General features: G+C 64.8%; 63 protein-coding genes and 1 riboswitch (1 of these 64 cut by a window edge). Of the genes, 25 read left to right on the forward strand and 38 right to left on the reverse strand.

Annotation, left to right across the window (positions count from 1 at the left end):
• Positions 1–125 carry the 5' end (the start) of a D-2-hydroxyacid dehydrogenase family protein gene (locus tag RAD16_RS36655; RefSeq protein ID WP_458162742.1) on the reverse strand. It extends 838 nt beyond the left edge of the window, so the window shows 125 of its 963 coding nt (coding positions 1–125); it begins with the start codon at positions 123–125; its stop codon lies beyond the left edge, outside the window.
• 146 nt (positions 126–271) lie between these two features.
• On the reverse strand, positions 272–487 hold the full coding sequence (locus RAD16_RS36660) for a hypothetical protein (RefSeq protein ID WP_458162743.1): 216 nt from the start codon (positions 485–487) through the stop codon (positions 272–274).
• Between the two features lie 233 nt (positions 488–720).
• Between RAD16_RS36660 and ettA the strand changes: the two genes are divergently transcribed.
• Entirely contained in the window at positions 721–2,370 is a 1,650-nt protein-coding gene (gene ettA / locus RAD16_RS36665; RefSeq protein ID WP_458162744.1) for an energy-dependent translational throttle protein EttA, read from the forward strand.
• A 7-nt stretch (positions 2,371–2,377) separates the two neighbouring features.
• The gene (locus RAD16_RS36670; protein ID WP_458162745.1) at positions 2,378–3,604 is read left to right on the forward strand and encodes a lytic murein transglycosylase; all 1,227 of its coding nucleotides are present in this window, start codon (positions 2,378–2,380) and stop codon (positions 3,602–3,604) included.
• Between the two features lie 94 nt (positions 3,605–3,698).
• Here the strand turns inward: RAD16_RS36670 and RAD16_RS36675 are convergent, their stop codons facing one another.
• Together RAD16_RS36675 and RAD16_RS36680 are read right to left on the reverse strand one after the other, a co-directional pair.
• On the reverse strand, positions 3,699–3,983 hold the full coding sequence (locus RAD16_RS36675; protein WP_458162746.1) for a hypothetical protein: 285 nt from the start codon (positions 3,981–3,983) through the stop codon (positions 3,699–3,701).
• Between the two features lie 240 nt (positions 3,984–4,223).
• Entirely contained in the window at positions 4,224–4,562 is a 339-nt protein-coding gene (locus RAD16_RS36680; protein WP_458162747.1) for a hypothetical protein, read from the reverse strand.
• 125 nt (positions 4,563–4,687) lie between these two features.
• Here RAD16_RS36680 and RAD16_RS36685 point away from each other — a divergent pair, with 125 nt between their 5' ends.
• The 3 genes from RAD16_RS36685 (at position 4,688) to bfr (ending at position 5,998) form a co-directional block, all read left to right on the forward strand.
• Positions 4,688–4,987 (forward strand): hypothetical protein, encoded by a 300-nt coding sequence (locus RAD16_RS36685; protein WP_458162748.1) that lies wholly within the window; start codon positions 4,688–4,690, stop codon positions 4,985–4,987.
• A gap of 117 nt (positions 4,988–5,104) precedes the next feature.
• On the forward strand, positions 5,105–5,377 hold the full coding sequence (locus RAD16_RS36690; RefSeq protein ID WP_458162749.1) for a (2Fe-2S)-binding protein: 273 nt from the start codon (positions 5,105–5,107) through the stop codon (positions 5,375–5,377).
• A gap of 132 nt (positions 5,378–5,509) precedes the next feature.
• Positions 5,510–5,998, forward strand: coding sequence for a bacterioferritin (gene bfr, locus RAD16_RS36695; protein ID WP_011089420.1), 489 nt, complete (start codon positions 5,510–5,512; stop codon positions 5,996–5,998).
• A 79-nt stretch (positions 5,999–6,077) separates the two neighbouring features.
• On the opposite strand, the gene RAD16_RS36700 is transcribed toward bfr, so the two are convergent.
• Positions 6,078–6,680 (reverse strand): pyridoxamine 5'-phosphate oxidase family protein, encoded by a 603-nt coding sequence (locus RAD16_RS36700; RefSeq protein WP_458162750.1) that lies wholly within the window; start codon positions 6,678–6,680, stop codon positions 6,078–6,080.
• 171 nt (positions 6,681–6,851) lie between these two features.
• Between RAD16_RS36700 and RAD16_RS36705 the strand changes: the two genes are divergently transcribed.
• A complete protein-coding gene (locus RAD16_RS36705; RefSeq protein WP_458162751.1) occupies positions 6,852–8,222 on the forward strand; it encodes a S8 family serine peptidase in 1,371 nt (456 codons plus the stop codon).
• Positions 8,223–8,268: 46 nt separating this feature from the next.
• Positions 8,269–8,511, forward strand: a complete 243-nt coding sequence (locus tag RAD16_RS36710; protein WP_458162752.1) for a hypothetical protein — start codon at positions 8,269–8,271, stop codon at positions 8,509–8,511.
• Between the two features lie 5 nt (positions 8,512–8,516).
• On the opposite strand, the gene RAD16_RS36715 is transcribed toward RAD16_RS36710, so the two are convergent.
• Together RAD16_RS36715 and RAD16_RS36720 are read right to left on the reverse strand one after the other, a co-directional pair.
• Positions 8,517–8,870, reverse strand: coding sequence for a hypothetical protein (locus RAD16_RS36715; protein ID WP_458162753.1), 354 nt, complete (start codon positions 8,868–8,870; stop codon positions 8,517–8,519).
• Between the two features lie 134 nt (positions 8,871–9,004).
• On the reverse strand, positions 9,005–10,066 hold the full coding sequence (locus tag RAD16_RS36720) for an alpha/beta fold hydrolase (RefSeq protein WP_458162754.1): 1,062 nt from the start codon (positions 10,064–10,066) through the stop codon (positions 9,005–9,007).
• 126 nt (positions 10,067–10,192) lie between these two features.
• On the opposite strand from RAD16_RS36720, the gene RAD16_RS36725 reads away from it, so the two are divergent.
• Together RAD16_RS36725 and RAD16_RS36730 are read left to right on the forward strand one after the other, a co-directional pair.
• The gene (locus RAD16_RS36725) at positions 10,193–10,459 is read left to right on the forward strand and encodes a DUF2277 domain-containing protein (RefSeq protein WP_211406977.1); all 267 of its coding nucleotides are present in this window, start codon (positions 10,193–10,195) and stop codon (positions 10,457–10,459) included.
• 96 nt (positions 10,460–10,555) lie between these two features.
• Entirely contained in the window at positions 10,556–10,777 is a 222-nt protein-coding gene (locus RAD16_RS36730) for a hypothetical protein (RefSeq protein ID WP_326903851.1), read from the forward strand.
• A gap of 70 nt (positions 10,778–10,847) precedes the next feature.
• On the opposite strand, the gene RAD16_RS36735 is transcribed toward RAD16_RS36730, so the two are convergent.
• A complete protein-coding gene (locus RAD16_RS36735) occupies positions 10,848–11,390 on the reverse strand; it encodes a collagen-like protein (RefSeq protein ID WP_458162755.1) in 543 nt (180 codons plus the stop codon).
• Between the two features lie 159 nt (positions 11,391–11,549).
• Here RAD16_RS36735 and RAD16_RS36740 point away from each other — a divergent pair, with 159 nt between their 5' ends.
• Positions 11,550–11,789 carry a hypothetical protein gene (locus RAD16_RS36740; RefSeq protein WP_458162756.1) on the forward strand — a complete coding sequence of 80 codons (240 nt, stop codon included), beginning with the start codon at positions 11,550–11,552 and terminating at the stop codon, positions 11,787–11,789.
• Here the strand turns inward: RAD16_RS36740 and RAD16_RS36745 are convergent.
• Complete coding sequence (locus RAD16_RS36745; protein WP_092021689.1) at positions 11,786–12,031, reverse strand: helix-turn-helix domain-containing protein; 246 nt, start codon at positions 12,029–12,031, stop codon at positions 11,786–11,788. The two genes, RAD16_RS36740 and RAD16_RS36745, sit on opposite strands and share 4 nt — an antisense overlap.
• A 198-nt stretch (positions 12,032–12,229) precedes the next feature.
• Positions 12,230–12,997: an SDR family NAD(P)-dependent oxidoreductase gene (locus RAD16_RS36750; protein ID WP_458162757.1), complete on the reverse strand. Its 768-nt coding sequence runs from the start codon at positions 12,995–12,997 to the stop codon at positions 12,230–12,232.
• Between the two features lie 111 nt (positions 12,998–13,108).
• Between RAD16_RS36750 and RAD16_RS36755 the strand changes: the two genes are divergently transcribed.
• Positions 13,109–13,594 carry a J domain-containing protein gene (locus RAD16_RS36755; RefSeq protein WP_458162758.1) on the forward strand — a complete coding sequence of 162 codons (486 nt, stop codon included), beginning with the start codon at positions 13,109–13,111 and terminating at the stop codon, positions 13,592–13,594.
• Between the two features lie 111 nt (positions 13,595–13,705).
• Here RAD16_RS36755 and RAD16_RS36760 read toward each other — a convergent pair whose 3' ends face one another.
• From RAD16_RS36760 to RAD16_RS36775, 4 genes are all read right to left on the reverse strand, one after another.
• Positions 13,706–14,344 (reverse strand): hypothetical protein, encoded by a 639-nt coding sequence (locus RAD16_RS36760; RefSeq protein WP_458162759.1) that lies wholly within the window; start codon positions 14,342–14,344, stop codon positions 13,706–13,708.
• A gap of 94 nt (positions 14,345–14,438) precedes the next feature.
• Positions 14,439–14,690 carry a hypothetical protein gene (locus RAD16_RS36765; RefSeq protein WP_458162760.1) on the reverse strand — a complete coding sequence of 84 codons (252 nt, stop codon included), beginning with the start codon at positions 14,688–14,690 and terminating at the stop codon, positions 14,439–14,441.
• Positions 14,691–14,926: 236 nt separating this feature from the next.
• Positions 14,927–15,187, reverse strand: coding sequence for a hypothetical protein (locus RAD16_RS36770; RefSeq protein ID WP_458162761.1), 261 nt, complete (start codon positions 15,185–15,187; stop codon positions 14,927–14,929).
• Between the two features lie 147 nt (positions 15,188–15,334).
• Positions 15,335–15,718 (reverse strand): RidA family protein, encoded by a 384-nt coding sequence (locus RAD16_RS36775; RefSeq protein WP_458162762.1) that lies wholly within the window; start codon positions 15,716–15,718, stop codon positions 15,335–15,337.
• Between the two features lie 510 nt (positions 15,719–16,228).
• Between RAD16_RS36775 and RAD16_RS36780 the strand changes: the two genes are divergently transcribed.
• A complete protein-coding gene (locus tag RAD16_RS36780) occupies positions 16,229–16,663 on the forward strand; it encodes a hypothetical protein (RefSeq protein WP_326903840.1) in 435 nt (144 codons plus the stop codon).
• 108 nt (positions 16,664–16,771) lie between these two features.
• Here RAD16_RS36780 and RAD16_RS36785 read toward each other — a convergent pair whose 3' ends face one another.
• Together RAD16_RS36785 and RAD16_RS36790 are read right to left on the reverse strand one after the other, a co-directional pair.
• On the reverse strand, positions 16,772–17,464 hold the full coding sequence (locus tag RAD16_RS36785) for a glutathione S-transferase C-terminal domain-containing protein (RefSeq protein ID WP_458162763.1): 693 nt from the start codon (positions 17,462–17,464) through the stop codon (positions 16,772–16,774).
• Positions 17,465–17,562: 98 nt separating this feature from the next.
• Positions 17,563–18,213 (reverse strand): glutathione S-transferase family protein, encoded by a 651-nt coding sequence (locus tag RAD16_RS36790; protein ID WP_458162764.1) that lies wholly within the window; start codon positions 18,211–18,213, stop codon positions 17,563–17,565.
• Positions 18,214–18,453: 240 nt separating this feature from the next.
• Between RAD16_RS36790 and RAD16_RS36795 the strand changes: the two genes are divergently transcribed.
• Positions 18,454–18,891, forward strand: a complete 438-nt coding sequence (locus tag RAD16_RS36795) for a VOC family protein (RefSeq protein ID WP_458162765.1) — start codon at positions 18,454–18,456, stop codon at positions 18,889–18,891.
• Positions 18,892–19,102: 211 nt separating this feature from the next.
• On the opposite strand, the gene RAD16_RS36800 is transcribed toward RAD16_RS36795, so the two are convergent.
• Entirely contained in the window at positions 19,103–19,618 is a 516-nt protein-coding gene (locus RAD16_RS36800; protein WP_458162766.1) for a mismatch-specific DNA-glycosylase, read from the reverse strand.
• 99 nt (positions 19,619–19,717) lie between these two features.
• On the opposite strand from RAD16_RS36800, the gene RAD16_RS36805 reads away from it, so the two are divergent.
• Positions 19,718–20,203 (forward strand): DUF4262 domain-containing protein, encoded by a 486-nt coding sequence (locus RAD16_RS36805; protein WP_458162767.1) that lies wholly within the window; start codon positions 19,718–19,720, stop codon positions 20,201–20,203.
• 94 nt (positions 20,204–20,297) lie between these two features.
• Here RAD16_RS36805 and thiC read toward each other — a convergent pair whose 3' ends face one another.
• The 6 genes from thiC to RAD16_RS36835 all read right to left on the reverse strand — a co-directional run bounded on the left by thiC (position 20,298) and on the right by RAD16_RS36835 (position 26,057).
• Entirely contained in the window at positions 20,298–22,196 is a 1,899-nt protein-coding gene (gene thiC / locus RAD16_RS36810; protein ID WP_458162768.1) for a phosphomethylpyrimidine synthase ThiC, read from the reverse strand.
• 339 nt (positions 22,197–22,535) lie between these two features.
• Positions 22,536–23,144: a thiamine phosphate synthase gene (locus RAD16_RS36815; protein ID WP_458162769.1), complete on the reverse strand. Its 609-nt coding sequence runs from the start codon at positions 23,142–23,144 to the stop codon at positions 22,536–22,538.
• Positions 23,131–23,913 (reverse strand): thiazole synthase, encoded by a 783-nt coding sequence (locus RAD16_RS36820; protein WP_458162770.1) that lies wholly within the window; start codon positions 23,911–23,913, stop codon positions 23,131–23,133. The genes RAD16_RS36815 and RAD16_RS36820 overlap by 14 nt, the downstream gene beginning before the upstream one ends.
• A gap of 196 nt (positions 23,914–24,109) precedes the next feature.
• On the reverse strand, positions 24,110–24,307 hold the full coding sequence (thiS, locus tag RAD16_RS36825; RefSeq protein WP_458162771.1) for a sulfur carrier protein ThiS: 198 nt from the start codon (positions 24,305–24,307) through the stop codon (positions 24,110–24,112).
• Complete coding sequence (locus tag RAD16_RS36830) at positions 24,298–25,308, reverse strand: FAD-dependent oxidoreductase (RefSeq protein WP_458162772.1); 1,011 nt, start codon at positions 25,306–25,308, stop codon at positions 24,298–24,300. Before RAD16_RS36830 ends, thiS begins: the two co-directional genes overlap by 10 nt.
• Positions 25,296–25,424, reverse strand: a riboswitch (TPP riboswitch). Its footprint overlaps the gene before it by 13 nt.
• A gap of 93 nt (positions 25,425–25,517) precedes the next feature.
• The gene (locus tag RAD16_RS36835) at positions 25,518–26,057 is read right to left on the reverse strand and encodes a transglycosylase SLT domain-containing protein (protein WP_458162773.1); all 540 of its coding nucleotides are present in this window, start codon (positions 26,055–26,057) and stop codon (positions 25,518–25,520) included.
• A gap of 225 nt (positions 26,058–26,282) precedes the next feature.
• Between RAD16_RS36835 and RAD16_RS36840 the strand changes: the two genes are divergently transcribed.
• Positions 26,283–26,486, forward strand: coding sequence for a hypothetical protein (locus RAD16_RS36840; RefSeq protein WP_458162774.1), 204 nt, complete (start codon positions 26,283–26,285; stop codon positions 26,484–26,486).
• 9 nt (positions 26,487–26,495) lie between these two features.
• On the opposite strand, the gene RAD16_RS36845 is transcribed toward RAD16_RS36840, so the two are convergent.
• Entirely contained in the window at positions 26,496–27,818 is a 1,323-nt protein-coding gene (locus RAD16_RS36845; protein ID WP_458162775.1) for an ATP-binding protein, read from the reverse strand.
• A gap of 13 nt (positions 27,819–27,831) precedes the next feature.
• Positions 27,832–28,602, reverse strand: a complete 771-nt coding sequence (locus RAD16_RS36850; protein WP_326903828.1) for a response regulator — start codon at positions 28,600–28,602, stop codon at positions 27,832–27,834.
• A gap of 180 nt (positions 28,603–28,782) precedes the next feature.
• Between RAD16_RS36850 and RAD16_RS36855 the strand changes: the two genes are divergently transcribed.
• Both RAD16_RS36855 and RAD16_RS36860 read left to right on the forward strand, forming a co-directional pair.
• Positions 28,783–29,355 (forward strand): hypothetical protein, encoded by a 573-nt coding sequence (locus tag RAD16_RS36855; protein WP_458162776.1) that lies wholly within the window; start codon positions 28,783–28,785, stop codon positions 29,353–29,355.
• Positions 29,356–29,588: 233 nt separating this feature from the next.
• On the forward strand, positions 29,589–30,119 hold the full coding sequence (locus RAD16_RS36860; protein WP_458162777.1) for a PRC-barrel domain-containing protein: 531 nt from the start codon (positions 29,589–29,591) through the stop codon (positions 30,117–30,119).
• Positions 30,120–30,353: 234 nt separating this feature from the next.
• On the opposite strand, the gene RAD16_RS36865 is transcribed toward RAD16_RS36860, so the two are convergent.
• From RAD16_RS36865 to RAD16_RS36900, 8 genes are all read right to left on the reverse strand, one after another.
• The gene (locus RAD16_RS36865; RefSeq protein ID WP_458162778.1) at positions 30,354–31,559 is read right to left on the reverse strand and encodes an ABC transporter substrate-binding protein; all 1,206 of its coding nucleotides are present in this window, start codon (positions 31,557–31,559) and stop codon (positions 30,354–30,356) included.
• A 254-nt stretch (positions 31,560–31,813) separates the two neighbouring features.
• Positions 31,814–32,644, reverse strand: coding sequence for an ABC transporter permease (locus tag RAD16_RS36870; protein ID WP_458162779.1), 831 nt, complete (start codon positions 32,642–32,644; stop codon positions 31,814–31,816).
• On the reverse strand, positions 32,641–33,903 hold the full coding sequence (locus RAD16_RS36875; protein WP_458162780.1) for an ABC transporter permease: 1,263 nt from the start codon (positions 33,901–33,903) through the stop codon (positions 32,641–32,643). The genes RAD16_RS36870 and RAD16_RS36875 overlap by 4 nt, the downstream gene beginning before the upstream one ends.
• A 22-nt stretch (positions 33,904–33,925) precedes the next feature.
• Complete coding sequence (locus RAD16_RS36880) at positions 33,926–34,984, reverse strand: ABC transporter substrate-binding protein (RefSeq protein ID WP_458162781.1); 1,059 nt, start codon at positions 34,982–34,984, stop codon at positions 33,926–33,928.
• A gap of 61 nt (positions 34,985–35,045) precedes the next feature.
• Positions 35,046–36,152, reverse strand: coding sequence for an ABC transporter ATP-binding protein (locus tag RAD16_RS36885; protein WP_458162798.1), 1,107 nt, complete (start codon positions 36,150–36,152; stop codon positions 35,046–35,048).
• A gap of 132 nt (positions 36,153–36,284) precedes the next feature.
• Positions 36,285–37,844 carry a DUF4403 family protein gene (locus tag RAD16_RS36890; RefSeq protein WP_458162782.1) on the reverse strand — a complete coding sequence of 520 codons (1,560 nt, stop codon included), beginning with the start codon at positions 37,842–37,844 and terminating at the stop codon, positions 36,285–36,287.
• 135 nt (positions 37,845–37,979) lie between these two features.
• Entirely contained in the window at positions 37,980–38,618 is a 639-nt protein-coding gene (locus tag RAD16_RS36895) for a Vgb family protein (RefSeq protein WP_458162783.1), read from the reverse strand.
• A gap of 28 nt (positions 38,619–38,646) precedes the next feature.
• A complete protein-coding gene (locus RAD16_RS36900; protein WP_458162784.1) occupies positions 38,647–39,867 on the reverse strand; it encodes a helix-turn-helix domain-containing protein in 1,221 nt (406 codons plus the stop codon).
• 150 nt (positions 39,868–40,017) lie between these two features.
• Between RAD16_RS36900 and RAD16_RS36905 the strand changes: the two genes are divergently transcribed.
• On the forward strand, positions 40,018–40,803 hold the full coding sequence (locus tag RAD16_RS36905) for a DUF899 domain-containing protein (RefSeq protein ID WP_458162785.1): 786 nt from the start codon (positions 40,018–40,020) through the stop codon (positions 40,801–40,803).
• Complete coding sequence (locus RAD16_RS36910) at positions 40,796–41,071, forward strand: hypothetical protein (protein WP_458162786.1); 276 nt, start codon at positions 40,796–40,798, stop codon at positions 41,069–41,071. The genes RAD16_RS36905 and RAD16_RS36910 overlap by 8 nt, the downstream gene beginning before the upstream one ends.
• A 28-nt stretch (positions 41,072–41,099) precedes the next feature.
• Here the strand turns inward: RAD16_RS36910 and RAD16_RS36915 are convergent, their stop codons facing one another.
• Positions 41,100–41,609, reverse strand: coding sequence for an N-acetyltransferase family protein (locus RAD16_RS36915; protein ID WP_458162787.1), 510 nt, complete (start codon positions 41,607–41,609; stop codon positions 41,100–41,102).
• Entirely contained in the window at positions 41,606–42,091 is a 486-nt protein-coding gene (locus RAD16_RS36920) for an Lrp/AsnC family transcriptional regulator (protein WP_458162788.1), read from the reverse strand. The genes RAD16_RS36915 and RAD16_RS36920 overlap by 4 nt, the downstream gene beginning before the upstream one ends.
• A 132-nt stretch (positions 42,092–42,223) precedes the next feature.
• Here RAD16_RS36920 and RAD16_RS36925 point away from each other — a divergent pair, with 132 nt between their 5' ends.
• Positions 42,224–42,490 carry a nuclear transport factor 2 family protein gene (locus RAD16_RS36925; RefSeq protein WP_458162789.1) on the forward strand — a complete coding sequence of 89 codons (267 nt, stop codon included), beginning with the start codon at positions 42,224–42,226 and terminating at the stop codon, positions 42,488–42,490.
• A gap of 141 nt (positions 42,491–42,631) precedes the next feature.
• Here RAD16_RS36925 and RAD16_RS36930 read toward each other — a convergent pair whose 3' ends face one another.
• Positions 42,632–43,048, reverse strand: a complete 417-nt coding sequence (locus RAD16_RS36930) for a c-type cytochrome (protein WP_458162790.1) — start codon at positions 43,046–43,048, stop codon at positions 42,632–42,634.
• Positions 43,049–43,159: 111 nt separating this feature from the next.
• Complete coding sequence (locus RAD16_RS36935) at positions 43,160–43,876, reverse strand: L,D-transpeptidase (RefSeq protein WP_458162791.1); 717 nt, start codon at positions 43,874–43,876, stop codon at positions 43,160–43,162.
• Positions 43,877–44,148: 272 nt separating this feature from the next.
• Between RAD16_RS36935 and RAD16_RS36940 the strand changes: the two genes are divergently transcribed.
• From RAD16_RS36940 to RAD16_RS36950, 3 genes are all read left to right on the forward strand, one after another.
• Positions 44,149–45,201, forward strand: coding sequence for a glycosyltransferase family 4 protein (locus RAD16_RS36940; protein WP_458162792.1), 1,053 nt, complete (start codon positions 44,149–44,151; stop codon positions 45,199–45,201).
• A 35-nt stretch (positions 45,202–45,236) separates the two neighbouring features.
• Positions 45,237–45,926, forward strand: a complete 690-nt coding sequence (locus tag RAD16_RS36945; protein ID WP_458162793.1) for a class I SAM-dependent methyltransferase — start codon at positions 45,237–45,239, stop codon at positions 45,924–45,926.
• A gap of 154 nt (positions 45,927–46,080) precedes the next feature.
• Entirely contained in the window at positions 46,081–46,740 is a 660-nt protein-coding gene (locus RAD16_RS36950; protein ID WP_458162794.1) for a hypothetical protein, read from the forward strand.
• A 443-nt stretch (positions 46,741–47,183) separates the two neighbouring features.
• On the opposite strand, the gene RAD16_RS36955 is transcribed toward RAD16_RS36950, so the two are convergent.
• The gene (locus RAD16_RS36955; RefSeq protein ID WP_458162795.1) at positions 47,184–48,848 is read right to left on the reverse strand and encodes an aminotransferase class III-fold pyridoxal phosphate-dependent enzyme; all 1,665 of its coding nucleotides are present in this window, start codon (positions 48,846–48,848) and stop codon (positions 47,184–47,186) included.
• 35 nt (positions 48,849–48,883) lie between these two features.
• On the opposite strand from RAD16_RS36955, the gene asd reads away from it, so the two are divergent.
• Complete coding sequence (gene asd, locus RAD16_RS36960; protein ID WP_458162796.1) at positions 48,884–49,747, forward strand: archaetidylserine decarboxylase; 864 nt, start codon at positions 48,884–48,886, stop codon at positions 49,745–49,747.
• 64 nt (positions 49,748–49,811) lie between these two features.
• Positions 49,812–50,399 (forward strand): NUDIX hydrolase, encoded by a 588-nt coding sequence (locus RAD16_RS36965; protein WP_458162799.1) that lies wholly within the window; start codon positions 49,812–49,814, stop codon positions 50,397–50,399.
• Positions 50,400–50,658 lie beyond the last annotated feature (259 nt).

The following is a 50,658-nucleotide window of genomic DNA, read 5'->3' on the forward strand; positions in this document are numbered from 1 at the left end:
TGTTCCGAGGCGAAGGGATGGCTGAACACGGTGGTGTCGACGCGGTCTGACAGTTTCTGCCAGTCGGCGACGTCGAGGGCGAGGTTGAAATAGTCGTCGAGAATTGCACAGCGCAGCCGCGTCATCAGCGTTCATCCAGGGCCAGAGTTGATGGCGAGAGGGGACGGCGCTGGGCGGTGGGCGCCATCGTCGGAACCAGGCCATGGTTGCGCGCAATCACGCCAGCGCGCAAGCGGCTGGCGTCTTCAAAAATCCGATAGGAGAGGCAGGTTTAGCGGTCGCGGCGCTTCAGCCGGGGCGGCGCGTCCATGCCGTGCTTGGCGCGCCAGGCGGGGCCGGGGCCGCGCATGTAGTGCAGCTCGGGCCGGTACGGGTTGAAGGCGGTGGCGAAGAAGCGCTTCCAGAAACCCCGGACCTCGGAGACGAGGCCGGACGCGTTCCCGGTTTCGGCCGGAACGGGGAATGAGTGGGTCTCGATCAGAGCCATGACGCTGTCTCGCTGTTCTCCCGTTCATTCTGAGCGGGTGGCGCTGTTTCCGCGCGAAACCGAGCTTTGGCCTGATTTATTAAAAGATAGTTTCAATTGTCCGGATCCGGGTCCGGATGGTGTCCGCCCAGTATTCATCCGTGGTGAACGGAGGGAAAACGTTGCCCTTTGGGGGCGGGATCGTTACATCGGCGGCAAGCAAATTTCCTCAAATCGAAGGTTTCACGGGACCGATGGCGCGCCAGTTCGTCTACTTCATGGAAGGCCTGACCAAGAGCTACCCGACCCGCAAGGTGCTCGACAACATTCGGCTGAGCTTTTACCCGGACGCCAAGATCGGCGTTCTCGGTGTCAACGGCTCGGGCAAGTCGACGCTGCTCAAGATCATGGCCGGCCTCGACAAGGAATACACCGGCGAGGCCTGGGTCGCCGAGGGCGCCCGCGTCGGCTACCTCGAGCAGGAGCCGCACCTCGATCCGGCGCTGTCCGTGCGTGAGAACGTCATGCAGGGCGTCGCCAAGCAGAAGGCGATCCTCGACCGCTACAACGAGCTCGCGGTCAACTATTCCGACGAGACCGCCGACGAGATGACCAAGCTGCAGGACGAGATCGAGGCCCAGGGCCTCTGGGATCTCGACAGCAAGGTCGACCAGGCCATGGACGCGCTGCGCTGCCCGCCCGACGATGCGGATGTGACGAAGCTCTCGGGCGGTGAGCGCCGCCGCGTCGCGCTGTGCCGCCTTCTGCTCGACCAGCCCGAGCTGCTGCTGCTGGACGAGCCGACCAACCATCTCGACGCCGAATCCGTTTCGTGGCTCGAAGGTCATTTGCGCAACTATCCCGGCGCGATCCTGATCGTGACCCACGATCGCTACTTCCTCGACAACGTCACGGGCTGGATCCTCGAGCTCGATCGCGGCAAGGGCATCCCCTACGAGGGCAATTATTCGTCCTGGCTGGTGCAGAAGCAGAAGCGCCTGGAGCAGGAGGGACGCGAGGACGCCGCGCACCAGAAGACGATTGCGCGCGAGCAGGAATGGGTCGCGTCCTCGCCGAAGGCACGCCAGGCCAAGTCGAAGGCGCGCTACCAGCGCTATGAGGAACTGCTCAAGCAGGCGAGCGAGAAGCAGACCCAGACCGCGCAGATCATCATTCCCGTCGCCGAGCGCCTCGGCGCCAACGTGGTCGATTTCGAAACCCTCAGCAAAGGCTATGGCGATCGCCTGCTGATCGACGATCTCACCTTCAAGCTGCCGCCCGGCGGCATCGTCGGTGTGATCGGCGCCAACGGCGCCGGCAAGACCACGCTGTTCAAGATGATCACCAAGCAGGAGACCCCGGACAAGGGCACGATCACGGTCGGTGAGACCGTGCATCTCGGCTATGTCGACCAGTCGCGCGATGCGCTCGACGGCAAGAAGACCGTGTGGGAGGAAATCTCCGGCGGCAACGAGCTGATCCTGCTCGGCAAGAAGGAAGTGAACTCGCGCGGCTATTGCTCGTCGTTCAACTTCAAGGGCGCCGACCAGCAGAAGAAGGTCGGCGCGCTCTCCGGCGGTGAACGCAACCGCGTCCATCTCGCCAAAATGCTGAAGTCCGGCGCCAACGTCCTGCTGCTCGACGAACCGACCAACGACCTCGACGTCGACACGCTGCGCGCGCTGGAAGAGGCGCTGGAGGATTTTGCCGGCTGCGCCGTCATCATCAGCCACGATCGCTGGTTCCTCGACCGCATCGCGACCCACATCCTGGCCTTCGAGGGCGACAGCCATGTCGAATGGTTCGAAGGCAACTTCCAGGACTACGAAAAGGACAAGATGCGCCGGCTCGGCCAGGACAGCATCATCCCGCACCGCGTGAAGTACAAGAAGCTGACGCGGTGATGTCGGCATGATGCGGCGGGCGCTCATCGCTGCGGCGATTGTCGTCACCTGCGGATGGTCGCCCGCCCGCGCCGCCGACGCCGCCTTCACGCAATTCATCGCCGCGCTTTGGCCGGAGGCGCAGTCTGCCGGTGTGTCGCGCAAGACGTTCGACGAGCAGACGCGCGGGCTCGAGCCCGACTACAAGCTGCCCGATCTGATCCTGCCCGGGCGGCCCGCGACAGGCGCGCCGTCGCAGGCCGAGTTCGTGCAGGTGCCGGCCGACTACGTCAAGGAAGCTTCGATCGCGCGGCTTGCGGGCGAGGGGCAGCGGCTGCTGCAGAAATATCGTCCGGCGCTGAGCGAGATCGAGAAGAAGTCCGGCGTGCCTGCCACCGTGATGCTCGCGATCTGGGGCCGAGAGACCGATTACGGCCGCTACACGCTGCCTTATGATCTGGTCCGCGTGCTGGCGACGCAGGCCTATGTCGGACGGCGCAAGGACACCTATCGCAACGAGTTCATCCTCTCGCTGAAGATCCTTGGCGAGGGCGTAGTGACGCGCAAGGACATGCGCTCGTCCTGGGCCGGTGCCACCGGCCTCACGCAGTTCCTGCCGTCGGAATATTACAAGCACGGCGTCGACTTCGACGGCGACGGCCGTATCGACATTTGGCACTCGGTGCCGGATGCGCTCGCCTCCGCCGCGCAGCAGCTCGTCAACAAGGGCTGGCAGAGCGGCGTGCGCTGGGCCTATGAGGTGCAGGCGCCGGCCAAGGTCGATTGCACCAATGGTGTGCCCGAGGTGACGAAGCCGATCGGCCAGTGGCTGCGCGAAGGCTTTGTGCCGGTGCGCGGCGAGAAGCTCAGCGCTGCCGAGCAGGCGCAGCCGGCATCGCTGCTTCAGCCGGAGGGCATCTACGGTCCGTCATTCCTGACCACGAAGAACTACTTCGTCATCAAGGAATACAATTTCTCCGACCTCTACGTGCTGTTCGTCGGCCATCTCAGCGACCGCATGACGAGTCCGCTGCCGTTCGCAACGCCCTGGGCGGCCTCCAAGCAGCTGCGCACCAAGGACGTCGAGACCATGCAGCGCGGGCTCACGCGCGTCGGGCTCTATAAGGACAAGATCGATGGCAAGGCCGGCATGCAGACGCGCGCCGCGCTCGGCGCCTATCAGAAGTCGGCAGGCCTCAAGGTCGATTGCTGGCCGAGCGAAGAGGTGCTGCGCTCGATCCAGGCGGCGCGCTAGCGAGAGACCAAAAGAAAAAGCCCGGCCGATGGTCTCGGCCGGGCTTCGATCGCGGCGCGCATGCGCCAGGACGATCAGATCAAAGACGATCAGATCAATAGCAAACGCGAACCGGGCGGACGACCCAGCCGTAGCCATCCCAGTAGCGCTGGCGCTGCCAGTAGCAGGGCGGGGGCGGCGGGCCGGGCTCGGCGACGTAAACCGGGCCACCATAGGCCGGACGGCTCGATGCGATCGCGCCGCCGACGATGGCGCCGCCGATCAGGCCGGCCGCGATGCCGGCGCCGACGTTGTCACCGGCGTTGGCGGGCGGAGTGGCGGTCACCAGCGAACCGGCGATCGTCGCAACCGTGAGGGCGGCAACAAAAGTCTTCTTCATGCTCTTGGCTCTCCTGGGAGATGGATCCTCTTGTTAGAGGCGTCCGGGGTTCAAAGGTTCACGCACACTCTGATGGAATTGGCCTTGCAGCTAGGAAGCGCGCAAATGGTCAATCCACGGTAAACGCACACGGAGCTGTGACGCGAAAAAGCGGTCTTTTTCAGGCCCGGAGATGAACGGCGCATCCGTAGTGAACCGGGCCAGCTGAATCAGTCGCAGCGAACCGCGCTTCGAGTCGCCTCAGCCACAGACGCGGACGCGACGAACGCGCCAGGCGTAGCCATCCCAGAAGCGCTGCTTCTGCCAGACGCAGCCGTCACCATAATAGTCGTCAGCGACGTAGCCCGGACCCGGCGCGTAATAGCGCGGCGGATAGTAGCCGGGGCCGTAGCCCGGGCCATAACCATAAGCAGGACCGGGTCCGTAGTAATACGGAGAGGCCAGCGCACCGCCAACGATGGCGCCACCGATGATCCCGGCGGCGACGCCTGCGGCGACACCGCGCTGAGCGTGGGCCGGCGTTACGGCCGTCAGGGCCAGCGTGGCGACGGCAGCAATTGCCAGGAGCGACTTCTTCATGGATTTGACCTCTTCATACGCGCGGAACTCTTTGGGATCCTAAGTTCCATACTCTGTTTGAACGATCAATGAACGGCACCTTTGCCGGGTGCGACCAATTGGTATGGCTCGGAAGGAGACGCTGAATGGGCAACGGGATGATTAACGCTTTGATCGCCGCCGGGGTCATCTTTGCGATCGGCTATGGCTGGTTCACCCATCTCCAGAACCGCAACCGGCGCTCGCGGGCATCGGCCGGCGGCGATGGAAGCAGCAGCGGCGGTGGCGACAGCTATTCGGGCACGAGCGACGGCTTCTCGCTGGGGAGCTGGTTCTCCAGCGACAGCTCTGGAAGCTCAAACGACGGCTGTTCCTCGAGCGATAGCGGCAGCAGCGGCGGCGATTGTGGAGGCGGCGGCGACGGTGGTGGAGGCGGCGGCGACTAGGTCCGCCGCTGTTTTTCGGCCAGTTTGGAATAGCTTCAAATACCGGTTTTTCCCTTTGCATCCGGACGGCCCGTTAAATATCGATGATGGCGCATCACCGAAGGGCCTACCGCTTCCATGATCGTTTGTTCCTGTAACGTACTGAGCGATGACGACATCCGCGCCGCCGTCGCCGAGTCCGACGATGCCGTGCGTCATGCCAAGCAGGTCTATGGATGCCTCGGTTGCAGCGCTGAATGCGGCCGTTGCGCCCGGACGATCAAGACCATCATCGACGAAGCCCTCGGTCCCTGCGCCAAGTCCTGCTGCTCGGGCTGCCCGCATAGCCATACCGTGGCTGCCAATGACGAGACGGCTGAGCCCGCCCAGTTTGCCCTCGCGGCCTGCTGAAACTTTCCCCATCATCGGCTGAGCTTTTCCCCGGCTGCATCCCCGTAGCCGGTTGCTCTCGCGTTTAATCTCATTTAGAAGCGTTCTAAAGTCGGATAGGTCCGATTTGGACTGCAAGATCTGGAGTGAACCATGCAGGGCGACGCAAAAGTCATCGACTATCTCAACAAGGCGCTGCGTCACGAACTGACTGCGATCAACCAGTACTGGCTGCACTATCGCTTCCTCGACAATTGGGGCCTCCTCGACATGGCCAAGGTCTGGCGCAAGGAGTCCATCGAGGAGATGGAGCACGCCGACAAGCTCACCGCGCGCATCCTGTTCTTCGACGGCTTCCCGAACATGCAGGTGCTCGATCCCCTGCGCATCGGCCAGAACGTCAAGGAGATCATCGAGTGCGACCTCGCCGCCGAGATGAGCGCACGGGCGCTCTATCAGGAAGCGGCGACCTACTGCCACGGCGTCAAGGACTACGTCACGCGTGACCTGTTCGAGAAGCTGATGAGCGACGAGGAGCACCACATCGACTTCCTCGAGACCCAGCTCGATCTGATCGGCCGTATCGGCCTTGAGCTCTACACCCAGAAGCACGTCGGCGGGCTCGAGGGCGAGGGGCACTAAGGCTCCGACGTCGACGTCAGTCGTGCATTTCGATGTCGTCCCGGCGCAGGCCGGGACGACATTTTTGTTCGGGAGGCAATTACAACTGCGTCTTGTAACGCTCCTCCACGATCTCCTGGCTCTCCGGTTCACCCAGGCCCGTCTGATCGTGAATGACCTGGCCGATGCTCGGCATCACCGAGCGCTGCACCTTCTCCGGCGACCACAGCTTTGAGCGCATCAGCGCCTTGCCGCAGTGGAAATAGACTTCGCTGACCGCGACGTTCAACACCGCGCGCGGCGGCTTGCCGAACTCCACCATGGACGCGAGCAGATCCGGATCGGCCGACAGCGTGCCGCGGCCGCCGACGCGTAGCGTCTCATCGATCCCCGGCACGAAGAACAGCATGTGCACGAAGCCCGAGCCTTCGACGACGTTGCGAAAACTGTCGATCCGGTTGTTGCCGGAGCGGTCGGGCATCAGCAACTGGTTGGGACCGGTGACGTGGACGAAGCCGATGCCGCCGCCGCGCGGCGAGGCATCGACGCTGCCGTCGGTGCCCGACGTCGCGAGCACGCAGAACGGCGACATCTCGATGAACTTCTTGGCATGCGCATCGATCGCGGGACGCGCCTTCGCGATCACGCGCGGGCTTGGCTTGGCATAGATGGTCGCGAGGTCTTCGGCGCAAAGATCGGTCACGAAGGTCTCCTTGATTGAGGATGCAAGATTATCATCCTTTGGCCTGATCGCTATCCCTCTTTGTCGCGCCGCCACGGCCAATCGATCGTGCCGGATGGCGCGGTAGCTTGGCGCAACAATTTCGCTTATAACGGGTGGCATACTTTAACGCTTTCAGGGAGGGAATTCGTCATGGCCTCCACGCAGGCAATGCGGGTCGCTGGCGATCGGCCGCGCCGTCGCAAGCATGTTCCAGGACAGCTCATCGTCCGGTTGAAGCCGGCCGTTGCCCGCCAGATTGCGGCGATCGCGCCTCAGGCGGCAACGGCACGCGCGCTGATGGACACGATGCCCGAGGAGGTCACAGGTCCGGTCGCTTTCCTGCACGACAATTTCGGGCTGCAGTCGATGAAGCCATTGTTCGTGGTCGACGGCGGCGGCGACGCACCGGCGCGGCCGCAGGCTCTGGCCGCGGTTCATCGCTCGATCGCACGCTCTGCAACGGCGGCACCGCGGGAGGCGCTGGCCGGATTTCAGATCGTGGAGGTGAAGGACAAGAAGATCGGTGCGTCAGTCCTGAAGCGCCTGAGTGCTTCCAGGGCGATGGATCTGGTCGAGCCCGTTCCCAATCGGTGGCTCAGTGCCGCCGCCGATCCCATGACGATCCGGCAGTGGGGCCTTCGCGCCATCAGATGGTTCGACAGGCCGCGACCTGGTGCGGGGCGGGTCCATGTCGCCGTGCTCGATAGCGGTGTCGACGCCGGACATCCGGATCTTGCACACGCCATCGAGGAGTACAGGCACGACGGCAACGGCGAGCGCGATTTTCTTGGTCACGGCACGCATGTCGGCGGCACCATCGCGGCAGTGGTCAACAATTCGGTTGGTATCGTGGGCCTCGCCAATTGCCGGCTGCACTGCTGGAAGGTGTTCGACGATCCCAAGCGTGCGGGTGATGACGAGAACTTCAATTTCGAGTTTTACAGCAAGGCGCTCGCGGCCGCGCTCGATTCCAACATCAAGGTCATCAATCTGAGCATTGGCGGCGAGGACCATTCGAAGGCGGAAGCAGCGATCTTCGCCGAGTTGGTCGACGCCGGCGTCGTCATCTCGACCGCGATGGGTAACGAGTTCGAGGACGGCAATCCGAAGGAATATCCGGCGGGCTATCCGGACACGATCGGCGTCGGCGCCGTCGACGAATCTCATCGGCGGGCCTCGTTCTCCAACACGGGAAGGCACATCAAGCTGGTCGCGCCCGGTGTCAACATCCTGTCGACGGTGCCCCGTGTGAAGGCAAGTTTCGCCGACCACGTGACATACGATTCCTGGCCCGGCACGTCGATGGCGACGCCGCATGTGACGGGAGCCGCTGCACTCGTCTACATCAACAAGCCGAAATCCCGGGCGGCCGGGCTTGCGGTTGCGAGACGCCTGATCGCGACCGCGACCAAATTGCCGGCGATGCGGGGCAAGGATTTTACGCCGCAATACGGCGCCGGCCTCCTCGATGTTGCCGCTGCGCTCGGCCGCGCGAAGCCCGCGAGGAAGCGGCGAAAATAAGCGCCGCGGCCTTGATCGGGCGCCGTGAACGGCTAGCTTCTTATGCATGTCCGTGCAGTTCAAATTTCACGATCGTGTCGATCAGCGCCGGCGGCGCCTGATCATCAAGACGCTCAGTGATGCCGGCTATGCCGCCGAGAACCTGTTTCCTGGGCAGAAGCGGCAAAGCCTCGCCGCGATCTTCACTGTCGCCGAGGCCGACGCCAAATCCGTTCGCGCCGCGCTCGGCGATTTTGGCGATGACATCGAATATGTCGAGGCCTCGCCCAAGCGAGATCTCAAGGGCTGAGCGGCCTACACTGCGTCGGCCGGCACGAAGCAGCTGATGATGATGGCGCCGCGGTGATAAACGTACCACACCACGGCCTGGCCGACCGGGTTGCCGCGATCGCGGATGATGGCGCGCGCGGGGACCTCCATCCATTGTCCCTCGATCGGCACCCAATAGGTACCACCCCGCACATCGTAGTCGGTGCGATGGCCGTCGGAGATATCGCAGCAGGGCACGCCGTTCGGCGCGATCACGCTCTTGAACCACGCGCGGATGTCGGGCGGAACATGGTCGTACTGGCCGTTGTCGAACGCGAACGCCGCGCTCGTCAGCGCCATCGTCGCAGCCAGCAAGACGCACAGCGCAAGCCTGTGCATGCGATCCTCCGTCGCGTTTCGATTCGTATCGTTGATGCGATTAAGCCCGAGCTGTCAGCGCATTGCATGCTCAAATAATATGCGGCGCCGAGGCGCCGCATATGATGCGTTGCGATATGGGCGATTGACGACGCTTACATCGTGCGCTGCGGCGCGGTTTGCAGCAATTGCCTGACCTGCTCGACGTAGAATTTCGCGTTGCCCGTGGTGCCGTGGCCTCGCGTCTCCGTGCTCGCGGGGATCAGATACAGCCTGCCGTTCTTGATCCGCTTCATCGCAGCGTCCGTGATGCCGGTCTCCGGCGGGTTGCGCTCGTCGTCGGCGGAATTGATCAGCAGCAGTGATGCCTCGATCTGCTCCAGTCTGTCGCCGGCGTTGTAGTCCTGCGAGGAACCCCACTGGTAGAGGAAGTCGTTGGCGTCCGCCGTGACCGGTGCAGCCAACCGTTCGTCGACGATCTTGTCGGCCTTGGCCGCGGTCGGCGCCTGTTGCTGATAGGCGAGCGTGCCGCCGATGCTGGCGATGCCGTAGGCGGTGATGGCGTATTTCATCATGCGTGGCTGGCTGGTGTAATTGCCGCCATTGTAGTCGGGATCGTTGCGGATGGTGTCGAGCATGATCCGCCGCATCATCCAGTTGCGCGAGGCCATCTCGGTCGGCTGCGAGGCCATCGGCACCAGCACATCCATGTCCTTGGGATATTTCTCGCCCCACAGCCAGGTCTGCATGCCGCCCATCGAGTTGCCGATGACGAGCCGAAGATGCTTGACGCCGAGCCCTTCGGTTACGAGGCGATGCTGCGCCTCGACCATGTCGTCGTAATTGTATTTCGGAAAGCCCGTCTTCATGCCGTCCGACGGCTTTGACGATTTGCCGTGGCCGATCGCATCGGGAATGATGATGTAATATTTGGACGCATCGAGCGGCTGTCCGGCGCCGAACATCTCGCCGGCGAACGCGGGCGTCAGCATGCTCGCGCCCGAGCCGCCGGTGCCGTGCAGCACCAGCACGGGTTGTCCGGTCGGCTCACCGACGGTGGTGTAGTGCAGCTTCAGGTCCGGCATGACCTCGCCGGTATGGAACTTGAAATCCCTGGCGACCCAATCGCCCTGTTTCGGCGCCGGATAGTCGGCGGCGAATGCCGATGCCGAGATGGACAGCAGAACGGCCGACAGCGCCGCGCAAGAAGCTTTCATGTTCCTCTCCCCGTGCGGCTCATATCCGGCGGCCGCGTTGACGCGGACCTTAGCAGAAGTGCCCGGGTAGATGTAGGATTTCGGTTCCGCCGTTCGTCTTACGAGGACACCATCAGGAGAGACTGCATGTGCCGCAACATCAAGACGCTGTTCAATTTCGAGCCGCCGGCGACGGAGGACGAGATCCATGCCAGCGCGCTCCAGTTCGTGCGAAAGCTCTCCGGCTTCAACAAGCCCTCGCAGGCCAATGAGGCGGCCTTCGACCGCGCCGTGGCCGAGGTCTCGGAGGCCGCGCGAAAGCTGCTGACCTCGCTGCATACCCATGCGCCGGCGCGCGACCGCGAGGTCGAGGCGGAGAAGGCGAAGGAACGCTCGCGGCTGCGCTTCGGCTAGCGGCCGCAAGCACGCCTTCCGTGATCTGGCTCACGGTATCGGCCGCCTCGACTTGAGATGATGTGCGCCGGGGTTTTGACAGCCCGGAGCCCGATCATGAGCCGCCCCCTTCTTCCGCTGAAAGCAGGTGCCATCGTCTTCACGCTGCTGTGGACCGCGTGGATGATGTGGTGGAGCGGCTCGTTCTCGAGCGCGAACGTCGTGATCCTGGCGCTGTGCGGCGCGGCGGTCGGCTATCTCTGGTATCGCGCCATGCGCTGGCAGTTCGAGCGCATGGGCATGCTGCCGCGCAAGGATGATTCATCACCAGCCTCCTGAACGAGGCTGGTGTCCCGGACGCGCTGCAGCGTGCAACGCTGCGGCGCAGAGCCTGGGGCACGAGCGCAGATTAATCCTTGTGACCGTGCTTCTTCTTTTTCTTCTTTTTCTTGTGCCCGTCGCCTTCGCTGGCGTCGTCCTCGTGCTCGTCGTGCATCTCGTCAGTTTCCTGCACGGCGGCCTCCAGCGCGGCGCGCTCGGCGGCTTCCTGCGTGTCCCGCTCGGCAGCTTCATGCTCGCGCTGGCGGCGGCGCTCGTCCCAGGCATCGAAGAGCTGCTCGAGCCACGGCAGTACCTGTTCGATCGATGGCAGCTGGCCGGGCGGTCCGGCCTCGCCGCGCGGGCCCTGCGGCCCCACTGGCCCTTGCGGTCCGGCAGGTCCTTGCGCGCCGACGGCGCCACGCAGACCGGCCTCGCCCGCCTTGCCTTGCGGACCGGTCTTGCCCAGCGGTCCGGCCTTGCCGACCGGACCCGGCTTGCCCTGCGGACCCGGCTTGCCGCGCGCACCGTCCGGTCCGCGTTTGCCGGGGTGACCCTGCGGTCCCGGTCTTCCCGGCTCGCCCTGCCGCCCGCGCGGACCCTGAGGTCCCTGCCGTCCCTGATCGTCTGCCACGCCACTGCTCCCTTGACCGGAAGCAAGCTACTTAGCGGCGTTTGACGACAGCAGCAATTCTGCCTGTGCATCGCCTCAGGCTTGATCAACATCAATCGGTCGCACGGGGCGCCGTGTCATTGAATTGCGCGCGGCCACACCCTTTTCGAGGAGCGCGCGATGCGAGCTGCGTGGACAATCTTCTGCCTGTCGGCCGTCATCCTTGCCGTCGCAGTCGGGCTGGCCCATCTGCTCGTGCCCGATGTCGTGCCGGTCGCCTTTGCCGAGGAGCCGCAATCGTCATGGGCCGTCATGACGGCCTTCGTGCTCCGCACGATCGAGCTGATCGCGGCCGCCGTCGCCATCATCGCGCTCGTGGTTCTCGGCGGCGGACTGATCGGCCGCGCCGTCACGCGCTAGTCGTGATAGGCGGGCACCTCGATGCCCGAGGCGGCATAGATCCTGATCTTGTTGCGCAGCGTGCGCACCGACAGGCCGAGCACGCGCGATGCGCGTGTGCGGTTGCCGTCGCAGCGCGCGAGCGTCTGGAGAACGAGCTCGCGCTCGACCTCGTCGACGGTCGCTCCGATCAGCAGTGGAACGATCTGGTTAGGAGCCAGGAATTGTGCGTCCTGCGGCGCCGCGACATGAACAGTGGTCATCAACACACCCCGATCAACGCCCGCTTCCTTCGCTGGAAGCGGATCGAGAACAAACGACCCCCAAGCCGTAGATCTACGGTGGGCGGGTTTGGTTAATGAAAGGTTAATCTTCTGCCATCGCACCAATTGACCTTGGGATTGCCGCGATGGCGCCGTGATTGGCACGAGATGCATAGCGAGGCGGGACGATCTCCCGCCTCACACCGTTCGATACCCACCATCCACCATCACGATCGTTCCCGTCACGTAAGCCGACAGATCCGAGGCGAGGAAGATCGCGGGGCCGACGATATCCTCGGGCTTGCCGGTGCGCGCCAGCGGGGTGTGATCGACGAAGGCCTGCACCAGCGCCGGATTGGTCGCGCGCACATTGGCGTTGATGTTGGTCTCGATGAAGCCCGGGCCGATCGCGTTGACGCGCACGCCTTCCTTGCCGAGCTCGACCGCAAGCGCCTTGGTGAAGCCGAGCACGCCGTGCTTCGACGTCGTATACGCCGCCGAGCTCGGCGTGCGCAGATGCACGAAGGACTGGATCGAGCCGATATTGACGATGCGGCCTTTGCTGGCGCGCAACGGCGCGAGGAACGCCTGCGTCATGTTGAAGACGCCGTTGAGGTTGAGCGAGATGATGTCGTTCCAGTCCTTCGCCACCGTCTCGGTCTCGGCGGTGAAGGCGTTGCGGCGGGTGATGCCGGCATTGTTGACGAGGATCGAGACCTGCCCGATCTTGTCGGCGACTTGCTTGGCCAGCGCAAAGCAATCATCGCGCTTGGTGACGTCGAGCGCAAAGCTCTCGGCCTTGCCGCCGGCCTTGCGGATCTCCTGCGCGGCCTCCGCGACGGTGTCGGCGTTGACGTCGAGCAGCACCACTTGCGCGCCCTCCCGCGCATAGCCGGTCGCGATCGCCCGGCCGATGCCGGACCCGGCGCCGGTGACGACGGCGATGTGGTTTGCGAGCAATGCCATGACAATTTCCTCCCGATTTCGTTTCTAAGTTTCATGAAAGGCTAACCCGAAATTAAGGGGTCGGAAACGGCCGCCTTGGCATACTGGTCTGCATTGCTAAACGTTACGCGCATGATGGAACGGCTTGAATCCTGGAAACTCGGTCTCGAACGCCTGCGGTCGGCGAACGCCGCCGACTGGGCCGAGGCGGGCCGGCTCGTGGCCGAGATCGCGCGGATGAGCACTGACACCATGCTGCGCCAGGCGGCGGAGCAGGCGCTTCCGGTGCTGCGCCAGGCCGTCGATAATGACGATCCCAGCGTCACGCTGGCGGCGCAGCGCCGCATCGGCGTGGTGCTCGAGGTCGTCCATGGCCTGACCGCGCCGCGCTTCGGCCGCCGCAACGCCGCGCCGAAGAAACTCTCCAGCGAGGATCGCGCCCGCAAGGTGCTCGGCCTGCCGCTCGCGGTGCAGCTCACCTGCGAGGACATCAACCAGGCCTATCGCCGCGCCGCCAAGGACATGCATCCCGACCAGGGCGGCAGCAATGAGGCCTTCATCGACCTCGCCGCCGCGCGCGACATCCTGATCCATCCCGGCGCGCACAAGGACGCGTGAGAGCGAGGTCTCATAGGTGGGCAAAGGCGCAACGCGCCGTGCCCACGACCTTCATGATGGATGGAATGGTGGGCACGCTTGCGCTTTGCCCACCCTACGAGGTCTGAGCACTCAGCTCTTGTTCACGCAGCTCGGATAGGGCGCGGCTTCGCCTGTAACGATCGGGCAGAGGGTGATGGGGCCGAGATCGTTCAGGCGCGCCTGCCAGCGTTCGTCCTTGACCTGTGGCTCGTCGCTCTCAGGGCCGCGCTCGGCCCATTGGATGGTGTAGTAGTCGGCGGAGCCCTTCAGCACAATCAGCAGCGCGGTCTCGCTGTGGCGGGTCGGGCCGCTGTCGATGCGGCCGCAACCGATCACGGCGGCAAAACCTTCGAAGCGGCCGAACGTTATGACGCCGAGCGGCTGCGCCGCAAAGCTGTCGGGGCAGGCGGACTTGAAGCCGCCGGCGATGGTTCCCGCGAACATCTCGGGCGAAGCGCCTCGCGTCAGCGTCATGCCCTTCTCGCCGGTGACCGTGATCATCTGCGTCCAGCGCTCGGGCGTCTCGCCCTTCAGCACGGCTTCGCGGATGTAGTGGCCGCCCTTGGTGTTCTCGAACACGGCGGCGAAATTCGACGGCATCGCGAAGCTGACGAGCTGGTCGAAGATCGGCGAGATCACGCGGAACGATTGCGGTGCCTGCGCCGGCGCAGTGGAGACTAGCGCAAGCGAGACGCTGAGAATGGTGGCTGTCGCGGTGAGCGTGCGCATCGATGAATCCCGCAAGGAGGGAATAGAAACGCGATCGGGCAAGAATGCTAGCATCGCATCCTTGCCCGACCCTTGTCGTCCGCCGATCGAATTCTTACCAGGTGCAGTGGCCGTCCTTCAGCGCATGGTCCTTCAGCACCAGCGCATCGACGAAGGTCGGCACGGAGGCGCTGACGCGGGCGTAATCGGCGGGCCACGGCGTGGTCGGGATGCTCTCGTCCCAGATCTGGCAGAAGCCGCCGTTCTGCCAGCGGATCAGATGATAACCGGCTTCGGCCTGGCTGGTGGCGGCGAACGCGGCAATGGCAAGGCCGGCGGCAGCGCACAGCACGGAAATACGACGCATGATCAGCTCCTCAAATGAAAGATGTGATGCGCCTCCCGACAATGAGGGGAGGGGTGGTACGGGACGCTGGGGGTAGCGCCCCGGACAAGGAGTGAGTAGTTCCGCATGCGCATGAGGTTCAAAGCGCGTACGCCGGAGATGCGGGATTTCGGCTGAAAAAATAGGCTGTCCGCCAAACGAAGGAGGGCGGCCCGCTCGCGCGAACCGCCCTCGAAATCTCGTCTGTCGCCTCAAGCCTAGAGCGTGCAGCGGCGCTCGGCGCGCATCTTGATCTGCAGGTCGGAGGCGGCCGTGAAGGTCGGGACCGGCTTGCTGACGACCTTGTAGGTCGAGGCGCCCCACTGGAACGGCTTGTACTTCAGGTCCTCGTTCCAGACCTGGCAGATGCCGGTGTTGTCCCAGCGGATCACGTAATAGCCGACCGCAGCAGATGCGGGCAGCGCGAACACGGAACTGGCGATGCCGGCAATGGCACAGAGGGCGAGAACGCGACGCATGAAGTATCTCCTTTGGGGGGACGTGGGACACGAAAATTCGTGCGGTAAATGCAGGTCCTTGGCAAGCGGGGGCGCGGCCGTTTCACGGATATGTCAGCCGCGGCAGCTCACTTGGTTGGGCCGCGTGCCCGACAAGTCACACGCAGCTCACTTCGCGAGCGAGGCCACCGCCTCGATCTCGATCAGCATCTTCGGATCGGGCAGCGCGTGCACCACGCAGGTGGTGCGCGCCGGATAGGGCGGCGGGCCGAAGGCGCCGGCATAGAGCGCGTTCATGGCGGCCACGTCGGAGGCGCGGGTGAGCAGCACGTTGACCTTGGCGAGGTCGCGGACGGTTGCATCGGCTTCATCAAGCACGCGCTTGATGTTGACGACGACATTGGCGAACTGCGCCTCGAAGCCGTCGGGCAGGGCGCCGTTCGCATCGAAGCCGGGAATGCCGGAGACGAACAGCAGGTCGCCGACGCGCGTCGCAAAGGACAGCGGCGGCGCCTTCACATGCAGCGGCGGCGCGAAATGCTGGATCGGCATGGGATCACCTCGTGGGCGTGTCGGGAGCATGAGCGTAGCGGGATGCGGGGGAGTTGCAATCGGTATGGAGAGAGGGGCAAAAACAAAAAATGCGAAAACGACCCCATGCACAGTAGGAACCAACCAGAAATCATTGAGCTTTTTGAAATTCGGTAATAGCGAAATATTCGCTTGCTCCGTCGGGCAAAACAGGAGCAGAATGGGATGATGGCGGTTGCGTCCGCGAGCGCGGTGGTTCGCCTCTCCCCGCGTGCGGGGAGAGGCCGACGCGCGTAGCGCGGCGGGTGAGGGGGAGTCTCCGCGAGTTCGACTGCTACCGCTTGTGCGGCGACAGCCTCTCACCCCAACCCTCTCCCCGCAAGAGCGGGGCGAGGGAGCGCACCGTGCGCGGTGAATGGCATCGTCTTGCCACGTGCTCCTCTGCCCAATCATGTTGCCGCCGCGATCGATCGGATACATTCGTCCGGTCCGATTCGTTTCCTCCCCTAAAAATAGCCCCGGAGCTTCCCCATGAAGATCGCCACCACCCTTCGCGCCGCGCTGGTCGCCATTGCCGCTTTGGCCGGCCTCTCGACCTCGGCGATGGCCGACGGCGGCACCGTGGTGCTGACGATCTACAAGGCGGGCTGGATCATCGGCGGCTCGGGCGGCTCCGGCGTGCTGAACTTCCGCGGCCGCTCCTACGGGCTCTCGACCGGCGGGCTCGATTACGGCCTCGTCTTCGGCGGCTCCAAGACCGTGCTGCGCGGCCGCGTCTCCAACATCAACCGCCCGTCGGATGTCGCCGGCGTCTACGGTGCGGCCGGTGCTGGCCTTGCCGTCGGCCGCGGCGCTCGCGCCATCGTGCTCACCAACCAGAAGGGCGCCGTGCTGGAGCTGACCGGTACGCAGGTCGGCCTGATGGCGAACGCCGATCTCAGCGGCCTCGCGATCACGATGCGCTAGACGACGGTGCATCAACGCCGTCATTGCGAGCGCAGCGAAGCAATCCAGAATCCCTCCGCAGCAACAGTCTGGATTGCTTCGCTGCGCTCGCAATGACGGAATTGGCTCCTACGCATTCACCATCGCATGCACCCGCTCGCAATGCGCGACGAGGTTTGTCTGCGCATCGACGAACGCCTTCAGCGGCGTCGGGATCGGAAAGTAATAGATGTTGGCGACAAAGCCGTAGATGCCGGCATCACAGCTGGTCGGCGCCGCGCCGTGGACGAAGCCCACGGCGGGCACGATCTCGGCCAGCACCTGCAGATCGGCAAGGCCCCGCGCGTAAGCCTGGTCGGGCGTGTAGCGGCCGATGCCCTGGTAATGATAGCGCTGCGCGTTGTAGGCCTTGGCCTTCTCGAACCCCTCCGCATCGATCTGCGGATGCTGCGCGATGAAGGCGTCGCGGAACGCAGGATAGAAGCGCTCGTCCTTCCAGCGCGAATAGGACATCACCCAATAGAGGTCGTCGAGCATGCGCGTGACCAGATGATTGGTCCGCCGCTGTTCGGGCGACAGTGCGGCATCGATGCCCAGGCGATATTTCGCAATCGCATGCGCGATGATCGTCTCGCTGTCGCCGATGGTCCCGCCGTCGTCGATCACATAAGGCAATTGCCCGCGCGGCGCGGCGGAGGCATCGAACACATGCTCGTGCACGAACGCGACGCCTGCGAGCTTCAGGAAGGCGTAGACCTTGAGGCCGTAGCCGTTGTTGTCGGCGACGCCGAACAGCTCAGGGTAGGAATAGAGGGTCAGCATCGGCGGGCTCCTCGGTTGGCGGAGCCAGCATGCATTGGCGTAGTGGCGAACGCAATGGCAGCCTCGGTCGCCCCGGATATCGCTTGCGCTCATCCGGGCTACGAACGCAACGCGGCCTCGAACACCGCCAGCTGCGCATCGAACGCCCGCCGGAACGCCGGCCGCGCTTCGCCGCGGGCGACATAGGCGGCGATATCAGGATATTCCTGCAGCAGCCCCGATGTGTTCAACCGGCGCAGCACCGTCACCATCATGAGATCGCCGGCGCTGAAGGCGCCATCCAGCCACTCGGCATCGCAGAGGCGGCGGGACAATTCACCGAGCCTGACACGCACACGCTGCTGCAGCATCGGCAGGCGCTCCGCGTACCAGTCCTTGTCGCGCTCGAACAGCATCGCCATGCCGAGCTCGACGATCGGCGGCTCCATCGTGTTGAGCGCGGCGAACATCCACGCGATCGCGCGGCTCCGCGCATTGGCATCCGTCGGCAGCAACCCGGCATGACGTTCGGCGATATGCAGCACGATCGCGCCGGACTCGAACAGTGCGAGGTCGCCGTCCTCGAAGGTCGGGATCTGCCCGAACGGATGCAGCGCAAGATGCGCCGGCGCCTTCATCGCCGCGAACGACACCAGGCGAACGTCGTAAGGCAGGCCGGCTTCCTCCAGCGCCCAGCGAACCCGCATGTCGCGCGCCTGCCCGCGGCCGCGGTCGGGCGAGCTTTCGAAGGCGGTGATGGTGGGGCGCATGGGAGGCTCCGGGGTGGTTGGGCTTTCGGTTCAGAGGACGAACGGGTGGGGCGGTTTCCGACAGTAGCCCGTAGTCCGTAGCCCGCATGAGCGAAGCGATATGCGGGAACAGTCGCCCCGGATATCGCTTGCGCTCATCCGGGCTACAAGAAAATCCCGCCTGCGCTGTCGGAACGCGCCTCCCGGCCACGTCCTTGGAGCACCCGCGCCACCTCGCCCGAGCTGAAAGGATCCCCGCTCATGACTTCCATCACGCCGTTCCTCTGGTTCGACAACAACGTCCCGGAAGCCGTCGCGTTCTACAAATCGGTGTTTCCAAACGCAAAGGTCGAGACCGTCAGCGACTTCATGGCGGTGTTCGAGCTCGAAGGCCAGCGCTTCAACGCGCTCAACGGCGGCCCGCAATACCGCTTCAACGAGGCGGTCTCGTTCTTCATCAGCGTCGAAACACAGGAGGAGGTCGACTACTTCTGGAGCCGGTTGATTGCGGACGGCGGCGAAGAGTCCCGCTGCGGCTGGCTTAAGGACAAGTTCGGCCTCTTCTGGCAGGTGATCCCGACCGCACTCGGCCGCTACCTCGGCGACCCCGACCGCACCAAGGCGAACCGCGTCATGCAGGCGATGATGGGAATGCGGAAGATCGTGATCGCGGATCTCGACAAGGCATATGCGGGGTGAGGGGACGGTGCCGTAGGGTGGGCAAAGGCGCGTTCTTTGCGCCGTGCCCACGCACTGCCGGGGACTCACGGAGAAATCGTGGGCACGGCGCTGACGCGCCTTTGCCCACCCTACGAAGTCTCGTGTTCGGGGCCACCGTAGCCCGCATGGGCGAAGCGACATGCGGGGCAACCGCCGGCCCCGGATATCGCTTGCGCTCATCCGGGCTACGCTAGCCCAACTCGGCAATCCACGTCGCAAGCTCCCGCCAAGGCTCCAGCGTCCAATGCCCCGACGCCGCACCAGACGGCGACGGCAAGACAAAAATCTCCGGCAGGCTTTCCTCGCGCTGCTGCCGCCCCAGCGCAATCCCGCTCGACGGCCTCCCGTAAAACAAGCTCGCCGCCTTCTTGCTCGTGAACGCAACCGTCCCCGGCCGATACTCTTCGATCTTGGCCCTGAAGCCCGGCACGTCGATCGTCTCAGCCGCGATCTGGTGATCCATCCCCGCGCCCGACTTGGAGAGATCGGTGAAGCCGATCCCAAGCTCGATCAGCGCCGCAAACTCCCCCGGCTGATAGCGCCGCGGCGTGATCCCGGCCTCATGGATCGCGCGCCAGAAGCGGTTGCCGGGATGGGCGTAGTAGTGCCCGAGCTCGGCCGAGCGTGTGCTGGCGGCGGTGCCGACGAAGACGAGGCGGAGGTTAGGGCGGAGCTGGTCGGGGAGGCGGTGAACGGTGTTGGACATCTTCGATGCGATTATTGACTTGCGTCTTCTCTGAATATGCCGTCGATATTGTCAGGCGTTGCGCGAGCGCCGTGCGCCGCAGGCCTGTCGGGGGAAAGAATGCACGACCAGTTCGAGTGGCCGGAGCCCGAGCACGAAGCCGACAAGATCATCTTGCGTAACGTCCGCAACCACGGCCGCCATATCACGGGCATACCCGATGGCACTCCGTCCTTCGCGTTTTCAATCGGTCTGTATCTGAACTACGGCCACCCCGAACTCATCATCTTCGGCCAGAGTGCTCAAAACGCGCAGGCCATCATCAACCTTATCCGCGATCGCGCTGCTGCGGGGCATAAATTCGTCGATGGCGATATCTCCGACGAATTGTTGGAGAACGGCTACAAGCTCGGCTTCTGGCAGGTGCCGTTAGCGGCATATCCGGAATATCTCGGCACTGCGATCTGGTTCTACTGGAAATCGCGGCTCGTATTCCCCTGTCTCCAGGTCGTCTGGCAGGACGTTGATCGTCATTTCCCCTGGGAGGCGGAATGCTCGCTCGAAGTCAGACGGGATCAGCCGTTGTTGAAGAAGGCGGTCTCGTAAAGCAACGATTTGCAAAAAAAGACCGGGCTATTTGCCCGGCCTTTGATTTTTCGCGTGGATGTCCGGGGCAAGCCCGGACGCGGCGCGGGCCGCTTCACAACGCCTTGTTACTCTCCTTCACCTTCTCCGCATCCAGATAAACGCTTGAGCCCATCTCCTTGAACTTCGCGCTCATCTTGGCCATGCCGTCCTCGGCCGTGCCCTGCATCGACATACCGATCGAGTTCGGATCGTTCAGCGTCGCCGCATAATCCCGCACGTCCTGGGTGATCTTCATCGAGCAGAACTTTGGTCCGCACATCGAGCAGAAATGCGCGACCTTGTGGGCTTCCTTCGGCAGGGTCTCGTCGTGGAAGCTCTTTGCGGTGTCCGGATCGAGCCCGAGGTTGAACTGGTCGGTCCAGCGGAATTCGAAGCGGGCGCGGGAGAGGGCGTCGTCGCGCAGTTGGGCTGCGGGGTGGCCCTTGGCGAGATCGCTGGCGTGGGCCGCGATCTTGTAGGTGATGACGCCGGTCTTGACGTCGTTGCGATCGGGCAGGCCGAGATGCTCCTTCGGCGTGACGTAGCAGAGCATGGCGCAGCCGAACCAGCCGATCATGGCCGCACCGATGCCTGAGGTGATGTGGTCATAGCCCGGCGCGATGTCGGTGGTCAGCGGTCCAAGCGTGTAGAACGGCGCCTCGCCACACTCCTTGAGCTGCTTGTCCATGTTGATCTTGATCTTGTGCATCGGCACGTGGCCGGGGCCTTCGATCATGACCTGGCAGCCCTTGTCCCACGCAATCTTTGTGAGCTCGCCGAGCGTCTCCAGCTCCGCGAACTGCGCGCGGTCGTTGGCATCCGCGATCGAGCCCGGACGCAGGCCGTCGCCGAGCGAGAACGAGACGTCATACTTGCGCATGAGGTCGCAGATCTCGTCGAAATGCGTGTAGAGGAAGCTCTCCTTGTGATGCGCCAGGCACCACTTCGCCATGATCGAGCCGCCACGGCTGACGATGCCGGTGACGCGGCTGGCGGTGAGGTGGATGTATTGCAGGCGCACGCCGGCGTGGATGGTGAAATAGTCGACGCCCTGCTCGCACTGCTCGATCAGCGTGTCCTTGTAGAGCTCCCAGGTCAGCTTTACGGGATCGCCGTTGCACTTCTCCAGCGCCTGGTAGATCGGAACGGTGCCGATCGGCACCGGCGAGTTGCGCAAAATCCATTCGCGCGTGGTGTGGATGTTGCGGCCCGTCGAGAGGTCCATCACGGTGTCGGCGCCCCAGCGGATCGCCCACACCATCTTCTCGACCTCTTCCTCGACCGACGATGTCACCGCCGAGTTGCCGATATTGGCGTTGATCTTGGTGAGGAAGTTGCGGCCGATGATCATCGGCTCGAGCTCGGAATGGTTGATGTTGGAGGGGATGATGGCGCGGCCGCGCGCGATCTCTGAGCGCACGAACTCCGGCGTGATGAAGGCGGGCACCGCGGCGCCGAAGCTCTCGCCGTCGGCAAGCGCTGCTTCCGCGCGCTCGAGCTGCTGCTTGCGGCCGAGGTTTTCGCGGGCGGCGACGTAGATCATCTCCTTGGTGATGATGCCGGCGCGGGCGAATTCGAGCTGCGTGATCTTCTGCCCGTCGAGGCCGCGCAGCGGCTTGTGATAGGCCGAGAAGGCGCGCGCGGCCTTGTCGGTGGAGACGCTGCCATTGTCCTCCGGCTTGATCTGGCGCCCGTCATATTCCTCGACGCCGCCGCGCTCCAGCACCCATTGCTTGCGGTCGCGGGCCAGGCCGGCATTGACGTCGATGGTCACGGACGGGTCGGTGTAGGGGCCCGAGGTGTCGTAGACCGGCAGGTTCGGCTCGCCGGCGCCCTCGGACAGGATGATCTCGCGCAGCGGCACGCGCAGATCGGGCGCGGCATCGGGCGTCGCGAAGATTTTTCGCGAGGAGGCGAGCGGGCCGGTGGTGACGGCGGGAACGGTCTTGTCGGGGTTGGAGCGGATGTTCATGGGATCCTCCGGTTACTCTTAATTCCTGGGTGCAATTTCAATCTCGTCATCCCTGCGCGAGCGCGAAGCGCTCGTCGCTGGAGGTGCTCGCGGAACGCGAGCCTCGAAGGATGAAAGAGCCGGGCCGTCGCCCTTCGAGGGCCGCTTGCGCGGCCACCTCCAGCGACAACGGCTTCGCCGTTGCGCGGGGGTGACGGGATAAAGAGAGGGCGACGCTGGTAGCGAATTTCTCCGTCATTGCGAGCGTAGCGAAGCAATCCAGAAATGTGTCCGCGGAAGCAGTCTGGATTGCTTCGTCGCTTCGCTCCTCGCAATAACGGCGTGGAGAGAGTGGAGCCATCATGCCGCCTCCATCGACTGGCCGAGCCATTGCCGCACCCGCGCGTCCGGGTCGGCGTTCTGGGTGACGTCGGACACCACCGCGATGGAATCCGCGCCCGCCGCAAAGATCTCCGCGGCGTGCTCGAACTTGATGCCGCCGATCGCGACCAGCGGGATGCTGCCGATGCGCTTCTTCCATTCCGTGATCTTCGGAATGCCCTGCGGTTCGAACCGCATCGATTTGAGCGTGGTGAAGAAGATCGGGCCGAGCGCGACGTAATCGGGTTTTGCGGCGAGCGCGGTCGCAAGCTCGGCGTCGTCGTGCGTGGAGATTCCGAGCGACAGGCCGGCCTCGCGGATCGCCTTGAGGTCGGCCTCCGCCAGATCCTCCTGGCCGAGATGCAGATATTTTGCGCCGGCGACGATCGCTGCGCGCCAATAGTCGTTCACGACCAGTTTGGCCTGCGTGCCGTTGGTGATGGCCAGCGCGTCGGTGACAATTTGGAGCGCGTCGGCGTCGTTCAGCTCCTTGCTGCGGAGCTGAATGGTGCCGACGCCGAGCCTCGTCAAGCGCTCGACCCATTTGAGGCTGTCGACGACGGGATAGAAGCGATCAGGATACGGCATGCCAGAACGGGGTCCCAACGACAGGGGTGGAGGGGGAGGCGAAGTCGCGGGCGTTCATCAGCCCGGCTTCGAACGCGGTGCGGCCGGCCTCGATACCGAGGCGGAACGCGTTGGCCATCGCGACGGGATCGGCCGCCTTTGCGATTGCCGTGTTGAGCAGCACGGCGTCATAGCCGAGCTCGAGCGCCTCGGCGGCATGCGAGGGCGCGCCGATGCCGGCGTCGACCACCAGCGTGATGTCGGGCAGGCGCTCGCGCAGGAGTTTTAACGCATCGCGGTTGATGATGCCCTTGGCGCTGCCGATCGGCGCGGCCCACGGCATCACCACCTTGCAGCCGGCATCGACCAGGCGGTTCGCGACCGAGAGGTCCTCGGTGCAATAGGGGAACACCTCAAAGCCGTCCTTGATCAGGATGCCGGCGGCTTCGACGAGGCCAACGACGTCGGGCTGCAGCGTGTCGTTGTCGGCGATCACTTCCAGCTTGATCCAGTTCGTGCCGAACAATTCGCGGGCGAGCTTGGCGGTGGTCACGGCCTCGCGCACGCTGCGGCAACCGGCGGTGTTGGGCAGCACGGCGACGTCGAGCTCGCGGATCAGCTTCCAGAACGCGTCCCCGGTCTTGCCGCCGGCGGATTCGCGCCGCAGCGACACGGTGACGATGTTCGAGCCCGAGGCGCGGATGGCGGCCTGCATGATCGCGGGCGAGGGATAGAGCGCGCTGCCGATCAGCAGGCGGGAGGCGAATTGCTTGCCGTAGAAAGTGACCATCAGTGCCTCCGCGTGTTGCGGTCTGCTCCCTCGCCCCGCTCTTGCGGGGAGAGGGTTGGGGTGAGGGGCTCTCTCCGCGTGTACCGATGCCGAGATACCTGTACCCCCTCACCCGGATCGCGAAGGGCGATCCGACCTCTCCCCGCAAGCGGGGAGAGGTGAAGAACGCCGCGCGGCTGGAATGCATTCATCTCCATCACCCTCCCTGCCGCGGCGTGATGATCTCGATCTCGTCGCCGGCCTTGAGATGGGTCTCGGCCCAGCGGCTTTTCGGCACGACGTCGTAGTTCAGCGCGATCGCGAAATGCGTGCCCTCGTAGTCGAGCTCGGAGAGCAGCGCATCGACGCTCGCCGAATTCACCTCGCGCTGCTCGCCGTTGATGATCACGCGCATTGCATCACCTCATTGTCGATCTGGCCGCGCTGGACATAAGCGAGCGTCAGCTCGGCCAGCGCCGGCGCGATCAGGAAGCCGTGGCGGTAGAGGCCGTTGACGCTGATCCTGCCGCCGCGAATGCCGATGCGCGGGAGATTGTCCGGAAAGGCCGGGCGCAGGCCCGAGCCGAATTCGACGATGCGGGCCTCGCCGAACGCCGGATGCACCGCATAGGCCGCGCCGAGCAGCTCCAGCGCCGAGCGGACGCTGACGCCGGTGTCCTCGGCCTCGATCGAGGTCGCGCCCAGCATGAACAGATTGTCCTCGCGCGGGATCACGTAGAGCGGCCAGCGCGGATGGATCAGCCGCACCGGGCGTGCGAGTTGCACCTCGCTGGTCTCGATCAAAATCATCTCGCCCTTGACGCCGCGCAGCTCGGGCTGCTCGTCGCGCGCGCCGAGGCCCCGGCAGTCGATCACGATGCCGTCGAGGTCTGCGGCCGTGACGTCGCTGTCGAACTTGATGGTGCCGCCGGCAGCTTTGATGCGCTCATGCAGCTTCGGCAGCACGCGGCGCGGCTCGACATGGCCCTCGTTCGGGAAGAACAGCGCGTCGCGAAAACGGCCTTCCAGCGAGGGTTCGAGCTCGGCGAGGCCTGAGGCATCGAGCCGGCGGTGCTGCTCGGTCATGCGCGCAAAGCGTTCAAAATCGTTGCGCTCGCGCGGATGGGCGACGACGAGGGAGCCGTTGAAGGGGGTGTCGGGCAGTTCGCGCCGCCAGATGTCGAGCGAGTGCTGGCCGAGCCTGGAGATGATGGGCTCCGCCACCTCCGCCTCGCAATAGGGCGCGAGCATGCCGCCGGCCCAATGGCTGGTGGCATCGGTCATGGTGGCGTCACCGCGCTCGTGTAGGGTCACGGCGTGGCCGGCCTGCGCGAATAAGAGCGCCTGCCAGGCGCCTGCAATGCCTGCGCCGATGATGGATACCGGGGAATCCGGTCGCTTGGTCGTCTGCAACATCCCTGTCCCTTCGCCGGCATGACCCGGATCAGGTTCAAAGGGTCACCGCGGTCCTGGGCGGATTTGCCCATTTAGCGGTATCTCAGCTCCTCCTCGGAGCACCCCTCGGAACGGCTCTAATGTATGCCAGTGACGGCTGGTGTCAACGCGTTAGGTGGGAACTGCAGGCGTGCCCCGGACGCGACGCAGCGCGATCGAGGCGTGAGAGGCTATTGCGGCGCCTGTGCCCGGGCGTTGCGGACGCGCTGGGCGAGCTTCTTATGCGGCGTGGCGCTGAACATCGGCTGCGGATTGCCGTTCGGCTCCAGCCAGGTCTCGTTGCTGGCCTCCTGCACCATCGCCTGCTGATGCTGGTGCTGCTGCTTTGCGACGTAGTAATAGCCGCCTGCGAAATAACGCACAGCTCGCGTGTGGTCGCCATTGGCGGCGTGATAGGCGCCGGCAAGGTACTTCACCGCGTAGGTGAGGTTGGTGTTGGGATCGCGTAGGCCCGCGGCATCGCCGGTGTAGCCGAGCCCGCGGGCGGTCGCGAGCTTGATCTGCATCAGGCCGATGGTGCCGCCATGGCCGACCAGACCGGGCTGGTAGCGGCTCTCGCGCATGATCACGCGATGCACCAGCGCCTCCGGCACGCCGTTGGCGCGCGCATGCATGGCGACCATCTCGGCATATTCGGCCTGGCCCGCGAATACGGCCTGCGGCGCGATCAGTCCGGCCGCGAGCAGCGCGGCAGCGCGTAAAATTTTCATCGAAATGTTCCTCGGCAGAACTGACCTGCACCCGTGCGCGTTAGGCCGTGGGAACACGGCGATGATGTGGCGAAACGCCGCCATCAGCGAATTTGGCGGTCTCGTCGTTTTTGCGACTTAAACCTGGGTTAAGAGCAACACTGGCGGAGCGCGTTGCGCGACAGCAGGCCTGTCCATTCGCGCGCCTTCGCCCAAAAACTGCAAGTCAGAAACGGGAGGACGTCCATGACCCGAGCAGACATCGACGACATCCCCATGCAGAACCCATGTGCCCAATGCGGCACGCCGATCCCGTTCCCGGATTGGATCGAGCCGGGTGAAGGGCGCGTCTCCTATCTCTGGACCTGCCACGCCTGCAATTATCGCTTCGAGGCGATCGCGATCTTCGATCGGCCCGCGGCCGTCCACTATCCGCGGCTTGCCGCCTAATTTGATGGTTTAAGCCGCCAGCCGCGGCTGCTGCCACACCGGCAGCTGCATCCGCACGATCAGGCCGTGCGGCTCGCGGTCGTGCAGCGACAGCTCGCCGCCATGGGCGAGCGCGATCGCGCGCGCGATCGACAGTCCGAGGCCGAAGCCGGTGGAATCGTCCATGGTGCGCGCGTCGTCGCCGCGCACGAACGGCTCCAGCATCTCCTGCTTGCGCGCTTCCGAAATGCCGGGGCCGTCGTCCTCGACGTCGATGACGAGCTTGCTGCCGGAGACATCGAGACGGATCGTCACCTCGGCGCCGAAGCGCACCGCGTTCTCGACGAGATTGGTGACGCCGCGATGCAGATCGTCGGGACGCGCCGCGGCGGTCGCCGACAGCGGGCCCTCGTAATGGACGACATGGCCCATGTCGCCGAACTGGTCGGCGATGAGCTGCAATGTGCTGGCGATGTCGACCAGCGTTACCGCCTCGATCTTGCGATCGTTGCGCAACAGCGACAGCACGCTTTCCAGCATCGAGCGCATCTGGTCGAGATCGATCAGCATCCGCTTGCGGTTGCCCTCGTCCTCGATGAACTCGGCGCGCAGACGCAGCCGCGTGATCGGCGTGCGCAAATCGTGGCTGATCGCCGCCAGCATCCTGGTGCGATCCGACATCAGCCGCGCAATCCGCTCATGCATGCGGTTGAGCGCGCGCGCCACTGAGCGGATCTCCTCTGGACCGCGCTCGGGCAGCGGCTCTGCCCCACCGTCCAGGCTGAAATTCTCTGCGGCCTTGGCGAAGGAGGAGAGCGGCGCGGTCAGCGCGCGCGCCGCCCACAGGCCGAGCACGGTGACGCAGATGAAGGCGGTCATCAGCGTCATCAGCCAGGGCGCGCCCCAGAACCAGGGCCGCGGCCCGCCTTCGACATGGCCGGCGATGACCGTGCCGTCAGGCAATTCGACGCCGAAGCGATGCGCGCTGCCGTCGGTGGCCAGCTGTACCGCCTTGTAGCCGCGCCCGAGATGACGGCGTATCCCGCGCAGGTGCTGATTGTCGCTCTCCTCGACGCTTGCGGTGCCGGGCGCGAGCATCTCGATGCCGAGCTTGGGAAAGGCGCGGGCGAGATCGGCGATGAGGCGCGGCCGCTCGCCGGCGTCGGCCGAGCCGAGCAGCAGCGCGGCATCGGTCAATTGATGGGCGCCGTCCGGCGGCGTGTCCGGACGATCCGGCCGGCTGATCAGGAAGGCGGTGGTGACGACGAGATGGAGCGCGACGGTCGAAGCCAGCACCAGCGCGGCGATCTGCCCGCCGATACCCTTGAGGTGGAAGAACCCGAACGGCTTCATCGTCGGCGTGCCCCTAGCTGCTCAGGGGCGCCGCGACCGCTTCGTTGCTCGCTGCTTCAGCTCTCGGCACTTCAGTTCTGGGCGTGAACAGATAGCCGCCGGAACGCACGGTCTTGATGATGGTGGGATCGGCCGGATTGGGCTCGATCTTGCGACGGATCCGGCTGACCAGTACGTCGATGGAGCGCTCGAACGAGCCGGTGTTGCGCCCCTGCGTGAGGTCGAGCAGGCTGTCGCGCGAGAGCACGCGGCCGGGCCGTTCACAGAACGTCCGGAGCAGATCGAACTCGGCGCTGGTCACCGCCACGCGCGCGCCTTCGGGATTGCGCAGTTCGCGCAGCCGCAGATCGATGCGCCAGCCCTCGAAGGCGAGCGTGCTCGCGCCCTCGATCGAGCTCGCCGCTTGCGCGGCGGCCTGGCGGCGCAGCACCGCGTTGATGCGGGCGAGCAGCTCGCGCGGGTTGAACGGTTTCGGCAGATAGTCGTCCGCGCCCATCTCGAGGCCGACGATGCGGTCGACGTCCTCGCCGCGCGCGGTCAGCATGATGATCGGCGTCTGCGCCTCCGAGCGTACCTTGCGGCACAGGCTCAGGCCGTCCTCGCCGGGCAGCATGACGTCGAGAATGATGAGGTCCACGCGGTGATCGGCCATGGCGCGCGACATCTCGCGGCCATCGCTCACGGCGGTGACGTTGCAGGCGTTGTTGCGCAGGTACTTCGCAATCAACGTCCGGGTTTCGCGGTCGTCCTCGACGACCAGGATGTTGGGATTGGGAATGGCCATGCGCTTTGTTTGTCCAAGATTCGGGCCAAAAGGCGAAGATTTTTGTTTCAGATTGTTTCCGCTGTCTTGTCCGCAACATGGGGACACGCCCGAGTGGTGGAGCGGCAAGGTCTCGTTAAGGCCGTTAACCATACCGTGGCGCAGTAGCGTACGAAACCCCGCAAAAACCACGGTGCGATCATGACCTCGATTTTGGCGGCCTCCGCCGGTAATTACCAGTCGCCGCTACAGCGGCTGCAGCAGGAATTGCAGTCGGAAGTCTCCGCCGGCACGATCTCGTCGTCGGACCAGTCGGCGCTCTCGACCGCGCTGACCGACATCGACACGGCAATCCAGCAGAGCCGGTCGAGCGACCAGTCGAGCGGCACGCGTTCCTCCAAGGACGACATGAAGTCGAAGATCGACGACCTCATTTCCAACGAGGTGTCGAACGGGACGCTGACCTCGGACCAGGCCGACGAGCTCAAGGGCGTGTTTCAGTCCGCCTTTGCGAATGGTCCGGGCGGCGCGGGCGGTCCCGGTGGTGCAGGCGGACCTCCGCCCGGTCCGCCGCCGAACGACAGCTCTTCGGATTCTTCGACGTCGACGGATTCGACCAGCAGCTCGTCGACGGACTCCACCACGACGGAGATTCTTCAGCAGTTTCTCCAGGTGCTGCAGCAGTCGCAATCCTCGAGCTCGTCGTACGGCGCCAACGGCAGCTCATCGAGCAGTTCGGACTTCTCCGCACTTCTGATCGACTACAAGAGCTGAGTTTCAAGAGCTGGCCTGGCGACGCAGGTCGGCGCGTTCCCCGCCACGCTCGTGCATCACCCAGAGCGCACGGTCGTTGGCGGGGAACTGTGCATCCGGAACGTTTCCGCGCGCAGGAACCTTCGTCGCAATGCAGCGCCGTTGTTGCGCAGCGAAATTGCCGCGACACAGGAACTGTGGCTGTCCAGCGCGGTTCTCCCCGCACGAGTTTTCTGCTGAAGGAGAGGACAACAATGTTGATGAAATCGATCGCCGCCGGCCTTGCCGGCACGGCACTTCTTGCGACCGTTGCGTTCGCGCAAGGGCCGACCACCACGACCGACAAGGCCGCGCCTGCGGCCACCGCGACGACCACCACCACGACTGCGTCGGGTGAATGGCGTGCCTCGAAGATGTCGGGCCTGAAGGTCTATAATGACGCCAACGAGAACATCGGCTCGATCAACGATCTGCTGATGGACAAGAGCGGCGCCATCAAGATCGCCGTCATCGGCGTCGGCGGCTTCCTCGGCATGGGCGAACATCTCGTCGCCGTCCCTTATGAGAAGTTGAAATTCGTCAACGAGGCCGTCGCCTATACCGGCACCAGTGGCGCGGGCGGACCTGGCACCATGAGCAAGTCGACCACGACCACGGGCGCTGCGACCGGCACCGAGAAGACCGCAACGACCTCGTCGGGTTCGAAGTGGTATCCGGACCATGTCGTGTTCAATGCGAGCAAGGACGAGCTGAAGAACATGCCCGAGTTCAAGTACTCGGAGTAATGCGGATCGCGTGATGGCCTGAACAAAGCGCGCCCGGTTTTCACCGGGCGCGCGGTCGTGTCTCTTCTTTCACCTCGCCCCGCTTGCGGGGAGAGGTCGATCGCGATGCGATCGGGTGAGGGGGACTCTCCGCGGGGACGCTGCCAGCGTTTTGTCCGCCAACTCTCTCCACCCCCGCGGAGAGTCCCCCTCACCCCAACCCTCTCCCCGCAAGCGGGGAGAGGGGGAAGATTTTCACTTCACCAGCGGGCAGCCGCCCTTGTCGAGCGGACGGAACGCCTCGTCGCCGGGCACGGTGGCGATCAGCTTGTAAAGGTCCCACTCGCCCTTGGACTCCTCGGGCTTCTTGACCTCGAACAGATACATGTCGTGGACCATGCGGCCGTCGATGCGGATCTTGCCGTTCTTGGCGAAGAAGTCGTTGATCGGCGTCTTGCGCATCTGCTCCATCACCTTCGGCGCCTCGTCGGTCTTGATGGCCTCGATCGCCTTCAGATAGTGCATGGTCGCCGAATAGAGACCTGCCTGGATCATGGTCGGCATGTGCCCGACCTTGTCGTTGAAGCGCTTCGAGAAGGCGCGCGTCTCCTCGTTCATGTCCCAGTAGAAGGCGTCGGTGACGATCAGGCCCTGCGTCGCCTTGATCCCGAGCGAATGCGTGTCGGTGATCTCCTGCAGCAGCGCGATCATCTTCTGGCCACCTTGCGTCAGGCCGAACTCGGACGCCTGCTTCAGCGCGTTGGTGGTGTCGCCGCCGGCGTTCGCCAGCGCGACCACCTTGGCCTTGGAGGCCTGGGCTTGCAGCAGGAAGGAGGAGAAGTCCGACGAATTGAGCGGATGGCGGACCTCGCCGAGCACCTTGCCGCCGCTCTCCTTGACGACGTTGGCGGCGTCGCGCTGCAGCGCCATGCCGAAAGCGTAGTCGGCGGTGACGAAGAACCAGGTGTCCTCGCCGCGCTTCACCATTGCCTTGCCGGCGACGTTCGACAGCGCATAGGTGTCGTAAGTCCAGTGCACCGTGTTGGGTGAGCATTGCGGGCCGGTGATGTCGGACGAGCCGCCGCCGGAATTGATGTTGATCTTGTTCTTCTCGCGCGTCAGCGCCGAGATCGGCAACGCCACCGAGGAGGTCGGCACGTCGAGGATCGCGTCCACCTTGTCGTTGTCGTACCAGTTGCGGGCGATGTTGACGCCGACGTCGGGCTTGTTCTGGTGATCGGCGGAAACGATCTCGATCGGCACCCCCGCGACCTTGCCGCCGTAATCGGCGACGGCCATCTCGACAGCGGCGAGTGAGCCCTTGCCGGTGGCGTCGGCATAGAGGCTCGACATGTCCGTGAGCACGCCGAGTTTGACGACATTGTCGGAAATCTGCGCCTGCGCCGCGCCTGACGTGGCGGCGAGCGCAAGGCCGGCAACCGCGGCGATGAGTTTTTGCATGGTTGTTCCCTCAGCGTTGTTGTTTGGGTTTTGTTGTGGGGGCTGTTCTAGCGACAAACGGTCGCAGCCGTAAAGGCGAAGGGGCGCAAGGAGGGTTGAGAATAAGTAGGGTCCCGGTCATTCCGGGGCGCGCCCTCTTGGGCGCGAACTACGATGCGCAATTGCGCATCTGAGAATCCATTCATCCACCGTCGCTGTGGCCCGATGGATTCCGGGCTCGCGCTGCGTGCGCCCCGGAATGACGGTGGGGCCGTTCAACCGTTGCCGCCCTTGAGCCGTTCGTTGCGCCGGCGCAGGCCTTCCAGGGTGGCGAGGAGGATGACCGAGACTGTGGTCAGGATCACCGCCGCGGCCGTGATGGTCGGGCTGATGTTCTCGCGGATGCCGCTGAACATCTCGCGCGGCAGGGTGCGCTGCTCGGGGCCGGCCATGAACAGCACAATCACCACTTCATCAAAACTGGTCGCGAAGGCGAACAGTGCGCCCGACGCGAGCCCCGGCAGGATCAGCGGCAGGATCACGCGGCGGAATGTCTCGATCGGTGAAGCGCCGAGCGAGGCGGCGGCGCGCGCGAGGTTGGTGTCGAAACTTTGCAGCGTCGCGCCGACCGTGATCACCACAAAGGGCGTCGCCAGCGCAGTGTGGGCCAAGATCAGGCCGAGATAGCTGCCGGTCAGGCCGATCGGCGCGAAGAAGAAGTACAGGCCGACCGCGGTGATGACGCCGGGCACGACGACCGGTGACAGCACGAAGGCCAGCACCAGCGGCTTGAATTGGCTCTTCCACTGCGCCAGCCCCAGCGCGGCAAGCGTGCCGAGCACCATCGACAGCAGCGTCGAGGCGATGCCGATGATCATGCTGTTCTTCAGCGAATTCATCCAGCGCGGCGAATTGATGAAGTCGTCGTACCAGCGCAAGGAGAGGCCCGGCAGCGGATAGGTGAGGTACGAGCCCGAGCTGAACGACAGCGGCATGATCGCCAGGATCGGCGCAATCAGGAAGATGAACACCAGCGTGGAGACGACGATGGTCGCGGTCCACGCAATGCGCTGGCTGGGCGTGCGGAGGGACGGATTGTCGCTCAATTCTTCATCCCTCCCGTGACCTGCTGGCCCTGCACCAGCTTGCCGTAGACGGGGGCGAGCAGAAGAGTGGCGAGCAGCAGCACCGCACCCAGCGCCGAGGCAAGGCCCCAGTTCGCGGTCTCGGTGGTGTAGAGCGCGATGAAGTAGCTGATCATCTGGTCGGCGGCGCCGCCGACGAGCGCCGGCGTGATGTAGTAGCCGAGCGCCAGGATGAAGACGAGCAGGCTTCCCGCGCCGATGCCGGGCAGGGTCTGCGGCAGATAGATCCTTAAGAAAGCGGTGAGGGGCGGCGCACCGAGCGAGGCGGCAGCACGCATGTAAGCCGGCGAGATCGCCTTCATGCTGCTGTAGAGCGGCAGGATCATGAACGGCAGCAGCACGTGGGTCATCGCCACGCAGACACCGAAGCGGTTGTAGATCAGGCGCAGCGGCTCGTCGATAATGCCGAGCCAGTGCAGGCTGTCGTTGACGACGCCCTTGCTCTGCAGCAGCACGATCCAGGCGCAGGTGCGGACCAGCAGCGACGTCCAGAACGGCAGCAGCACGAAGATCATCAAGAGGTTCGACTGACCCGGCGGCAGTGACGCCAGCAGGTAGGCGACCGGGAAGCCGAGGATCAGGCAGAGTGCGGTGACACCGAGGCTGATGAGGAAGGTGCGGGCGAAGATGTCGCGGTAGATGGCCTGATCCGCCGACGCCGCGACGATCGCGCCGTCCGCGTTGCGCGTCAGGTCGAGTGCTGCCAGAAGGTAGAAACCGGTCACCGGGCCGCTGGCGTCCTTGATGGTCGTCCATGTCGAGCGGTCGCGCCATGCCGGATTGATCTTGCTCAGCGTCTCCTTGGCCGTGCCGGGCTCCGGCACCGCCTTCAGATTGCGTGCGGTGCTGGTCAGGATCGTGCGAAAGCCGTTCAGGGCATAATTGAGCCGCTTGGCCGCGATGGCGATGGTGCCGGCGGCGCGCGCTGCCTGGATGTCGCTTGCCAGTGCTGCGTAGGCCTTCTCGTCCGGCAAATCCTTGCCGTCCCAGTCGGCGAGAGCTGCGACGGTTTGCGGCAGAACCTGACGCACCTCGCTGTCATCGACCGCGCGCCAGAGCATGCCGGCGATGGGGCCGGCGAAGGTGAAGAGCAGAAACAGCAGCAGCGGCACAACCAGCGCCAGCGCCCTGAGCTGGCGCGCGCGCTCCGCCTGCTTCAGGCGGCGCTTGAGCGGCACCTGGGTCTCCGCATCCGTGCCGGTCAGGGACGCTGCCGTCATGGGGCGAGCCTTGCGGGGCGCGCTACTTCGCGGCCCATTTGTTGAAGCGCTCGGTCAGGCGGTCGATGTTCTCGAGCCAGAAGGCGACGTTGATCTCGACCGCGTTCTTGATGTTGTCGGGCGCTGTCGGCAGGTCCTTCAGAACGGCGGGTTGGAGCTTGCCGGCTGCATCCTTGTTCGAGGTGCCGTAGGCGATGTTCTCCGACAGTTTTGACTGGTTCTCCGCCTTGCCTGCGAAGTCGAGGAACTTGTAGGCGGCGTCCTTGTTCGGGCTGCCCTTCAGGATGACCCAGCTGTCGAGGGTGAAGAGCGCGCCGTCCCACACCATGCCAAAGTTCTTCTTGTCGTTTTTGTTCGCGGTGTCGATGCGGCCATTGTAGACCGAGGTCATCGCGACTTCGCCGGACGCGAGCAGTTGCGGCGGCTGGGCGCCGGCCTTCCACCAGACGATGTCGCCCTTGATGGTGTCGAGCTTCCTAAACGCGCGCTCGACGCCCTCGTCGGTCGCGAGCACCTTGTAGACGTCCTTCGGCGCGACGCCGTCGGCCATCAGTGCAATCTCCAGCGTGGTCTTCGGGCCCTGGCGCAGGGCGCGCTTGCCCGGAATCTTCTTGGTGTCGAAGAAGTCGGCCCAGCCGTTGGGCGCCTCCTTCAGCTTGTCCTTGTCGTAGCCGAGCACGAAATCGTAGAGGATGGCGCCGACGCCGCAGGAATTGACCGACGGCTGAATGTAGGCGGCCTCGCCCCCGATCTTGGAATAGTCCAGCTTCTCGAACAGGCCTTCCTCGCAACCGACCGCGAGCTCGTCGCTTTCGACCTGGACCACGTCCCAGGTGGCAGCGCCACCCTGGACCTTGGCGCGCAGCACGCCGACGCCGCCGTCCCAGGACTCGTCGTTCATGGCAACGCCAGATGCCTTCTTGAACGGCTCGAAATAGACCTTCTTCTGCGCGTCCTGATACGCGCCGCCCCACGACACAACGGTGAGGTCACGCGCCTGCGCGACCGTCGCCAGCGCAGCGCTGGCACTGAACGCTGCGGCGAAACCCAGAGCAATCTTGCCAATCTTGCGCTTCAGCATGGTCCTTGGTCCTTCTTCATGTGCGTTGCGTTGAGTTCGATTGATGCAGGTTCGCTTGGAATCAGACGGGATCGAGGGCGAGGCAGTCCTCGGGGCGGAAGGTGATGAAGATGTTTTCGCCGTGCGCCAGGCTGTCATGCACGCCCGGCTGAAGCTTGACCATGAACTCGGCGTTGCCGGCGACATCGAGCACGGCCAGCGCGTGGTCGCCGAGATAGATGGTGTTTTGTACCTTGGCCGGCAGCCGGTTCGGTCCGTCGCTGGAGCCATCCGCGACAATGGCGATCCGCTCCGGCCGTACCGACAGGGAGGTCGATGCGCCCGCGCCTGAGACGTTGACCGCGCGTGCGGTCACGGCACCGCCACCCGCCAGCGCGACGCGGCAATAGTCCTTCTCGACGGTCTCGACGGTGCCGGCGAGCACATTGTTCTCGCCGATGAAGTGGGCGACAAAACTGTTCACCGGACGCTCATACAGCGCGTCGGGCCGGTCGATCTGCTGCACGATGCCGTCGTTGAACACGGCGATGCGGTCCGACATGGTGAGCGCTTCGCTCTGGTCATGGGTGACGTAGACGACGGTGATGCCCATCGTCTCGTGCAGTTGCTTGATCTCGAGTTGCATCTGCTCGCGCAGGCGCTTGTCCAGGGCGCCGAGCGGCTCGTCCATCAGCACGAGCTGCGGATTGAACACCAGCGCGCGGGCCAGCGCCACGCGCTGCTGCTGACCGCCGGACAGCTGCCCGGGCCGCCGCTGCGCCATTGTTTCCATCTTGATCATGCGCAACGCCGCGTTGACGCGGTCCTGCGCTTCGGCCCTGCCGGTTTTGCGAACGGAGAGCGGGAAGGCGATATTCTCCGCGATCGTCAGGTGCGGAAACAGGGCATAGTTCTGGAACACCATGCCGATGTCGCGCTTATGGGGCGGCACGTTCTTGATCGGCCGGTCCGCGAGGTAGATCTCGCCCTGTGTCGGAACCTCGAAGCCGGCCAGCATCATCAGCGTGGTCGTCTTGCCCGAGCCCGACGGGCCGAGCAGGGTGAGGAACTCGCCCTTCCTGATGTCGAGATCGAGGTTCTTCACCACGAGGTGCTCGCCATCATAGGTCTTCTGGATGCCGGAAAACCTTACCAGTGCCGGCGCAGGCGTGACCATGCCGGCTTCCATCTCGTCCTCGCGCATCAGCTACGTTGCTGCCAGCACCTCGTTCGAGGTTGCGTGAAACAGCTTAGCATCCTGCGACGAGAATGCCAGCGGCGCAAGCGACGAGAGCGCGCGGGGGCAGCGTGCGAAGGCGCGCTACATCCCCGACAGCTTGGTCACGGACACGTTGAGCGAGCCGCCGGCTTCCGCGACGACGCGCAGCGTCTTGGAATCGAAGGCGATGTCGGCGAGCGTCAGGCTGTCGATCCTGGCGTCGACCTTGAGGCCGTCCTCGCTTTTCTGGTAGTCGGCGATCGCGGCTGCGATCTTCTCGCGGGCGTTGGCGGCGATCGGCTTGAGGTCGAGTGTCGCTTTTTGCACCAGCGCCTGCTGCATTTGCGGCACCACCGCGCGGGCCGCGGCGCCGAGCAGGCCGAAGGCTGCCTCGGACTCGACCGCGAGCTGGATGTCGGCGAGCCGCAGCGTCTGCTGTGCCTGGTCGAGCATCGGCCGGCCCCAGATGTGCACGGTCGCCTCGGCGCCGAGTCCGAGCCAGCTCTTCTTTTCCTTCGCCCGCACCAGCAGCGAGATCAGTAGCCGCTCGCCCGACGGGACCACGTTGACGCTCTTCACGGTGACGTCGACCGGGCCGGAGCCGTCCTCGGGATAGGTGTGGCCGACCATCTGCGCGGCGATCAGCTTGTTGATCTCGGTGAAGGGCACGTCGATGGGAACGCCGATGTTCACACCGGTGCCGGTCGGCGGCACGATCGAGATTTTTTCGGGGAACGGGCAGTCGGGCTTCGACGGTGTCGAGGTCACGCGCGTCTCGAGCTCGAGGCCGAGCAGCAGCGTCACGTTCTGCGCATCGACGCGCGGCTGCGCCGCGATGGCGCGGGTCGGCTTCATCTCGAGCCAGAGCGGCGGCAGCGAGCCCGCGCCCTGCAGCGGGATCGAGCGGCAGGCTTTTGCCCATTGCAGCTTGGCATTCTCCCGCAGCGACGGATCGTTGCGGATGCGCTCGGAGACGACGTTGATCTGCTCGCCGACGTTCTTGTCGATCAGCGGCTTCACCTGGGCCGGCACGTTGACCTTGGCGCCAGCGACCGCGAGGTTGGTGTCGCCGAGATTGACCTGGGCGCCGAGATTGGGCTCGAGATGCCAGTTGGCCGCGAGCTTCGGCCGCGAGGTGACGATGACGTTGCCCTTGATCTCGGCGCTGGCGTTCAGATTCTTGATGTTGACCGCGCCGATGCGCTTCGCGGCGTCACCGCCGAGCACGCTGCCGAGCGCATCGCCGAGCGCGCCGGTGGCTTTCGACGACAGCGAGCCCGTCACGTTCAGCTTGCCGCTGAGCGGCGTCGAGATCGTCAGCACGTCCTTGTCGCCGGCAGCCGCCATCGGCCCGCGCGAGGCGGTCCAGCCGATGTCGGCGTTCTCCAGGATCTGCGAGATCGGGTTGTCGGCCTTGCCGGCGAAATTGCGCGGCGCGGCCTTCTCGGCCTGCTCGCGGATCGCCGAGATCGCGATGGCGACCGGCGCCACCACGATCGAGCTCTTCGCGACCGGCGGCAGCGGCGGCAATTGCGCGACCGGCGGGGCGGAGTTCGTCGTGCGCGGCGAGAGCCAGTCCATCGCCTTCAGGCTGACGACAAACGACACCGCGAGCACCGCCACGGCGATCAGGACAGTCTTTACGTTCAACGCTAGTCGCATCAATCCCCCAAGCCGCCCCGGCAGGGGTTTTACAGGGCGGGCGAGGAGGGCGCTAGAGCGCACCCGTGGGGTGAAATTGGGGCGAATGTGTTAACGGGGGCGACCGCGCCATTGCCGCGCATGCGGGCCTAGCGGCTAGCCGCGCCGGGGACGACGGACCGCTCTCACATTGCCGCGAGGACCGCCGCCGCAGTAGAAGCGGTCGCCGCCATCGGACTCCAGGCCCGAGACCATGGTCCCCGTGGGCAGATCGAGCTGCTCCAGCACCTTGCCCGTATCAGGATCGACCCGCCTGATATCGCTGTCCTCGCCCTCCCAGGTGCCGTGCCAGAGCTCGCCGTCAACCCAGGTCACGCCGGTGACGAAGCGCTTGCTTTCGATGGTGCGGAGCACCGCGCCGGTCTCCGGATCGATCTGGTGGATCTTGCGCTCGCGATATTGCCCGACCCAGAGCGAACCTTCGGCCCAGGCAAGCCCGGAATCGCCACCGCCGCCGGGCGCGGGGATGGTGCTGAGTATCTTGCCCGTGGCCGCGTCGATCTTCTGGATGCGGTCCTCGGCGATCTGGAACAGGTGCCGGCCGTCGAACGCCGTCCCCGCATGCGCGGCAACGTCGATGGAGCGCGCAATCTTGCCGCTATCCGGATCGACCGCATTCAGCTTGTCGCCGGATGCGAACCAGACATGGGTGCCGTCATAGGTGACACCATGGACGGCTTCGACGCCCGCATACGGTCCGTACTCCCTGACGATCTCGGCGGCTGAACGTTTCATGTGCTCGGTTCCTGTGATGTCGCCCATCCTACGTCTTCAAGAGAGGTCCGGGGAGTAACAAGCCTGTCGGGAAACCCGGGACGGGCGGCGTCATCCAGCGCCGCGCGCGGCCGTGTCCGAAGGATTGCACCTTGTTCGCTCGCGCCAGCTCGTCGAGCGCCCGTTGCACCGTGCGCGGGCTGGTGCCGAGCGCCAGCGCGAGCGCCGAGCTCGACCACGGTTCGCCGTCGGTGAGAAAGGCGAGCACGGCGGCGTGCTTCTCCTCGACGGGCCGCGCCAGCACGAGAACGTCGCGCGTCTTGCGCGGCGCCAGCACAAATCCCTGCTTCGTCGCGCTGACATCGGCCAGCGGCTTGAGCTGGGTGCGGAGCCGTCCGATCTCGACGCGCAACCGCGCGCGATGGGACTCGTCGACATGCCTGGCCTGGAACGCGCCTGATATCAGCACCTCGCGTGAGACATCCGCGGGCCACGCCTGCGCCAGCAGACGGGCGAGCGCAAACAGCACCGGCCGCGTTCCCAGCGACACGGCAATGGCTTGCCTGCGCACGACATGATGGAAGGTGTCCACGACGAGCGCCTTCGACGTCGCCAGTCGTTCGACCTCGCCGAGCAATAGCGGATGCTCGCTGCCGCGCGCGATCAGGCGTGCTGCCGGCGTATTGAGGATCAGGTTCGCGCTGTCGACCTCGGCCATGAGCGCGGGGATTTTGGCCTGCCGCGCCGCGTGAACCGCGCGGTCGAGCGCCGCGCGCGCATCCTGCGTCCTGAGCCGCCGGATCGCGATTCCGGCGACCACGAGCTCGCGAACGACCAGCGATGCAGGCGGGAGCGGCGAGGGGCTGAGCGCGGCCAGCGTCTGTTCGGCGTCGTCGATGCGCCCGACGAGGAGCAGACGGCGCGCCTCGATGTGGCCGGCATGGGCGGCATTGGCGAGATCGCCGTGGCCTGCGAGCGTCGCGCGCGCGGCGGCGAGCGTCTTCACCGGCCAGCTCAGATCGCGCGAGACCAGCGCGATCTCGGCCTCGGCCACCACGCATCTTGCGCGCGCCACGGCCTCGCGCGGACCGAAGGCGCGTGCGGCGCTGCGCAGCAACGTCTTCGCTTTCGCGAGATCGCCGAGCTGCGCCATCGCGATGCCGCGCAGCGCCAGCGACGGCGCATCGTTGCGCAGCGCAACGCGGTTCAGCGCGCCGAGCGGATCGCCGGCCTCCAACGCGCGCGCGGCGGCCGTGATCAGCGACTCCATGAATATCCCGCCACACTTGTTACTCCCACCGCGCAACCGCTTGGTGCCAGAAATCGTTGACGGCCGACACGATGCGGCAAGGGGCGAGCGGTTCCGCGCGACGCGGAGCGATCGCCCAAACAGGTCAAGGAAGAGGTTTGGAGAGCCATCATGACATCAGTTGAAAAAGCAGGAACCAACGCCGCCATGCAGACACCGCCGGTGGTGTCGCCGCAGGACTGGGAGGCAGCCCGTCAGCAACTCCTCGTGAAGGAAAAGGCGCATACCCGTGCCCGCGACGCCCTCGCCGCCGAGCGCCGGCGCATGCCGTGGATGGAGGTCACCAAAACCTATGCGTTCGAGGGGCCCGGCGGCAAGGTCAGTCTGATTGATCTGTTTCAGGGACGGAAGCAGCTGATCGTCTACCGCGCCTTCTTCGAGCCGGGCGTGTTCGGCTGGCCCGACCATGCCTGCCGCGGCTGCTCGATGGTGGCCGACCAGGTCGCCCATGTCTCGCATCTGAACGCCCGCGACACCACGCTGGTGTTCGCCTCGCGCGCCCCGCAAGCCGACATTATCAGGCTGAAGAAGCGGATGGGCTGGACCATGCCCTGGGTTACCGTCACCGACAGCTTTGACAAGGACTTCGGCGTCGACGAATGGCACGGCACCAACGTGTTCTACCGCGATGGGACGCGCATTTTCCGCACCTATTTCGTCAAGAGCCGCGGTGACGAGCAGATGGGCGGCACCTGGAACTATCTCGACATCACCCCGCTCGGGCGGCAGGAGGTTTGGGAAGACTCGCCGAAGGGCTATCCGCAGACGCCGACCTACAAATGGTGGAACTGGCACGACAGCTACGCCGAGGGCGCCGCGCCCGACAAGAAATGGGTCGAGATTTCCGATGCCGGCGAGAAGGCGTTTCGCCAGGAGGCTGCGGAAGGACGTGACTAGTCCCGTCAGCGCAACGGCGGGCGCCGGCCGCGATGGCGTGCTGGCCGCGCGCCACCTCGCCAGATGGCTGGCCCTGGCGGCCACGCCGACCTTCGCGATCATGGCCGTGCTGACGGCCATGATCGGCGGCGGCCCGGCAGACATGCTGTGCGCCGCCGGGCACGGCTCCGTGCTCGGCGGGATGGTGCCGATGTATCTCCTGATGAGCGCGTTTCATTCGGCGGCGTGGCTGCGGCTGATTTCGGAGCGGCGGCGCGGGGGCGGGTAAGTGAATGGCGGCCGATGCGGCCCCGGCATCACCGGGGCCGTGTCGCGCCGCCTTCGTCGAAAAACAAGGTCATCAGGACCTCATCGTAATATCGGCCGCCCCATTTCAGCGCCTTCACGCCGCGGCCGTATTCGACGAAACCCGCCGCAGTGTAGAGGCGCAAGGCGGCCTCGTTCTCGCTGACGACGACGAGCTGGAGCTGCTCGACCCGCTTTGCGGCGTGCGCTGCGACTGCGTCGACGAGCAGCCTTCCCGTGCCGGATTTGCGCGCGTGCGGCCGCACATACATGCCCCAGAGAACCGCCTTGTGCGCGGTTTTCGCACCGTCCTCCCGGCGGAAGCCGGCGGTCCCCACCAGCTCGCCCGCGATGAACGCGCCGAACACGTCCGATGCCGTGAGGCGCTCCTCGAACCAGGCAAGGGACTTTTCCTGCTCGCGTTCGAGCGTGCTGGTGAAAGCTTCGGGATGGGTGGCGAGTGCTTCCAGTCTGATTGCTCGGTAGAGAGCTGCGTCGGCGGGGGTGAGCAACCTGATCATGGCGATGCCAGGTGCGTCAGCGGCAGCGGCGCGCCCGTCTTGAGCGTCTGGAGTGCGATGCTGCTGCGGACCTCCCGCACGATGGACAGATTGAGCAGCTTGTCGACGAGGAAACGCTGGTAATCCTCCAGCTCGGGAACGACGATCTCGAGGAGGTAGTCGGCTTCTCCGGAAATAAGGTGACAGGCAACGACCTCGGGCATGGCCACGACCGTCCTCTCGAAGCTCAGAGCCTGATCGTTGGCATGGCCGTTGATCTTGACGCCGAGGAAGGCCGAGAAGCCGAGCCCGAGGCGGCCCCGCCGCAGGGAGGCGCGGTAGCCGTCGATATAGCCGTCCCGCTCGAGCCGCCGCACCCGCCGCAGGCAGGGCGACGGCGACAATCCGACCTTGTCGGCCAGTTCGATATTGCTCAGTCGTGCATTGTTCTGGAGTTCGGTGACGATGCGCCGGTCGATCGCATCCAGCTCGCATTTTGGCATGAACCGCATCCTGTTGGATCGAGAAGGGCACAATGTTGCGCCCGAGCCCTCGAGACTAGCCCAGTTCGCAAGGACATGCCTCGGCTTTCCGTGGGAGGGATTGCGCCGAACTTGCTGCTGATGGAGTGAGCCATGATCCAGAGCCCGACTGTTGCGCCTCTGCTGGAGGCCGTCGAACGCTACTTCACGCTGATGTACGACAACGATGTTTCGCAGTTCGATCGGGTGTTCGCGCCGACCGCGCAGCTCCACGGGTTTCGCGACGCCGAGCTGCGGATTCTGCCGGTTCGTGACTACAGGGCGATGCTGGCGTCGGCTCCGTCGCCGCAATCGAAGAATGCTCCGCGCCTTCAGGAGATATTGCTGATCGATCTGACGTCGCGGCGCAGGCCCTGGTGAAGGTTCGCGTTCGGATCGATGTGCTCCAGTACGTCGACTATCTGGCGTACCATTGCATCAGCGGCACTTGGCTGATCACGGCGAAATCGTTTTACGTCGAACGACGGTATGAGCCAGCGGTCACGTAGTGCTACCGCAAACCTACTGCCCGCCCGCCGCCTGCAAATGGACAATCACCTTCGCCGCGTCCTCCGCTGAGATGCCGCCATAGGGCTGCATCTTGTTGCCGGAGACGACCTCGTCCGGCTTGACCATGAAACGGGTGAGCTTGTCCTGGTCCCAGACGAAGCCGGCGTCTTTCATCGAGGGGGAATAGTTGTAGTTCGGCAGCGAGCCGGCCTTGCGGCCGACGATCCTGTTGAGGTTGGGGCCGAGGCGATTGTCGCCTTCCTTCACGGAGTGGCAGGTGCGGCAGGAATTGTTGAAGGCCTGCTGGGCTGCGTCGTTGTTCGCCGGTTGTTGCGCGAGCGAGGTGGGGACTGCAAGCAGCGTCAATGCTCCGGCGCAGGCGACGCAGCGCAGCCAATTACCTCGCGACGTTTGCAGGCGTGATTGCATCTGCGCCTCCATCGGGGATCGCGCCGCAACACGCGCGCGTCGGGATGTCGAGGGCAAACGAAAACGGCCCCGGTGGGTTCCGGGGCCGTTTGCGTCACAATGTCCTGTGGCTTAGCGCGTTGCGCTGCCGAGATCGGCGCGCCGCTCGGTCATCGGCAGCACGATCACCTTGGTGCCGACGTTGACGCGGGAATAGAGGTCGGTGACGTCGTCGTTGGTCAGGCGGATGCAGCCGGACGAGACGTGCTTGCCGATCGTGTCGGGCGCGTTGGTACCGTGGATGCGGTAGATGGTGCCGCCCAGATACATGGCGCGGGCGCCGAGCGGGTTGCCGGGGCCGCCGGCCATGTGGCGCGGCAGATAGGGCTGGCGGGCGATCATCTCCGGCGGCGGGGTCCAATCCGGCCACTCGGCCTTCTTGGTCACCGACTGTGTGCCGGACCAGGTGAAGCCGTCGCGGCCGACGCCGATGCCGTAGCGCATCGCCTGGCCGTTACCGAGCACGAGATAGAGATAAGTGTTCGGCGTATCGATGATGATGGTGCCCGGCGCCTCGCGCGTCGCGTAGGAAACCGTCTGGCGGCGGAAGCGTGCCGGCATTTCGACGCTGTCCTGGTCCTCGGACGGCGCGGCCTGAGACGGCGCTGCCTGGTAGGGCTGATAGGGTTGGATCGGCTGCGGCGCGGCCATCGGCGGCAGCGGCTGGAAGAAGGGGAAGAGCTGCACCGGCGCGGCCTTGGCCGGGCCTGCGAACGCGATTGCGGAGATCGCGGCTGCGCCAAAAGCAACGGCGCGCGAGTACGTCTTGAACGTGTCCAGATTGAACATTGGTCGCCCCTGTTTGCGCGGTGTTTCTTGGTCACCCCGGCACCGTTTCGGTGCTCCGTTGCTTAATTCACTAACGGAGAGAAGTTTCGGGACGTTTGCGCGGAAAACCGAAAACGGTTTCATCGCGGCAAGGATTGTTTCATGACAGTTTCGTGGCCGCAGGGGTCCGTTAACGAACAAAACAGTGGGCCGACACTTCTGTGACGTCACACGCCTGAAATATCCTTCGTTGATGGTCCTAACCCGAGAATCATCAACTCTCGGGATTCCCCATGCGGGTATTAATCGCGACTGACGCCTGGCATCCGCAGGTTAACGGTGTGGTGCGGACGCTGACCTCGCTGGCGAACGCGGCCAAGGCCCTCGACGTCGAGATCGACTTCCTGACGCCGGAAGGATTTCGGTCCTGGCCGCTGCCGACCTATCCGGGCCTGCGCATTGCGCTGCCGAACGCCAAGGAGATCGCGCGGCGGATCGAGAAGACGGCGCCGGAAGCGCTGCACATCGCCACCGAAGGTCCGATCGGCTGGGCCGCACGGGCCTATTGCCGCCGCAACGGCCTTGCCTTCACCACCTCCTATACAACGCGTTTTCCGGAATATGTCTCGGTGCGGACCGGCATCCCTGATGCCGTCGGCTACGCGGTGCTGCGCCACTTCCACGACGCCGCCGCGATGACCATGGTGGCGACGCCGTCGCTGCGACAGGAGCTGTCCGAGCGCGGCTTCAAGCGGCTCGGCTTCTGGACGCGCGGCGTCAACACCGAGCTGTTCCATCCCGACAGCCCTGCCAAGCTCGATCTGCCCGGCCCGATCTTCATGACCATGGGCCGCGTGGCCGTGGAGAAGAATCTCGAAGCGTTCCTCTCGCTCGACCTGCCCGGCACCAAGGTCGTGGTCGGCGACGGCCCGCAGAAGGCGGCGCTCGAAAAGAAATATCCGGACGCGGTCTTCCTCGGCGAGAAGAAGGGCGCGGACCTCACCGCGCATCTCGCCGCCGCAGACGTGTTCGTGTTTCCGAGCCTGACCGACACGTTCGGCGTGGTGCAGCTCGAGGCGCTGGCCTGCGGGACGCCGGTTGCGGCGTTTCCGGTGACGGGCCCGAAGGACGTCATCGCCGATCATCCGATCGGCGCGATCGACCATGATCTGCGTACCGCGTGCCTGCGTGCACTCACCATGTCGCGCGAGACCTGCCGCAACTTCGCGCTGGAGCGTTCCTGGGAAAACAGCGCGCGCCAGTTCGTCGGAAACCTGACCTCACTTCAGCCCAGCCGCATCCTGCGTGCCTCGCCGGTCATGGCGCGGCGGCCGGTGCGCGGTTGATCCGCAACGTTCGAACCACAGCGAGAACCTCATCGATGGCTAAGATCATGAACCTTGACGGCACCCAGCAGCTCGACCTTACCCGTGGCACGGTCGAGCAGGCGTATGATCGCTGGGCGCCCGTTTACGATCTCGTGTTCGGCGGTGTGTTCGCCAAGGGCCGCGCGGCCGCGATCGCAGCCACCAACAAGATCGGCGGTCGCGTGCTCGAGGTCGGCGTCGGCACCGGCATCTCGCTGCCGCTCTACGCGCCGCATCTGCGCATCTTCGGCACCGACATTTCGGAAGCGATGCTCGACAAGGCGCGCCAGCGCGTCACCGAGGGCAATCTCAAGAACGTCGAGGGCCTCGCGGTGATGGATGCCGAGAAGCTCGAATTCCCCGACAACTCCTTCGACGTTGTGATGGCGCAGTATGTCGTCACCGCCGTGCCGAACCCGGAGAAGGCGCTCGACGAATTCGCCCGCGTGCTGCGCCCCGGCGGCGAGCTGATCATCCTCACCCGCGTCAGCGCCGATACCGGCATGCGCCGCTTCATCGAGCAGAGGCTCCAGCCGGTGGTGCGTCCGCTCGGCTTCCGCACCGCCGAGTTCGCCTGGTCGCGCTATACGAAGTGGCTGGCCGGCGCGCACGGCATCGAGCTCGCCGAGCGCCGCCTGATTCCGCCGCTCGGCCATTTCTCTCTGGTGCGCTTCCGCAAGGTCGACGTCGCCAAGGCGGCGTGAGCAAGGCTGCGTCGAGCGGCGGTTCGATCCGCCGCTCGCGCGTTCGCGTGCGTCATCGCGCCGCTGCACGTCGTCACATGACAAAATGATGATGTCACACGGCCTACATCGAATCCCTGTAAATCCTGAACCCGAAAGCATTTTGGGGGAGAGCATGATCAAGAATTATCTCGAGCAGCTGCGGATCCAGCGCTGGGACGACCATCGCTACTATCACCACAGCCGCATCAATCAGAGCCTGCACTTCGTCAGCGCGCTGAGCTTTCTCTTCGCCTATGTCTGGCTGTTCGTCGATCCCATGATCTCCGCACTGGTCGGCTGGCTGGTCTCGATGACCTCGCGCCAGGCCGGTCACTTCTTCTTCGAGCCGCACGATTACGACCACATCAATCAGGCGACGCACGAGCACAAGGAAGAGATCAAGGTCGGCTACAACCTTCAGCGCAAGGTCGTGCTGATGGCGATCTGGGCGCTGTCGCCGCTGGTGCTGTTCGTCGATCCGACGCTGTTCGGCCTGTTCACCCCCTGGGCCAGCGCGACCGACTTCATGCGGCAGACGGCCAAGATCTGGCTGGTGATCGGCGGCGGCGGTCTTCTGTTCCGCACCGTGCATCTGTTCTTCATCCGCGACGTCGAGACCGGCCTCGTCTGGATGACCAAGATCCTGACCGACCCCTTCCACGACCTGATGCTCTATCGCAGCGCTCCGCTTGCTTTGATGCGCGGCGAGCTGATGGACCCCGGCCTGCACCTCAACCCCGAGCACACGCTGGGTCTCATCTCCGAGCCCACGCTCGAAGAGCAGCACGCCTGAGCGGGCTGCGCACACCACACACTCCGATGTCTGATGGTTACGTCATGCCCGGCCTCGCGCCGGGCATCCACGTCTTGGGGTCTTCTTCGCCTCTCCCCGCGCGCGGCAGGGCAATCGCATATGGAAGAAAATTCGGAGAACCCGACGGAAAACGAGGCAGATGTTCGCGATCCGATTCCGCTTCGTTCGCCTTCCGATTCCGTCGCGAGCGGTTCTCCAAGGTCATATGCGATTGCCCTGCCGCGCGCGGGGAGAGGCCGACGCGCGTTGCGCGGCGGGTGAGGGGGGCTCTCCGCGGGGACGTTGCTAGCGGGGTGTTCGCCAACTCTCACCGCACGCGCGGAGAGTCCCCCTCACCCCAACCCTCTCCCCGCAAGCGGGGAGAGGGGGAGGATAGGCCGGCGTTCGGGGTGTTTACTGAGCAGAGAGAGCGCGGAAAAGCCTCAGCGCCCAAGACGCTTGGCCAGCATCTCTTTCAAGATCTGCCGCTTGATGTTCTTGTTGGTGAGCACGCCGTCGTGCCACCAGAAGCCGTCGGCCTTCATCTTCTCGGCGGCGCGGACGAAGCGGTCGGCGACTTCGCTGAAGTCGGCGTCGGTGTAGTTCAGGCTGAAGATCAGCCGGCCGGTGCCGACCCAGCTCAGGGACAGTCCTTCGGCGCGCAGGTAATATTGCAGCATCCAGTTGTAGCGGGACGGGGTGGTGTATTTCACCGTCCAGATCGACGAGAAGTTGGCGAACTGCACCGGCAGCCTGGCGTCGGTCATCATCTGGTTGAGCTTCTGGACGCGGCCGTTCCAGGTCGCTTCCAAGCCGTCATAGATGGCGCGGAAGTTCGGGCTGGCGAGCCGGCTCAGGAACTCGTCCATCGCCGTCATGACGTAGGGATGCGAGTTGAAGGTACCGCGGGCAAAGCAGACGTCGGCGGGGCGGTCGTCGCGGAAGCGGCGCATCAGCTCGCGCTTGCCGCAGACCACGCCGACCGGGAGACCGCCAGCGAGGCTCTTGCCATAGGTCACCATGTCGGCCTTGACGCCGAAATATTCCTGGGCGCCGCCGGCGGCGAGACGGAAGCCGACGAACACCTCGTCGAAGATCAGCACGATGCCGCGCTCGGTGCAGACTTCGCGCAGCTTCTTGAGCCATTCGGTGTAGGCGGCGCGATCGAAATTGCCGCCGCGGGAGGAATCGACCAGCGAGGAATCGCCGGGCGCGTTGACGTTCGGATGCAGGCCCTGCAGCGGATTGACCAGCACGCAGGCGATGTCCTTGCGCGTCCGCAGGACGTGCAGCGTCTTCTCGGACATCTCAGAGAGCGTGTAGGTCTCGTGCGCGGCGATCGGGTTGCCGACGCCGGGCTGCACGTCGCCCCACCAGCCGTGATAGGCGCCGGCGAAGCGAACCAGATGCGTGCGCTTGGTGTGGTAGCGAGCAAGGCGCACCGCCTGCATCACGGCTTCGGTGCCGGACATGTGGAACGAGACTTCGTCGAGGCCCGAGATCTGGCAGAGCCGCTGCACGTTCTCGAGGATGACGGGGTGGTAGGGGCCGAGCACGGGACCGAGCGCATGCGCGCGCTTCTCCGAGCCCTCGATGCATTCCTTGTAGAAGTCGTTGCCGAAGATGTTGACGCCGTAGGAGCCCGTGAGGTCGTAGGAGGTGTTGCCGTCGACGTCAGTGACGGTGACACCTCTCGAGGACTCCATGAAGGTCGAGGTGCCCAGATGCTCGCGGACGAGGCGCGCGAACTGGAACGGCACGCGGTAGCTTTCGGTGAAGTTGAGATCGGAGATCGTCTCGGCCGCTTCCTTCGTCATCGCGCGGCCCTTGGGGTAGCGATCGGCGTAGAGAGCTGCGAGACGGAAGAACGCGTCCTTGCGCTGCTTCACCACGTTGTCGGGCGCGCCGTCGCAGCCGAAATACTTGTCGCCCTCGAACTCGTAGAACGGGAGCAGCTTTGCCACCCGGCGCGACATCTTGGAGTGCCCGGCGAGCGACCGGTGCTTGGCGCGGGACAGTTCGACCCGCGCCTTGATCTTCGGGAGGACGGCGGCAGCAGACGCTGCGGCGGCCACGGACATCGAGAGAATCGGGAGTGTCGTTTCCATGACAACAAGCGCTAACCCTGCGAGCTGACAGATTCATGACAGTCAAAGCCCTCATCGCCTCTTTCACCCAGCAGGAAGACCTCAACTTCCTGTTGACCAACCGCATCCCCCGCGCGGCCCTGACCCGCTTCATGGGCTGGTTCTCCAAGATCGAGAACCCGCTGGTGCGGGACTTCTCGATCGCGCTGTGGAAGCTGTTTTCCGACCTCGATTTGTCGGAGGCACGCAAGACCCATTTCAAGAGCCTGCACGATTGTTTCACCCGGGAGCTCAAGCCGGGCCTGCGCCCCTTTGATCGGGACCCTTCCATTGTCGCCAGCCCGTCCGACGGCATTGTCGGTGCCCATGGGAGGATCGCCGACACCGAGCTGTTCCAGGTCAAGGGCGCGCCCTATTCGCTGCTCGACCTGCTCGGCGATTCCGCGCTGATCGATCAGCATCGCAACGGAAGCTTCGTCACGCTGCGGCTGACCTCGAGCATGTACCATCGTTTCCACGCGCCCTTTGACGCGCATATCGAGCGCGTGACGCTGATCCATGGCGACGTCTGGAACGTCAATCCGATCGCGCTGAAGCGGGTCGAGCGTCTCTTCTGCAAGAACGAGCGCGCGGTGATCCGGACGCATCTCGCGACCGGTGAGGCCGTGACGCTGGTGCCGGTTGCAGCCATCCTCGTTGCCAGCATCCGGTTGCACTTCCTCGACATGGTCCTGAACGCGCAGACCAGGGGCCCGGTCAATTTCCCTTGTGATGTCAACGTGACCAAGGGCGAGGAGCTCGGCTGGTTCGAGCACGGCTCGACTATCATCATTCTGGCGCCCGGCGATTTTACCTTCTGCGACGGCATCGCCGAGGGCACGCGCATTCGCGCGGGTCAAGCGCTGTTGAAGCGAAACTAGCCTTCAATCCGCCGTTCCCGCCGCCTATATGGTCGGCGGGGACGATTCTACGACGGATCTGATGATGGCGCGGGCACCGGTCATGGCGGCGGGTGGGATTGTGCTGCGGCGCGGAGCTGTGCCGCTGATTGCGATCGTGCGCCAGCGCAAGCGCAACGAATGGGTTTTGCCCAAGGGCAAGCTCGACGACGGCGAGACGCCGAGGGAAGCCGCACATCGCGAGGTGCTGGAAGAGACCGGCCACGACGTCGCCATGCACGAATTTCTGGGCACGCTGATCTATCAGTCCGGTGGGCGCTCTAAGGTCGTGCACTTCTGGCGGATGGAGGCCGAAGGCGGTCCGGTTCGCAAGCTGATGAACGACATCAAGGCGGTCGACTGGCTGACGCTGGACGATGCGCTTGCGCGCCTGTCGCGCGAATACGAGCGCGCGTTTCTCACGCAGGTCGGCCCGATCGCGCTGGCCGCGGCGGGGCTGGCACCTGCGATCGTTGCCGCGCCGGCACCCGTTGTGGAGCCGAGCTCGCCATTGGCGGCCGACGATATTGATGCGGCCCTGCAGACGCTGACGCCGGCCGAGGCGGCTTCGGTCGAAGAGTTGCAGCATGGTCTGTTGCAGAAGGTGAAGGCCTGGCTGCGCGGCGAGGCGTGAGGGCGCGTTGCGCAGATTGCTGCTTACGAGTGAAACTGCATCCGCAAGTTAGTTGGCTCGCGTGACGCCAACTCCTTCCAAGCCGTCATTGCGAGCGCAGCGAAGCAATCCAGAATCTTTCCGCGGCGAGACTCTGGATTGCTCACATGGGGATTTGGTGTGTCAAGGTTTATGGTCAGCTCTTTGTTCGATTGCAGGCCAGCTCTTCGTCCCGACCGTGGAAGCGTGGAGATGGCGCGCGCAGCTCTAGTCAAGGTCG

The organism is Bradyrhizobium sp. 18BD, from assembly GCF_054185225.1.

Coding starts and splice junctions, on each gene's coding strand:
- RAD16_RS36660 (WP_458162743.1), bottom strand. CDS start 487: ATGGCTCTGATCGAGACCCACTCATTCCCCGTTCCGGCCGAAACCGGG.
- ettA (WP_458162744.1), top strand. CDS start 721: ATGGCGCGCCAGTTCGTCTACTTCATGGAAGGCCTGACCAAGAGCTAC.
- RAD16_RS36670 (WP_458162745.1), top strand. CDS start 2,378: ATGATGCGGCGGGCGCTCATCGCTGCGGCGATTGTCGTCACCTGCGGA.
- RAD16_RS36675 (WP_458162746.1), bottom strand. CDS start 3,983: ATGAAGAAGACTTTTGTTGCCGCCCTCACGGTTGCGACGATCGCCGGT.
- RAD16_RS36680 (WP_458162747.1), bottom strand. CDS start 4,562: ATGAAGAAGTCGCTCCTGGCAATTGCTGCCGTCGCCACGCTGGCCCTG.
- RAD16_RS36685 (WP_458162748.1), top strand. CDS start 4,688: ATGGGCAACGGGATGATTAACGCTTTGATCGCCGCCGGGGTCATCTTT.
- RAD16_RS36690 (WP_458162749.1), top strand. CDS start 5,105: ATGATCGTTTGTTCCTGTAACGTACTGAGCGATGACGACATCCGCGCC.
- bfr (WP_011089420.1), top strand. CDS start 5,510: ATGCAGGGCGACGCAAAAGTCATCGACTATCTCAACAAGGCGCTGCGT.
- RAD16_RS36705 (WP_458162751.1), top strand. CDS start 6,852: ATGGCCTCCACGCAGGCAATGCGGGTCGCTGGCGATCGGCCGCGCCGT.
- RAD16_RS36710 (WP_458162752.1), top strand. CDS start 8,269: ATGTCCGTGCAGTTCAAATTTCACGATCGTGTCGATCAGCGCCGGCGG.
- RAD16_RS36715 (WP_458162753.1), bottom strand. CDS start 8,870: ATGCACAGGCTTGCGCTGTGCGTCTTGCTGGCTGCGACGATGGCGCTG.
- RAD16_RS36720 (WP_458162754.1), bottom strand. CDS start 10,066: ATGAAAGCTTCTTGCGCGGCGCTGTCGGCCGTTCTGCTGTCCATCTCG.
- RAD16_RS36725 (WP_211406977.1), top strand. CDS start 10,193: ATGTGCCGCAACATCAAGACGCTGTTCAATTTCGAGCCGCCGGCGACG.
- RAD16_RS36730 (WP_326903851.1), top strand. CDS start 10,556: ATGAGCCGCCCCCTTCTTCCGCTGAAAGCAGGTGCCATCGTCTTCACG.
- RAD16_RS36740 (WP_458162756.1), top strand. CDS start 11,550: ATGCGAGCTGCGTGGACAATCTTCTGCCTGTCGGCCGTCATCCTTGCC.
- RAD16_RS36745 (WP_092021689.1), bottom strand. CDS start 12,031: ATGACCACTGTTCATGTCGCGGCGCCGCAGGACGCACAATTCCTGGCT.
- RAD16_RS36750 (WP_458162757.1), bottom strand. CDS start 12,997: ATGGCATTGCTCGCAAACCACATCGCCGTCGTCACCGGCGCCGGGTCC.
- RAD16_RS36755 (WP_458162758.1), top strand. CDS start 13,109: ATGATGGAACGGCTTGAATCCTGGAAACTCGGTCTCGAACGCCTGCGG.
- RAD16_RS36760 (WP_458162759.1), bottom strand. CDS start 14,344: ATGCGCACGCTCACCGCGACAGCCACCATTCTCAGCGTCTCGCTTGCG.
- RAD16_RS36765 (WP_458162760.1), bottom strand. CDS start 14,690: ATGCGTCGTATTTCCGTGCTGTGCGCTGCCGCCGGCCTTGCCATTGCC.
- RAD16_RS36770 (WP_458162761.1), bottom strand. CDS start 15,187: ATGCGTCGCGTTCTCGCCCTCTGTGCCATTGCCGGCATCGCCAGTTCC.
- RAD16_RS36775 (WP_458162762.1), bottom strand. CDS start 15,718: ATGCCGATCCAGCATTTCGCGCCGCCGCTGCATGTGAAGGCGCCGCCG.
- RAD16_RS36780 (WP_326903840.1), top strand. CDS start 16,229: ATGAAGATCGCCACCACCCTTCGCGCCGCGCTGGTCGCCATTGCCGCT.
- RAD16_RS36785 (WP_458162763.1), bottom strand. CDS start 17,464: ATGCTGACCCTCTATTCCTACCCTGAGCTGTTCGGCGTCGCCGACAAC.
- RAD16_RS36790 (WP_458162764.1), bottom strand. CDS start 18,213: ATGCGCCCCACCATCACCGCCTTCGAAAGCTCGCCCGACCGCGGCCGC.
- RAD16_RS36795 (WP_458162765.1), top strand. CDS start 18,454: ATGACTTCCATCACGCCGTTCCTCTGGTTCGACAACAACGTCCCGGAA.
- RAD16_RS36800 (WP_458162766.1), bottom strand. CDS start 19,618: ATGTCCAACACCGTTCACCGCCTCCCCGACCAGCTCCGCCCTAACCTC.
- RAD16_RS36805 (WP_458162767.1), top strand. CDS start 19,718: ATGCACGACCAGTTCGAGTGGCCGGAGCCCGAGCACGAAGCCGACAAG.
- thiC (WP_458162768.1), bottom strand. CDS start 22,196: ATGAACATCCGCTCCAACCCCGACAAGACCGTTCCCGCCGTCACCACC.
- RAD16_RS36815 (WP_458162769.1), bottom strand. CDS start 23,144: ATGCCGTATCCTGATCGCTTCTATCCCGTCGTCGACAGCCTCAAATGG.
- RAD16_RS36820 (WP_458162770.1), bottom strand. CDS start 23,913: ATGGTCACTTTCTACGGCAAGCAATTCGCCTCCCGCCTGCTGATCGGC.
- thiS (WP_458162771.1), bottom strand. CDS start 24,307: ATGCGCGTGATCATCAACGGCGAGCAGCGCGAGGTGAATTCGGCGAGC.
- RAD16_RS36830 (WP_458162772.1), bottom strand. CDS start 25,308: ATGTTGCAGACGACCAAGCGACCGGATTCCCCGGTATCCATCATCGGC.
- RAD16_RS36835 (WP_458162773.1), bottom strand. CDS start 26,057: ATGAAAATTTTACGCGCTGCCGCGCTGCTCGCGGCCGGACTGATCGCG.
- RAD16_RS36840 (WP_458162774.1), top strand. CDS start 26,283: ATGACCCGAGCAGACATCGACGACATCCCCATGCAGAACCCATGTGCC.
- RAD16_RS36845 (WP_458162775.1), bottom strand. CDS start 27,818: ATGAAGCCGTTCGGGTTCTTCCACCTCAAGGGTATCGGCGGGCAGATC.
- RAD16_RS36850 (WP_326903828.1), bottom strand. CDS start 28,602: ATGGCCATTCCCAATCCCAACATCCTGGTCGTCGAGGACGACCGCGAA.
- RAD16_RS36855 (WP_458162776.1), top strand. CDS start 28,783: ATGACCTCGATTTTGGCGGCCTCCGCCGGTAATTACCAGTCGCCGCTA.
- RAD16_RS36860 (WP_458162777.1), top strand. CDS start 29,589: ATGTTGATGAAATCGATCGCCGCCGGCCTTGCCGGCACGGCACTTCTT.
- RAD16_RS36865 (WP_458162778.1), bottom strand. CDS start 31,559: ATGCAAAAACTCATCGCCGCGGTTGCCGGCCTTGCGCTCGCCGCCACG.
- RAD16_RS36875 (WP_458162780.1), bottom strand. CDS start 33,903: ATGACGGCAGCGTCCCTGACCGGCACGGATGCGGAGACCCAGGTGCCG.
- RAD16_RS36880 (WP_458162781.1), bottom strand. CDS start 34,984: ATGCTGAAGCGCAAGATTGGCAAGATTGCTCTGGGTTTCGCCGCAGCG.
- RAD16_RS36885 (WP_458162798.1), bottom strand. CDS start 36,152: ATGGAAGCCGGCATGGTCACGCCTGCGCCGGCACTGGTAAGGTTTTCC.
- RAD16_RS36890 (WP_458162782.1), bottom strand. CDS start 37,844: ATGCGACTAGCGTTGAACGTAAAGACTGTCCTGATCGCCGTGGCGGTG.
- RAD16_RS36895 (WP_458162783.1), bottom strand. CDS start 38,618: ATGAAACGTTCAGCCGCCGAGATCGTCAGGGAGTACGGACCGTATGCG.
- RAD16_RS36900 (WP_458162784.1), bottom strand. CDS start 39,867: ATGGAGTCGCTGATCACGGCCGCCGCGCGCGCGTTGGAGGCCGGCGAT.
- RAD16_RS36905 (WP_458162785.1), top strand. CDS start 40,018: ATGACATCAGTTGAAAAAGCAGGAACCAACGCCGCCATGCAGACACCG.
- RAD16_RS36915 (WP_458162787.1), bottom strand. CDS start 41,609: ATGATCAGGTTGCTCACCCCCGCCGACGCAGCTCTCTACCGAGCAATC.
- RAD16_RS36920 (WP_458162788.1), bottom strand. CDS start 42,091: ATGCCAAAATGCGAGCTGGATGCGATCGACCGGCGCATCGTCACCGAA.
- RAD16_RS36925 (WP_458162789.1), top strand. CDS start 42,224: ATGATCCAGAGCCCGACTGTTGCGCCTCTGCTGGAGGCCGTCGAACGC.
- RAD16_RS36930 (WP_458162790.1), bottom strand. CDS start 43,048: ATGCAATCACGCCTGCAAACGTCGCGAGGTAATTGGCTGCGCTGCGTC.
- RAD16_RS36935 (WP_458162791.1), bottom strand. CDS start 43,876: ATGTTCAATCTGGACACGTTCAAGACGTACTCGCGCGCCGTTGCTTTT.
- RAD16_RS36940 (WP_458162792.1), top strand. CDS start 44,149: ATGCGGGTATTAATCGCGACTGACGCCTGGCATCCGCAGGTTAACGGT.
- RAD16_RS36945 (WP_458162793.1), top strand. CDS start 45,237: ATGGCTAAGATCATGAACCTTGACGGCACCCAGCAGCTCGACCTTACC.
- RAD16_RS36950 (WP_458162794.1), top strand. CDS start 46,081: ATGATCAAGAATTATCTCGAGCAGCTGCGGATCCAGCGCTGGGACGAC.
- RAD16_RS36955 (WP_458162795.1), bottom strand. CDS start 48,848: ATGGAAACGACACTCCCGATTCTCTCGATGTCCGTGGCCGCCGCAGCG.
- asd (WP_458162796.1), top strand. CDS start 48,884: ATGACAGTCAAAGCCCTCATCGCCTCTTTCACCCAGCAGGAAGACCTC.
- RAD16_RS36965 (WP_458162799.1), top strand. CDS start 49,812: ATGGCGCGGGCACCGGTCATGGCGGCGGGTGGGATTGTGCTGCGGCGC.